Source organism: Dactylosporangium sucinum, assembly GCF_014647515.1.
GTDB lineage: Bacteria > Actinomycetota > Actinomycetes > Mycobacteriales > Micromonosporaceae > Dactylosporangium > Dactylosporangium sucinum.
Map to the genome: position 1 here is coordinate 1 of NZ_BMPI01000059.1, position 57,368 is coordinate 57,368.

Consider the following 57,368-nt stretch of genomic DNA (forward strand, 5'->3'; position numbering starts at 1 on the left):
GCAACAGCGTCGCCGCATGCCAGAGCCTGGCCACCGGCTCCTGCGGCACGGCAAGCGCCCGCAACCCGGCGTACAGCACTCGACCCTCGATCGGGGCACTGACCGCGGCCCGGGCAGCAAGCTCGGCAACCCTCGCCAGCGGGTGCGGCATCGGTCGGCCCCTCCTGTGGTCATGACAGCGCCCTCGGAGGCAGCCTCTCACCCGAACTACGAACAGCGCGGCCCCGATCCGACAACTCCGGTCAACATCAACCCAGCCAAAGCTTGCGACTGCAGCTGAGCTGCACACTCACCTCCGGCCCCGCTGGGCGCACGAATGGCCGAGTCTAGCGAAGACTGTCAATTATTGACAGCAAGCTGGAATCGATCATGGGTATCCGGGCATTATGCGATGTCTGCCACGCAGAGAGTCCATGACGATCCGGGTGTGCGACACGCACACCAATGCGCCATGGCGGCCTGCTTGCAACATCACAAATGGCGGTGGCTGATCAATTTCTGTGACGCCCGACCAACGGGGGATCGATGTTCGAGATGGTGTTCAACAGTGAGAATCTGCCTACGGCGGATCGTTTCGCCTGCTGGCACGAGATGACATGCCGCTCGCTCATTCCAACACGGGCGCAGGTTGACGACGCAGCAAACTTCCGGGCCGCGACCAGGTTATGGGGATCCGGCGCCATGCAGGTATCAGCCGAAACAGTGGAATCGTCGTTGCACGTGGAGCGCACCCCGAAACTCATCCGCCAGTCGGATCCGGAACAGTACCTGCTCGGCGTCATCCGCAATGGCATGTACGGATTCAGCCAGTTGGGTCGCGAGGCGAAAATCGGGGCCGGCGACATGCTCCTGTTCGACTCATCGCAACCGTTCCACGTCTGGTACCAGGGCGGCGGGCACCACATGTTCTGGCTGCCCAAGTCCTGGCTACCGCTGCCCGAGAGCAGGGTCGCCCCTCTCCTCGCCAGACGCTTGGCGGGACAGTACGGCATCGGCGGGCTCCTGTCCCACTGTCTGTCCGAGATCACCACGCAACCTGCCCGGTATCGGGCCGCCGAAATCACCCGGCTTCTTGACATCGCCCTGGACCTGCTCACCACCATCCTCGCCCACGAACTCGACGCCCTCGGCGCCCTCCCACCCGACAACCACCGGCGAGCCCTCCTCACCCGCGTACATGTCTACATCCAGCAACACCTCTCCGACCCGGACCTGTCTCCCAGCACCATCGCCGCTACCCACCACATCTCCCTGCGCCACCTGCAGCAGCTCTTCGCGGCCAACGACACCACCCCAGCCGCCTGGATCCGCCGCCAACGCCTGGAACGCTGCCGACACGCCCTCGCCGACCCCGCCCAGCGCCAACTCCCCATCCACGCCATCGCCGCACGCTGGGGCTTCACCGACCACGCCCACTTCAGCCGGCTATTCCGAACCACCTACGGCGAATCCCCCCGGGACTACCGCAGCACGGTCGTACGCGAAACGACAAACCCACCGCGCGAATAGACAATGCCCGGACTGGGTCCCCTACGCGATTCTGAGTCCACGCCGAAAGGGAACCATCTTTCACGATAGGAGTTCGGAATGCGTGCTCGCAGAATCCTTGCCGCCGTGGGCGTCGGCTCTGCACTCGCCGTCGGCCTCATGGCCACCCCCGCTCAGGCGGCACCCACTGGTTGTTGGACGGAGAAGACCACCCCCTCCTTCGGCCGTGGCGCCTGTAACAACCTGTCGGGCGGCGGCATGTGGCGGCTGGGCATCAGGTGCACCGACGGCGACTGGAAATGGTCCGCGTGGAAGAGGGTCACCACCCCCACCAGCCTGCGCTGTGACGCCGGCACCATCATTGGCAACCCGTGGATCGACACGGCCTGAGATCGCTACACCGCCGCTGAGTCGAAAATGGCCAGCCCATCCCCATCGGATGGGCTGGCCATCGCAGAAGCGGCGTGGCCAGGGCAGCCGGTGGCCGGTGGCCGCTGTTCCCCGGGTCCGCTGGCGACACGCGGGCGGGTCGTCCGCTGACCGAGGTTGGGATCCTCGCCCGGTCTTCGATGGGCATGTGCCCTGGCGTGACATCGGTCCGCAGCCTGTGTATGCGGTGTCTGGTGAGTCGGCCAACTTCTCCTGGCGAGACGGCGTCGTCAACATCGAGGGCAACTACTCGCCGGCCGCTGAGCGAATCGCTGACCAGCTCGGTAGACGGGTGCAGGGAGACGATGGGGACTGATCCCTCCGGGTCCTTGTCACCCGAGGAGACTCGGCCGTTGCCAATCCTCGCCGTGCACGTGGTGGGCGAGGAAGGCGAGAACGGTGGAGTACCAGAGCTTGGCGTGGTTGGGTTTGAGGATCCAGTGGTTCTCGTCGGGGAAGAAGAGGAACTTGTGCGGGCTCGATCCGTTCTCTGTCTTCGACCGCGACAGCAGGTCCCACCACAGGCGCAGGGCCTCACCAATCGGTACCCGATAGTCCTTGTCGCCGTGGATGACGAGCATCGGGGTGGTGATGGCGTCGGCGAAGCGGTGCGGTGAGTTGGCGTCTGCCATCTCGTGGGTCATTTCGCGGGCCCAGTAGTACGACGTGTCGGTGGTCGCCAACGCCTCGTCGAGCGCCCACAGCGACGCGTGGGTGACGATTGCTGCGAATCGGTCGGTGTGCCCGGCTATCCAGTTGGTCAGGTAGCCGCCGAAGGAGCCGCCCATGGCGGCGGAGCGGCCGGCGTCGATGTCGGCGCGCGCCTGCGCGGCGTCGGTGATCGTCATCAGGTCGGTGTACGGGGCGTCACCCCATGCACCCCAGCCGCGCCGGATGAAGTCGATGCCGTATCCGGTGGACAGGGCGGGGTCGGGCAGCAGGACCGCGTACCCGTGGGCCACGGCGATCCACGGGTTCCAACGCCAGGACCACGTATTCCAGGAACGAAGCGGCCCGCCGTGGATCCACAGCAGCAGAGGCGCGGGCGAATTCGCGCTGGCCAGTTCCGGCAGCGCCAGCCAGGCGCGCAGCGACGTGCCATCTGCGGCGGTTGTGGTGACCTCCTCCAGCCGTCCCGGTACCCCGAAGCTGGCGCCGAGCGCCTCGGTCGGGCCAGGCAGGAGCTCCACCGCCGACGCCCGATCAACGGGGATCCGAACCGGGGCGGGCGGACTGTTGATGGACGAGCGCAGCGCGTAGATCCAGTGCCCGTCCGGCGATACCTGGATGTCGGTGTAGGCGCCGTCATCGTGGGTCAACCGGGTGAGGTGTCCGGTCGCGGCGTCCACGTGCCACAACGGCGAGCGTCCGTGATCGTCGGCGGCCACGACCAACGCCATACTGTCCGGCGTCCAGCGGGCGGACTGGGGCCAGCGGTCCCAGGTTTCGGTCAGTGCCTGAACTGGGCCGCCGGTGAGCGGGACGATCCCCATCCAGCAGTCGCCGGGATCGTGCGGTGCGGACCGCCGGCGAACGACGACCGCAACGTTCGTCCCGTCGGGGGAACAGCGCGGCGATTCGTACTCGTGGTCGACGTCGTCAGCCAGCGTTCGGCGTTCGCCGGTCGCCACGTCGATCGTCACCAGCGTGTACCGCTGGGACCCAGCGGGTTCGGCGACCGCCCACACCGCGACCACGGTGCGGCCGTCGGGCGCGATGTCCCAGCTGCACTCGTCGTCCAGCGCCCGACCGACGTGGCCGGTGAGGTCGCGCAGATCCAGTTGGGCATCCCCGAGGGTGGCGTCCTCGGCGAAGTCGGCGACCAGCAGACGGGTCCGTTCCGGCCCAAGATCGTGATCCCAGTACCGGACCGGGTACTCCTCGTGCAGGATCGCCGAGACCCCCGCCTCCTTCCGCGTCGCGCGGATCTTCTTGTCATCGGCCGCGTCGGCGGACGACGGCATCATCGCCGAGCCAACGACGACCGTCCCGGCCCCGCTCACGACGACGCCACGCACGCCCCCTGGCGGGCAGGCGACCACGCGGGCATCGCCGCCGATCGCCGGCTGCAGCCACAATGCTGCCCTCGGCCCTTCGTCGGTGTCACCGTCGGGCTCCGGCCGTGCCGACACGAACAACAGATCACCCGACGGCGTGAAGGCGGCAGCCGACTCGCCCTGGCTGCTGCGGGTCAGCCGCCGGGCCGGCCGCGCCCCGTCCGGGTCGACCTCCCACAACGCCGTGGTATAGCGGGTCTTCTTGCGATCGGGCCGCGCCACTCCCACGACAAGTCGACGGCCGTCCGGCGACAGCCACAGCCCAGCGACCCGCGGTAGACCAATGTAGGCATCGAGATCCGCGAACGGATCGCCGGGTTGCTCATCTGCGTTGGCATCGGTGACCACCACGCCTTTGTACCACCGCACCCCGCTGCCAGAAACGTCAGAACATCTGCCGAAAGAAAGGCCGCGCTGAAGCAGGCGTCCTCGGCGCTGCAGCAGTATCCCGTCCGCACCAGCCGATGCACCTCACGACATCCACATCTGCCGCTGTCCAGGCACTAACGGTGCCCAAGTCCTGACCAACCGGCCTCCCACACAGTGGTGGCCTACGGCGCCCGGATTGCGGTGCGCCGGCCGCCCCGATGACTCGCGAGTCGGCGCGGGCCGACGACTGGCGTTCTGAGCCATCGCGGCGGCTGCGGCGGCCGAGCACCACCAACACCGGCCAGGCCACGGCTGCTGGTGGGTCGGCTGGCCGGAAGGGCATGATCATCTCTTCGGCCGTCGAGGCGGCCGTCCTCGGGTGCCCGCAGAGTCGACTGGTTGTTGCGGTTGCCGTGCGGTGGCCGTCGCTCACCTCGTGTGATTCGAGGCGTTGCCAGGGTGACATTTCAACACCCACGTCGGAAGAGCGCGCAGGAACTGCAAACATTGATGAGCAGTGCGCGTCATGCCTTGCCAGGTCGAGAGCGCCGCGTCCGGCCAAACATCGCATGGAGAGTGCCGTCGGTGGACCACGAACGGTTGAGCGCCCTCGACACTGCCTTCCTACGCCTGGAATCCCCGCAGGCACCCATGCATCTGGGCGCCCTGGCCATTTTCCAACCGCGGGAGAAGATCCCGCCCGCCCGGCTCGCCGCGGTGCTCGGCGAACGCGTCAGGCGGATACCGGCGCTGCGCCAGCGCGCCCGCACGACCTGGTGGCCACCTGGCGGCGCGGTATGGACACCCGACACAACGTTCGACCCGTCCCAGCACATACGCGTCCACCAGCTGAAGCGAGCCAAGAACGCGATGACCGTGCTCGCCAGCGAACTGATGGCCGAACCCCTCGACCTCAGCCGCCCCTTGTGGCAAATACACCTGATGACCGGCCTACCTGAGGGCCGCTTCGCGCTACTGATCAAACTTCACCACGCCATGGCCGACGGACTCCGCGCGGTTGAACTGGGCCTTCGCCTGTTCGACGGATTCACCGACCACCAGCCAAACCACCCCCAACCGGACTCGACCACAGCCATGGCGCCACCCACCCCGACGGCCGTCCAGGCAGCCGCCGAGCGAGCGACCCGAGCGGCACATGCCATCGCCGACGTCGCCCGTAGCGCCAAGCGCATTCCCCGCACACTCAGCCTCGCCGCCAGCAGCGCGGGGATCGCCGCATCCCTGCTGTCGAACGTACGCCTCGCCGTGTTGCTGCCATCAACACTCGGCAGTTCCCTCCACGACACCATGCACGCCATCGCCCGCACCGCCGCAGCACCCAAGACGCCACCACGAACGGCACGATCCCTCGCCCTCCTCCGGCTCAACACCCATGACGTCCGGCACGTGCGCAAACACTACGGCGGCACCGAGCACGACGTCCTGCTGGCCGTCATCACCGGCGCGCTGCGCCGCTGGCTCGTCGCCAACAACCAGCGCCCCGAGAACCTCAACATCCGAGCGCTCATCCCGGTCAGCCGACGCGGCCGCACCACCCAGCCACAACGTCACAACGTGCTGTCCGGCTACCTGTGCGATCTGCCGATCCAGCAGGACGACCCGATCACCATGCTGCACCACGTCCGCGCCGCGATGGATCGCCACAAGGCCGCCGGATTCGCCCGCGGCCCAGGCGCGTTCCCCGTGCTCACCGAACAGATCCCGGTTCCCGCACAACACCTCACCATCCCCCTCCTGCGCCGTGCCGGCCCGCTGCTGTTCGACACGATCATCACGAACGTCCCGGTCCCCTCACGACCGATAACACTCGCCGGGGCCCCACTCCACCACGCGTATCCCATCGCTCCCCTGGCCCACGGCCAGGCACTCGGCATCGCACTGTCGACCTACCGAGAATCGGTCCACATCGGACTCCACGCCGACCACCGGGCCGTGCCAGACCTCAACCGCCTCGCCAACGCCATCCCGACCGCGCTCACCGCCCTGGCCCATGCCATCAGCCCGGCACCCTGACCGGTCAGCCGCCCGACGCACACAGCTGCCACCCGGACGACCAGTACGACACAAAACAGCCATACCTGAAAAATCACCGGTGCGGGCCGAACCGCTGCGGCCGACCCGCCCAGCGCGCGAGATTCACGCACGTTCTCGGTGAGGAACCGGTGGAAGCTGCAGTAACAAACTGCGCGGCCTCGGACGCGGGTGTCCGTTCTCGACGATGCTGTGAACTTCCCGCTTCAGATGAAGCGCTACCCGAGAAGTCCGACCGTAGTTGAGAGCTCTGGAGGTCGCCCTACAGACGCGCGGTACTGGATGAGTCGCGAGCGCGCTCGAGTCCGGCGGGCCGACCCGGTCGTACTGATCGCCCCGCTCCCCCGCTGCGGTCGTCGTGCTGGCACGCAGTGACAGCCGGGACAGCACGAGGACGACCGCGTAGCCACTTCGGTGGCCGGCGCCGACTCGCCCTACCAAGCCGCGGCGGGCGGCGAAAACCAGCATGACTCCGCGATGGGTCGCCTCCAGAGTCGGGGAAGCAGGCTATTCAGGTACCGCTCGACCCGGACACGCGGGGCAGCGTCACCGGCAGCCGGATCAGCTTACGCAGGAAGCTCCACCCGGGAGTTGGGTCGTCGGCGTGGCACAGCGCCTCGGCGTCGACGCTCGCATACGCGCCGTTGATCTGGGCGGCGACCGCGACCAGGGTCGCCGCTGCGTTCACCGAACTCGCCCGGGCGATCTGACGCGGACCCGATACGGATTCCACGCGTCCGCCAATCCCGCAACGCAACTGTGAGTCTCGGCGCTCCGCCCAAGTCGGATGCCAGGTCGCAGCGGTTGGGGTCGCAACGGATGTGGACGTGGCAGGCCTCAGCGACGCAGACTGGGGCCGTGACGTCCCGGTACATTCCGCTGGCGCTGGGCGAGGTCGGTTGGCTCTTCCCCGCCCTGACGGAACGGACGGAACACGACCGGGTTCGTGAGCTCTTGCAAGCCGCCGACGAAACTCTCTATCGGCTGGGGCAGCAGCTCGGTGCACGACCCGACGCTCAGCTCTGGGGCGTCCCACTGCACCGCTTCCACTATCAGCGGCTTGGGCCCGAACCGGAGTTCCCGGTCACGATCCTGGCCGGCGAGGGTGGAGCAGATCAGATCTGGGTGGACATCCTCTGCGCCCCGGTGGGCCGCGGACCGTACCATCGGCCCGGACCACCGTGGCAGGTACACACCACGATCTCGCTCAGTTGTGACTCCCACCCGACCATCTGCGGCGTCCACCAGGTCGACGCCCGGACCGGGCCGCCGGTCGAGACCCCGATCGAGGCCGCCACCGAGGTACAGGCTGCCGCCGCATGGCTGCTGCAACGACTGGCCGCCGAGACTGCGGACTCACTCCGAAAACACGACCCAAACCGCGGACACCCGCCGCCACCTCGACGCCGCGACTGACCCGCTGGCGACCATGGACAGGACCTCTGCGTGCCCGGAGCGAGGTCCGCGTTCATGCCACCGCCGCCTGCGATGGCCGCGACAACCGTGACGCTGGCAGCGCGTGGTCCAGAGCCGTAACCGCCGCGCTGGGGGCAATCGGTGCGGCCGTCGTGCTGATGCGTCGAGCTGGCTCCATCCCTGGGCGAGCTGCAGGCGGCTCAAGCGTCGAGCTTCTTGAGTTCGGCGACCGCGGCCTCCTTGGACTCGACCTGGCGTCCGACTCCGCCGCCGACCACCATGACGCTCCAACGGGTGCCTTCCGGCGAACGGACAGCCGCCGCAAGGACCTCACCGTCCGGCCTGACCGCGAGGACGTGCGTGCCCTTGTCGATGAGCTCCGGTGTGCCCACTGCGCCACCGTAGCGCCAAGTTAGCTCCGCCGGCGGCCCCGCCCACCCGCCGCTTCGGTGCCTCCCCAAGGCCGAATCGACGGTTTCGGTCCGCTTACCGTTGCGGTAGGTGTAGTTGGGTGTACGAGCCAACCTGCCGTAGTGCATCGCCGGCGGCTTCGGCACCGAGCGGTCCTGTGGGTGCTCTTCGGCGTTTCCGAAGAGGTCACGCCCACGCGAACGCGCTGGTCCTCGCCTTGATCACTTCCTGCTTGCCGTCGGTCAACTGGCGGTGACGTAAGTGGTGACCACTTCGGAGTTCCGCTCCCGAGCAAGGTGCAGACCCGCGTCCATGCCTTACGGCCACGGCGATCGCGGGGCGTCTGGCCAGGTTGTCTCGACGCCCGTTGAAGTAGGTTCAGCGTAGTACAACGCTTAGGTGTGAACCATGTGGCTGCACCGCCTCTGACCTGCCGCGATGCAACGACGTGCGCAAACGTGGGAGCAGTTCAGCGCGGTACGGCGCGGTTTGGGGAGCCGTTGCGCTCCCGCTTTGCCCCCCGTCCGGTGGTGGACGTTCGCCGACGGCGGGCGGTGTCGCCGGTGGCGTCGGCGCCCACACGCGCATCCGGGTGACGGTTCGGACCTGCTGGCGACGGCGGGCAGTCGCCCAACTGGAACAGGAGTCCGGTCCCTCAAGGTTGATCGCAGCTGCGACTGCGGCTGCGGGAAGTCTCGGCCCACCGCTCGACCTCGTCCAGACCACGCCGGTACACGCCCGAGATACGCTCGACCGCTTCGCGCCCGAGCGGCAGGCGCAGCGGCACCTCGTCGCTGTGTGCGAGGGACACGATGATCTCGGCCGCCCGCGTTGGGTCACCTTCCTGGCGGCCGTCGGTCCCGGCCATGTCCGCGCGGACGGCGGCGAGCAAGTCGCGGTACGTTTCGGACGCCTCAGTGAATTCGAGCACGTCGGCGGCGTTGAAGTCGGTCCGGAACCGGCTCGGTTCGACGATCATCACGCGGATCCCGAACGGTGCGACCTCCCCGGCCAGGGCCTCGGACCAGCCTTCGAGGGCGAACTTCGACGCAGAGTAGGCCGATACGCCGGGAAACGACATCCGCCCGCCCTGGCTGCTCATCTGCACGATCATCCCAGCGCCCCGGGTACGCATCGCGGGCAGCGCCGCCCGCACGAGCGCGGCTGGGCCGAACAGGTGCAGATCCATCAGCTCGCGCAGCTGCGCGTCACTGACCTCCTCGACCGCTCCGACCACGGCCCGGCCCGCGTTGTTGACGAGAACGTCGAGCTGACCGAAGCGGTCGAGGGTGGCCCGCACGAGCGACGCCGCCGCAGCGATGTCTCGGGCGTCGAAGTTCGCGATCAGAAAGTTGTCGGGGTATTTCGCCGCTAGGTCGGCCACGCTGTCCGGCCGGCGTACCGCCGCCACCACATGGTCGCCCGCGGCGAGCGCCGACTCCGCCAGTGCTCGCCCGAAACCGCGGGACGCACCGGTGATGATCCAGGTCTGTGTCGTCATGGCAGCGACGCCATGGCTTTGAGCGCGCGCGAACGCAAACGCAAACGCAAACGACGCTGACCCTGGCGTGCGACGAGTTCGTTTGTCAGGGCTAGGGGCAGGAGGCGTCGCGCCGCTATGTCGGTGACGCGCTGGGCTTCGGGTAGACGTTGGCGACCCGTTGCGCGTAGGCCTCGACGTCCCAGGAGGTGACGCCGCCCGACCGGTCGATGGCGAGGCTGAAGGGTCCGGGGTCAGAAGGGCCCGTCTCGGTGCCGGGCGGGAACGACGTCCGTCCAACGGCCCACTTGCCGATGCACTCGCATTTGTGTGTCTGGGCGAAGCCGGTCTTTCCGCTCACACGGATCGACACGGTGCCGTCGCCGGCGCATCGCGCCCGAAGGAAGAACGTCCACCCCTCGGGCCTCGGAACCTCGGGCGGCGGACTGACGGGGAACGTGCCTTCGATGTGTGCGGCGCCGTCCGTCGTCGAGCTCCAGGCGCCGACCAGCACGTCGTTGGCGCCGGGGGTGGCCTCCGTCACCGGGACGGCCGGGCGCATCGCGCCGGCGGTGCAGGCGGTCATGCCGGCCGCCACCACCGCTGCCGCGAGGAACCGTGCAACCACCATGGGTGTCATGGCGGCAGGGTACGGCGCGCGGCGCGATCGCGTGGCCCTCCTCCGCGCCGGTACCGGCGAGCAGCCGGCGTGGACGGCAGTGAGCGCAGCGACCTCCGGGTGGGGTGGCAGCCCGGCGCAGGCTGCCAGTGTGCCCCGTCAGCGGCCGGACGCTTCGGGTGCACTCATCTGACGAATACACTGCACGCGGCGGCTACTCCAGTGGCGACTACCTGCGCGCCGGCGCCCTCGCCCAGTTCTCCCCGGTCATGGACTGAGATCCACGCCGACGGCAGCTACGTCAACGCGTTCGTGCTCCGGGTCAAGAAACAAGAAGGCCATCGGCCCACGGCGTCGTCGCCGGCCCTCGCTGGCGCAGGTGTCCGGGCATGCCGATGAGCGCGCACGATGGTTCCATGATCAATTTCGACCACCGCCGTGCGCCGCCCTGCGCCGCCCGAGCAGCAAGCTCAGGAGGCACTCAATGGATATCCATGATCCTTATGCATGTGCATTCCCAGACCGGCCGCCGCATTATAACGGTCTTCCCAATGCGCTGGGGCTAGACCATGCTCCGGGCACCACCAGGTAAAACGGCCGGCATGCCGACCGCCTTCGATTAGGTCGACGTGGTCCGTCAAATGGTGGACGTTCTCAACTACCCCGCCCAGCAGGTCATCGTTACATTTGAGACACTTTCTGACCGCAGGGATCCTCGCGTCGAAAGCGAAGGTTCTTTTGGATGACTCGTGGTAGAAATCAAGACTCATCAGGTTTCTCGGTAGTGAATGGCCAAATCGCGACAAAAGGTCGGCGAACGTCTCTGGCGCAATATCAAGCAGCTTCTGTATGCCCTGGCTTGGCACCGGCCAAGCTGCACTCGGAGGCGCCAGCAGGAAGTCGATCATTTCGTCAGCGACTCTCGCCATCTGATCCCGATCCAGCAATCCGAACGGATGACCGCCGACGTCATCTCCCTCCCAGCCGCCAAACCTATCCACAAATGCTTCTAGCGCGTCCGGGTATCGCCTGTACCAGAACTTCTGGACGTTCACCGAGATATTCCATGCCATGAACTCGGCAACGGCGACGATGTTGTCCATCGTCAGCGGCTTATCATTCGCTTCAAGTATCTCCCTATACGTCGCCGGATTTAGAATGGGGATTCGCCGCCGACGCGACGAATCTGAGGGTCTGCGGAAAATCGACATGACGACCCCTTCAAGGACGTCGAGGCTGGTCAACTTGGACCTTCCGATGGCGTTAGCTAGTCAACGTTGTATCGAGATATCCTTCGGAACGGCATCCCACAAACGGTCCACTGCTCGACCCGCGGGATGGCGCTCGCCGAGCATGTGCTGGCGTCGATCAAGCCAGGCACCGTCGGTGGACCCGCTTGACCGGGTGGGCGCTCATGCCGCTGATTGGGCGTCAGTTCACACGAGCAGTGAAGCTCGGATTTCCTGTGGACCTCTCCGGCGGTCAGTGGATAACCGTCGCCCGGTGAAGCATGCCAGGCGGTACAGCTACGTTGGGCCGCCTGAACTAAGCGCGACCGCAACTGCGTGGCGAGGGTGGACGCTGTGGCCGTCGATACAGCTACCGCCCTCGCGCGGTGGCTTGCGGGGCGCGACCGCGGTGAACTCGCCGAGCCCTTCACCTTCGTCGTCGCGCCCGACGGCGAACTGAGGTTGGCGCCCCGGCGCTCCGAACACGTCGCGCTGGCCGGTGGACACGACGTCCTCGCAGCCGGCGAAATCGCGTTCGCTCCCGCCGTCTCCGGCTGGCACGTGGTCCAGGTGACCAACCAGTCGACCGGGTACTGCCCCGATCCGGACTCCTGGCCAGCCGCCGGCGAAGCGCTCGACCGAATCGGTGTACGGCATCCAGTCGACTTCACCGACAAGGTCATATTCCGACGATGCCCGGCCTGCGGCGAACGCAACGTCGGGCGGGACAACGATTTCACCTGTGCCCAGTGCGACAGCGACCTGCCTGCGCAGTGGAACTTCGCCCCAGTGATCAACAATGATGCGCAGCGGCACGGCCCTTCCGTCGACCGCGTACAACGTCCAGCCCCGAGGACGAACCCCTTGATCAGCTGCGCGCACATGCCGCGATCCGCGCGGATCCGAAATAGTGAACTGGTCTCAGGGTGCATGGACACTACGGTGCGGCACTCCGCGCTCAGTCGTCGTGGCTCGTGCAGATGCAGCTCGGTCGAGGTGATGACGCCAGTGGGGTTGTCCGGACCGAACCCGTGCCGGTGTCTTGATTGACGATCGTGACAATGGTGGAGGCCGGCGACTGGGCAGTGGAGCTTCCGAGTCCGCTCCTGCTGCACGATGGCAAGCACGTCTGGGTCCAGGGCGCGACGGTCTGGGCCCGAAACCGGAGCGGCGACGTGGTCTGCTATCCGGGAGACGGTTATTGGCTGTGCCGGTAGCGATCCGCTACCAGACGCGCGAGTTCCTATCGCATACGCATCTGCCGCTGATCGAGCGTTTCGCTATCGGGTTCAGCGGATCTGGCGCATGACGCTGACGATAGCGGCGACCACGTCGAAGGATGCCGGGCCTGTACCTCGGATCCACAGCAACGGTGGGAATCCGCCCTGGACCCAGCCCGAGGCGGGGAGTTCGCGAGGCCATGGCAGGCCGGGGGTCAACGTCGTCGCTTCGAAGTCGAAGAAGTCGATGTCTTCGTGGGGCAGCCGGTGCATGGCGAGGTAGTGGATGTCGCGGAGAGAGAGGTCACCTGAGGTTTCGGATGGATCGGGCGCAAGCTGAGTTCCATGGCGTCGGCCGAGCCGATGACGGAGACGGACAGATAGTCGAGCCCGTAGCCCTGGAACGAAGCGAGCGCGTCATGGACCGGGGCGAACACGTCGAGGTTGTCGCTCATGGCACAAGTTTCGATGATCACGCCGCCCCGGCGCGCCGTCCACCCACGGCCCGGTCCTGGAGGGTGCATTTCTCGCAGTCGCCCGCAGCGGATACCCGCGTCCGAGCATCGCGGTCTGGGCACTCGCGTAGCGTAACGATCGTGCGGTATGTCTTCGTGCGATGCATGGACGGTCACTACTTTCTGGTGGTCGATAATCCTTGCGTCCTCTGGACGGTTCGTACCCCGAGGTCGCCGACGCTGTCGCCGGCCACCTCCGGACAGTGAACGAGGAAGTCACCCTCGCGGCCTTGGGCCGCACAGGGCTGCCGGCGGCCCCGCTCGACGATGTCCTTGTGCTCGAGTTGCCGAACTCGGTGGCACCGCCGTGGCTGCTACGGCCGTGGTTCGATGGAGATCAGCAAGCCAGGTGACAGCAGCGCGACGCTGAACCCCAGAGCGGAGCGACGTCGCCTCCCCGGTCGCCACTTCGGCGATTCCGAAGAGGTCACGCCCTCACGAATACGCTGGTCCTCGCCTTGAGCGATTCCAGCTGGTCGCCGGCTCAGCTGGGAGCGATGTAGGTGGTGACCACTTCGGTGGACTGCTCCCAAATCCACTCCCCCGCAAGGTGCAGACCTGCGCTTGTCCCTTACGGCCACGGCGATCGCTGGCCGCCCGCGCGTCGCGGGCGGCCAGCGATCGCCGCCGTGAGCAGAGCGTGCCGCTGTAGCTCCGCGAGGTAGGCCGCGATCTGCCTGTGCAGCGGGTTGCGCGGGTGAAGAGGTTGCAATACCGGAGCCGATGCCCACATCGGCTCAGCCGACCAACGCTAGCTCCTCGGCCCGCTAGCCCCGGCAACACCGCTGAACGGCTAGTCCGAGTTCCGCATGTAGACGGTTTCGGCCGTTGCCACACCGGAGAAGGCGATCGTCCTCGTACCTACCCGCAGATGGCTGTCGTCGGCGAATTCGACCTGTACGCCGTCGACGCAGACCACATCGACCCGACTCTCGCGCACCAGCCAACCGGTGGTACGCAACCGGTAGCAGGTGTCGTCGTAGCGCAGGCTGTACACGGACCGGGCGTACAGCGCGTGCCGTCCGTCCGGCGTGACCGCTACTTGATGCGCCGAGGAGCGTTCGAGTATGCCTGTCTCGACGACGTTGGCGGCCGCGGCCGCGATGACGGCGAATGGCGCGAGCACCCCGGCGAACACGGTCAGCACGCGCGCCACGACCTTCCCGTCCGACACCCGCCAACTCGCCGCTGCCAGCAGCACCAGCCCGGCTGCGAAGATCAGCGCTGCGCGGGACAGCCGCTCCAGCGGCGCAAGCGCAACCAGATGCCACGACCCGACGTGCGCTTGGAACTGCACGGCAAGGTCGAACGCCAGCATGACGGCGCCAGTCACGAGCGCCATGGTGGCCGGAATGCTCCGAGTGCTCATCACCATGCATATGGTCGACCGATTCGCATCTGCCGTCGACCCGACCGGCGAATCTCCACAAACTCAGCGCGCAGGCCGAGCATCAGCGAGGCGCGCGGCCCAGTAGGCGTGATCGCGCGGCAGGTACGTCGCAACGGCTTCCGCATTGACGAACACCGGTCGCCGTCGAACGTCCGGCATGGTGACCGAATCTGGCCGCCGACCGTGAGCGCGAGGTCGGCGAACTCCGTCACGCCGAGTGACGAGCGTCCGGTCCGGCCGGTGCGCGGACATGCCGATGAGTGTGCACCGGATCTTGGACGAGCGGCGTCCGTCGGTCGGGGTCGACCAGGTGGTGACGTGAGTGACAGTGCTCGGCACGTCCCGATCGGAGGGTTGTGCGGTGTTTTCGTGTTGGATGAACAGCTCCGCTCCGGTCTGATCATCGACTGCCGTCGCGGCTTGCTGGCGGTCCCTACAGTGCGGACATGTCGAATGACGGTGCATCCGACACGTCGGGCCTGGAATGGGCGTTGGCGGGGGCCATTCTCGGTCTTCTCCTGTTCCTCTTCGGTGTCTGGCAGGTTCGGACCTTGACCTGGGAAAAGGCCACGGCGACGGTCGGCGACTGCGGGTACTCCAGGAAGCCGTCCGCCAAGAGTTCGGGCAATCGCTACTGCGCGGTCATCTGGCAAAGCGGCGGCCGGCAGCACAGCGCGCACATGCCGGCCGACCAGGACATGGCGCCCGGGGCGCAGAAGACCGTTTTCGTCAACGGCGACGAGGCAAGCGTGGGTCCTGGCCTGTGGGGGTCGGGTAGCTGCTGCTGCGGTGCGGTAGTCCTGCTCATTGCGGGCCCCATGGCGTGGCGCCTCCGCCGATCCTGAGGCACCTCCGCCCCGGCTGAGGTTGCGTCGCACGCCGCGTGGCTGCCGCGCTTACATCCGACCATCACCGGCACGTACATCCCAAGAGGTACACCGGAACTTGGCCGTAATTGCGGCCAAGAACGGCGGCCCGGCGGCGTTGCGGTTTCGCAACTAATCAAGATTGCCTGCCGCCCGCCATTCTGGCTTCGCTGGCCACAGCGCACCGCCTCCGGCGTGCGTGGCCCACGCTGCTCACCGCGGCCGTCTCGAGCGGTGCACTGCGCGCGTTGCTGTGGTAGGTGGTCAACACCGCCGCAATCAGCATCTGGGCTGGCGCCGCAGACGACACGGGAGTCGTGGGCGCGCTGATTCGCCGCTGGTCATGCGACCGCGGGCCGGATGGTGCTACGCGTCGTTCGTGGTGGTTGGGGGCGCGCTGGTGGGCTCGGGTGGTGGAGCGGTGACTGGCGATGCGGCGACAGGTGGGAAATGGACCGAAGGATCGGGGCAGACCATGTACGGCACCGGCAACGGGTAGCCGGCGCCGGGATGGACAGCCGGCCAGCCCGGCGCCTGGGGTGCCGCGGTGCGCGGGACGAAGTAGCGGTGCGCAGGAGGCAGGGCCAGCAGCAGCACCACCACGCACGTCAACATGAGTACCACCAGCGCGCCGGCGCCGCCCGCCAGGAAGGACACCTCGGAGAACGGGTCCACATCCGAGTACAGGGTTTCGAGGAACTTTGACTCCTCCCACGGCACCTCGCCGGTCCCGGAGACATCGGTCCCGGAGACATCCGCGCTGTCGAACGCGAAGAAGAACGGCGCGACCAGGAACCCGCCGCAGCCTTGCAGCAGGCAGATCAGCAACTGCCCGCCCCCGGCGACGAAAACGAGGATCCGCGCGATGTTGCTGCCCCGCGAGACCGGCACCGCCGTCGCGGCGAGCCAGACCGCCAACAGGAGCGTCGGTACACCGAGGATCAGCGATGTGAAGACGTTTCCGGACCGCTCCGAGCTCACCTCGGCTGGGTCCGCGTCGGGCACCAGCGCGGCGGCTCGGGAGATCTCGTCGTCGAAATGCACAGCGTACGCGACGACCAGCCCGACAAGGCCGAGTAGCAGAGCAACGGCGGCGAGTTGGAACCAGAACGCGACAGTCACCTGCGCGGGCCGGGCCGGACGTGCGGCATCGACGGTCATGGCATGCGACAGTACGGTGGCCGCGTCACACCGGACATGCCCGTTCGGCCAGAAATGGATCAACCCTCGACCGTGTACCGCTCCCACCGTCGTCCGCGGGCCGGGCCATGCTTGCGCCCAGCGCCACGGTCACTGCGGTACCGAGACGACCGACCTGGTTCAGCGCCGTGATCGAGATCGTCCCGTGTCCGGAACCTGGATCGTCCGCAAGAAGGGCCGGAACTTCGGCATCGCGCTGGCGTCGGACACCTGGGTCGCACGCACCGCCCACCGATCGACTCGACACGCGGCTGGTGACGCACCGTAATGTATGGCTGCGTTTCCTGTCCCCACCGCCCACCTCGAGACCTCGGGCGACCTTGTTCTGCGGGCCGCGGTAGTGGCCTACCTCGGTCGCTACCGCGGCCAGACCCGGCAGCACAGCGAATCGGACCTGCGGGTCTTCCGACGCTGGTGCACCGATCACGAGCTCGATCCGCTCGCGGCGGTCCGGATCGACATCGAACGCTACGTCCGCTGGCTGCTCGGTGGGCGGATGGATCGCCATGCCGCCTCCCGGCGGCTCAGGCACCTGGCCGCGGCCGCCGGCGTGCGGATGCCCAGGATGCACCCGCATATGCTCCGGCACACGTTTGTCACGACCATGCTGGACGCCGGTGTTAGCCTCCGCGACGTACAGATCACCGCCCGCCACGCCGACCCCCGCACCACCGTGCGCTACGACCGCGCTCGCACCAACCTCGACCGCCACCCCAACTACATCCTCGCCGCCCACATGGCGTCCGGAACCTGACCCGCGGTTCGCGACCATGCCGAGATGAGAGAGGCGTTCGTATGGTGAGTCACCGCAGTGCTGCTGCGAGTTCGGCGGCGTTGTCGAACGCGGGTGCCGCCCTTTCGGATTCGTCTTCCGTGAGCGTGACGGACTGGGCGCGGGCCAGCATCTCGGCCGCAGTCTTTGGATCGTGCAGCACCATCGCGAGTTCGGCGCGGTAGACCAGGACCTCTACCTGCTCGACCGGGTCGTCGTCGGCGTACGGGCGGGCCAACGCGCTGTCGAGGATCCGAACGGCCTGTCCGACGCTTCCCCTGGAATCGGCCTGCACGACAGCATTCGCTAGGGCCTTGGCCAGCCGCCCGGCAGGCGTGGTGGCCGGCATGGGCGCGGTGGCGGCGTCCCGAAAGACGCGGATCCAGTTGCCGCCCGGGTCGATGACGCTGAATCCGCCCAACCCGTCGGCGTTCTTCCGCGACCTAGGCCGGGTCATCCGCGGCGTTCCGGACACCAGCACCTTGCCGTACGCGGCACGCATGCCGGCTGCGAATGCCCGGTGTAGTCCCTCGATGTCCGCGGTGAGTACGAGACAGGAGCCATAGGACTGCTCCGGGTCAAATCCGGCGATCTCGAAGAACTGTAGATGCAGGTCTTCCCGCTGCACCCCCACACACGCGTTGGGCTTGCGTTGCTTGTACGTGGTACGGAAACCGAGAACTCCGTAGAAGGCTTCAATGTCGTCAATGGATGCGCACGGCAGCAGGGGAACGGTCACCTCGTTGGTCATGCCTCCTTCCTAAGCGTCGCAGGGTGTCCGTCGCACATGGAAATAGCCGATCATCGCCTTCGGTCATCCGATCGGCTGATAACCCTGAACGCAGCGCCGACGAACCGAGCCATCGGCGGTGCCTTCCTGACTGCCATACCGCTCGCCAAGATCAGGCGCCCGGATCTGCCGCGTACAGCGTGCGTTCATGCCGGTCTGAAGGTATCGGCGGATTGACGCGCGGTTGCTAAAAGCCTTTGTGGAGCGTGTCAGGCGGGCTCAGGTCGATCGGGTTGGGGCCGGTCAGCACGCCACCCTCTACGGGTAGCGTGTGTCCGGTGATCCATGCGGCGTCGTCGGAGCCGAGGAACGCGACTGCTGCCGCGATGTCCTCTGGCTCGCCGACGCGGCCGAGCGGGTACATCGGCTTGAGCTTCTCCAGCGCGTCCGACTGGGAGTCCCAATTCGGTGTCCGGATGGTGCCGGGGGCGACTACGTTGAAGCGCACGCCGAGCGGACCGTACCGGGCGGCGTAGTTCTGCGACATTGCGATCTGGCCGGCTTTCGCCGCGGCGTACTCCACGTTGCCGAAGGCCGCGATGCCGTTTACCGAGCTGATCGTGACTACGTTGCCGCGAGTCCTCACCAAGTGCGGGATAGCCGCCTGAATGCAACGGGCGGCGCTGACGAGGGTGAAGTCGAGCTGACGGTGCCAGTCCTCGGCTGAGGTGTCCTCGGGCATCGACGTGACGATGCAGCCGCCCGCGTTATTCACCACCAGATCGAGCCGGCCAAACCGCCCGACCGCCGCGGCGACCGCGGCGTCGACGTCGGCGCGTGAGGTGACATCGACCTTGACCCCGAGGGCGTGCTCCGCGCCGACCTCCTCGGCCAGCGCTGCGACCGCGTCCTCCCGCAGGTCCGTGATGACCACCGCACCGCCCTCGGCGGCAACCCGCCGTACGACGGCCTGCCCGATGCCCTGTGCCGCCGCCGTGACGAGCGCGACCTTGCCCTCGAATCGCCGCACCACTCCTCCAGAATCTTTGCCGCCATTCTCCCCGCGATCCAGCCCCGGCCTGGCGGCACCGGGACCGCGGCAGAGCACGATCAAACCACCGCCCGCGATCGCCCCGTCCACCACACCCAGACCAGCCGGCCACACCCAGGCCGACCGTCGTGAGCAGCCGATCGGTGAACACCATCGCCGCGGCATCCGCTCATGCCGCCGAGCGTGCCAAAGGCCAGGTGACGGTGGGGGCTCAGTGTCCTTGGGTCTCGTAATACGCCCGACTGAAGTTCCGGGCGGACAAATCCGTGGTGCGCACGGCCCAGTACAACAGGGCCCCGTCACCCCAACCCATGTCGACGTCGGTGTCCTCGCTGACTTGCAGCAGCGCCGTCCACATCGCCGCCTCGGCGGCGAACGCCGCGCCCTGGTAGTTGTAGTGGCCGAGCGCGGCCCCGGCCGCCTGGTACACGATCGAATTCTGGACAGTGCAGGCGTATCCACCGATCTGATGGTCCGGTTCACCGCGATCGACCACCACCCGATGCCGCCACAGCGCATCCTGGAAAGACTGCCCATCGCACTGCTGCCCCCAGACGAGCTGATCGGCCTGCGCGAAGCTGCCGAACTGCGCCATCAGCACCGGTTCACACCCGTGCGGCCAGGTGAGCACCGTGCGGGCGGCCAGCCGCTTGAGTGGGTACACGTAGGTGCCTGACGGCGGACGTCGTCGGCTCACCGCCGTGCCAGGCGGCACGTAGATCAGCCGGGCTCCCGGGTCGGGATCGCGAGCGGACTCCGGCCCTGGTCGAAAAAACAGCAGCGATCCCGCCAACGGCAGATCAATGTCAACCTCGTAGCCGACCAACCGGTCGAACCCGATCGCCAACACCAACGACAGCGGCTCATCGTCAGCCCACGTCGGCCACGGCATGCCGTCGGGCAGCGCCGGCTCTCCACCGAGCTGTCCAACCCGCTGATCATCTGGACCCGACGCGCATAGCCGGATCGCCGGCCGGAGCAGCGCCATGAACCGATCGGCGATCCCGGGCGCCAGCCACCGGCGGGCCAACTGTTCCAGCTCACCTCTACGCCCCGTCACCGCCACATCCTTACGCCACGCCAACCGCATCCACAACACCACGACCAACAAACGTTGCGGAACGGCGTGACCGACCCCAAGATCCAGATCGCACATCTGCCGCTGACCGCGCTCGCGCAGCGCTGCCGCTGTCCACGGATGCCGACCTGAGGACGTGCCGAAGTCGCGCAGGCAGCTCAGTGGACGGCAACGTCAAGCGGCGCTATGGCTCAGTCGTCCTCGATGTATCCGGTGGTGGGGCCAACGAGGGCCCGGAAGTTGCGGATGTGCTCCATGTGCTCGTCGAGCGACAGGTTCGGGGTCGGACTCACGCCGAATCCATAGCCGGGGTTCGGCCCGCTCAGCCGGTGTCCGGACATGGCCGACGTGCGCGCCTGACCTTGCTTCCGCTACGGTCTCCGGCGGCATCCGTTGCGACGATGGGCTCGGACGCGCGGTCCTTGGCGGGGGCGGTGCGCTGGTACCGTTCCTCGGCATGACCCGCCCGCTGCGGCGCTCGTCCTGGTGACGCTGAGCTGTGCCCTTCCACGCTTACGGCCCGTCCGTTGACGACATGGCGCTCCTCGACGCCCTGCGTCAGGGTGACGACCGTCCCCCGGAGCCTGACGAGCCGTTCTGGCGGGCGCCGTACTCGTTCCTGACGTCGGCGCTGTATTGCGGCGGGCGCCTGACCCCGGCCACGGTCGAGGGCGTGCGGTACCTCGTTCGGACGGTCGGCGAGCCCGGATTCGGCGGTGACGACCCGACCCTGCGCCATGCAGCCCTATGGTTCCTGCGCGACGTCGCCGGTGTCGCGCTCGCGGGCGTCGACCGGGCGGCGGCGTCCCGGCGGGACGACGCGGAGGTGCGGGAGTGGCTGGCCACATACCTGCGCGAGCCCCGCTCCGTTCTGGACCGGACGACGGCCGACGCTCCGGGGGAGGTCCTGCTGGCCGCGGCGCGCGCGGACTGCTTCGACCTGCTGCCCGAGGCGTTCGCCGCGGTCGAGCCGCTGCTGACCGTCCCGGCGCCGCGCCTGCGGATCCATGCGGCCTCGGCCGCGGCGATGCTGAGCCGCCATCCCGATCTGGAGGCGCACCGGCCTCGGCTGCTGGCGTACCACCTCGCGGAGTGCGTCTCGAACGACCCGCACCATCGCGCATCCATGCTGCTGGGCGCCGGCGAACTGAACGGGGCACCCAGAGCCTGGCTGCACGACCCACACCCCGGCGTGCGAGTGTGCGCCGCGCTCGCCCCGGCGCTTGCCGACGATGCCGACGCGACCGCGGTGCTGCAGGCGGAGGCGACCAGGAATCCGGCCGTCATCGACATGCAGGCGTTCGAGGGCACGATGGCGCTCGCGGTCCTGCCACACGCGGCGGCCGTGCTCGCCGAGCGGCTGTGCCGGCGCATCGGCGGCGATCGCGTCGGTGCCGTACGGCGCGACGTATCTCGACGTCGGCGACGAGCACCGGACGCAGGGCGCGCTGTGCGAGCCGTACCTGCGTGCGGTCTTCCCAGACGGCCTGCGATCGCCGTCGGCGGCCACGCCCGCGCAGCGCCGACTCGCCGCAATCCCCCTGGACCCAGCCCGAGGCGGGGAGCTCGCGAGGCCATGGCAGGCCGGGGGTCAACGCCGTCGCTTCCAAGTCGAAGAAGCCGATGTCTTCGCGGATTATTGCAGCGGCTCGAAGGTGCGTGCGGCCAGTGGCGTGCCATGCCCAACCTTTGGGCGAAGCTCTCCGGTCCGCATCGTCCTCATTCCACTGCCGGTCGGGCGCCTGTCTTGCATCCCGGTCAGGAACGCGTGGCGTCGTTCTTGAGGCTCCGCAGTTGTTCGGCCTTGCGTTCGACGTCTTGCCGCGAGTACGAGCCAAGCGCCGGGAGAGGCATGGAGTCGGCGTCATCATCGAGCAGGAGGGCGGGAGCGAAGAGCGGCAAGCCTCCTCGTACGTCGATCTGTACACAGTCGACCGACTGAATCCGGCTCCACGGTGTCAGTTGGTCGCGGCTGTCGAAGCCGCGGACACGGACACCCTTTTCGTCGATTACCACGCCGAGTCGAAGGGCTCGCCAGATCCCGGCCACGCCGCTCGTGATGAGTAGGCATCCGAGCACGATGCCCACCCAGTCGCGCTTCGCTACTACGTCACCGAACGTGAAATAGACGACGCCCAGCAGGGTCCACAGCGTGAAAGCCAGAACCAGGAAAGGGATCTGGATACGTGGTCTCATCACGATGCGGTTCATGGCTCGACATGCTACAGAGGACCGTTCCGGCGAACCGTGCACGCCAGTTACGCACTGTGACAGCAGAACCCGAGGAGGTCAGCCGACCGTCACCCTTCAAGTGAAGCTGATGTAACGGATCAAATGGAGGCCGACAGGCGGTGCACCGCTGGCTTGGCTGGTACCGGTCCCTTGGCCTGGACGGGCTGACCGACGGCTCGCACCGGCCGCCTGCCCATCCGGCCCAGACATCGCCGGAGGTGGATGCGGCGATCTGTGAACTGCGCCGGCAGCATCCGCGTTGGGGGCAGCGGCGCATCGAGTTCGAGCTGGGCCGAAACAGCCTGCGCGCCAGCCCCGCCTCGTGCTTGCGTCGGTTGTGGTTCATCGCACCGGCATTCCTACGACCTGGACGGGAAACGGATGATCAAGCACGGACTGTACTGGTGACCGTCAGCCCGGTCGCCTAGAAGCCCGAACGTCCCTTCGATCACCACTTCGGCGATTCCGAAGAGGTCAGGTCGTCGACCCACCGGCCTGACCGGACCTGGCCAGCAACACGTAGGCACTCCTCTTTGTCAAGCGCCGGTGCACGAACCCTCGGCCGGCGGGTGTCGAACCGCATGAGCCGATGACTGCCGATCATCCCACACTGCCGGGCCCAGGGGTCGTGTTCATGCAAGCCAACCGTCGCCTCAATGGGGCTCGTTCGCCGCGGATCGGCCGCGGCTGGCCGATGACGTCTGGCTGGTAGGACATCATTATGTATTGAGGGGCGGCGCTCAACGGCCGGTGGCGGCGCCCTTGACATCGCGCATTTCTAGTCGTGATACCGGCGCGAACAAACGGATCGCGTCCTCGAGCGTTCGAGTTTGGTCGGATCCGCGCTCGCGGGCGACATAGCCGTTGCGTTTGCCACACAACGAAGAGGCCCCGATGGACTCAATCACGGTCGTCGACCAATCGATCAGCGCTTTGAAACCGCACCTCCCCGTGCTACAAGATCCGGCGGCGCGTGCGCTGTACGAGACGATCGCGGCGGCTCTACAGCGTCGCGGGCAGGCGCATCTCCTCAACGGGTTGGGCACTCAGCGGGCCAACGAGTCTGAAATCAAGCGTGCCCTGCGGCAAGCGGTCCGTGACGAGCCGCATTTGGCCTTGTCTCTCAACCAGGCGGCCGTCGCCGCACGGTCGTCGGTACAGCATCATCCGATACCAGCACCAGCTAGAATTCCGACGCAGGCCCCCGCCGCACCGGCGGGCTACTCAGATCTACCGCCAGCCACGTACAGCCAACCGACGGCAAGCCAGGAGCCGATCGAGCCGATCGAGCCAATCGCTATAGCTGAACCGGCCCAGCCCTCGGTCACCGTAAACCGACCCGACCTCATTGCAGCGATTGACGCCACGCCGCCGGCAATCCGTCGGGAAATCCTCGTCGGGGCCGCTCGCTGCGTCGAACTCGTCGACGCAAACCTGCCTGACGACGAGGTGGTGAAGGCAGTCGCAAGCGCCTCCGTACGTCCGGACTCGGCCGTCAACTGCCTGCTCGTCCTCACCGACCGCCGGCTCATCTTCGTTGCACCGCGACCCCAGGCGGTTGGATTCCGGCTGTCTGCACTCACGAAATCACAGGCGAACCTCGGCTACTTCTTTCTGGAGGGTGACGCGGGCGAATACAGCGTCGGCCTGCCTACGAGCCAGTGGAGCCAACAGTTCGAGCAATACGTTTTCGAAGCATCCGCCCTTGCCGTGCTAAGCGCCCGGTAGATCTCATCACGTATTGACTCCTGGCTGTTGGCCAGCCAATCTGTCAACGGACAGTTTGAAATCGCCAACGGCGGAAGATCATGATCCCCGCTGGCGGACATGGTTTCTCCCCAGCGGACAGGGTTTCTCCCCACGAGAGTGTTGCTCGTGGGGGTCAGGTGAGGGCGACGACTCCGCACCCGGTGGTGGCCTCGGAGAGGCGGTGGCTGTCGTCCTGGTTGACGCAAAGCAGCGAGGCTCACGGTCGGGGCCATCTGGGACGCTGTGCAGGTCACAACCAGGCGAGCGCCGCGGTGACCAGGGCCTGGGTGCCGGTGTCGAGGGTGGGTTGGATGACCGGGGCGAACTTCGCCGAGTGGTTGACCGGGATGTCTTGGTCGACCCGGCCGGCTCGCTGAGCGGCGCGGTAGGTGACCGGGTCGATCCCGCCGATGCCCCAATAGGTGTACGGAACACCCAGGTCGGCGGCAAGATCGCTGAAGTCCTCGCTGGCGAACTGACGTGGTAACCGTACGGCGCGGTTGCCGAAGAAGCCGGCGAACGCCTGCGCCACCCGCGCCGTGGTGACCTCGTCGTTGACGGTGACCGGGTAGTGCTCGTAGTGCTCGAACTCCGGGTCCAGTGGGCATCCGGACGCCTGGCATTCGGCGGCGACGATGCGGTGGATGGCGTCGAGCATCGTGGTGCGGGCCGCCTCGCTGTACGTGCGAGTATTCAACAGCAGCTTCGCGGAATCGGCGATGACGTTGCTTTTGGTGCCGGCCTGCAGGCTGCCGACGGTGAGCACGGCTGGCTCTGCGGGGGCGATCTCGCGGGCCACGATCGTCTGTAGCCGCAGCACGATGCTCGCGGCCAGGACCACCGGATCGACCCCGGCCTGGGGCATCGAGCCGTGCGCCGCGCGTCCGTGCACCGTGATCCGCAGGCTGTCTGCCGCGGAGAGCACGGGTCCCGTGCGGGTGCCGACCTTCCCGGCGGGGAACGGCAGCACGTGCTGGGCCAGGGCCGCGTCGGGGACGGGGATGCGGTCTGCCAGGCCGCCGTCGAGCATGGCCCGGGCGCCGTCGCCCGTCTCCTCGGCTGGCTGGAACAGGGCGACCACGGTACCGTGCCAGGAGTCCCGGGCGTCGGCGAGCAGCTGCGCGGCGCCGGTCAGGCAGCTGACATGCATATCGTGGCCGCAGGCGTGCATCACCGGTACTTGGCGGCCGTCCTCATCGGTGGCCGTGGCGGTGCTCGCATAGGGCAGGCCGGTGGCCTCGCGCACCGGCAACGCATCCATGTCGGCCCGCAGCAGCACCGTCGCGCCCTTGCCATGGCGCAGCACGCCGACCACGCCGGTGCCGCCGACGCCCTCGTGCACCTCGTAGCCGGCCGGCCGCAGCCGCCCCGCCACCCGGCCTGCGGTGCGCCGTTCCTCGTGGGAGAGTTCGGGGTGGCGGTGCAGATCGCGATAGAACTCCTCCTGCCGGTTGCGCAGGCCCGCCAACCCGGCCAGCACGGTGGCGAGCCGAGGGTCGGCGGTGTGCGAGGTTGTCATGGCGACTCCGGCGTGTCGGGCGGGGATCGGTCGCTTCGCTGCACAGACTCGTCGCTCTCACGATTGTGCCTCCTCCAGTGCGGCCGCGGATATGTCGCCCAGATCTGGCTGGGCCGCCACGTGTACGCCTCGGGGAGCCGCCACCCACGCCACCGCGCCAGCAGGGTCAGGCCGGCCCCGATCGCCGTGGACACCACCAACCCGATCGAGGGCATGCCGAGGTGGTGGAGCACGACGATCACCACGCTCGCGAACAAGGCGGACGTCGCGTAGAGGGTGGTGCCGCCGAAGATCCCGGGAATCCGACGCAGCACGACGTCTCGAACCATGCCACCGCCGACCGCGGTGATCGTGCCCAGCAGTACCGCCGGAAGCCATCCGAGGCCGACGGAAAGCGTCTTTTGCGCACCGGCAGAGGCCCAGCAGCCGAGTGCGAGGGCGTCCACGAACAGGAATCCACGGTCCCAGAGCGGACCCTCGAGGCGTAGCAAGAACGCGACCACCGCGCCGGCCAGGGCGGTGATGATGTAGGCGTAGTCGGTCAGCGCGACCGGCGTGCCGTGCTGGAGCAGCGTGTCCCGGATCAGACCGCCGCCCAGGCCGGACAGGATCGCCAACACCCCGAAGCCGATCGGGTCGAGCCGTTCCCCGCGGGCCATCAATCCGCCGAGCATGGCGTTGGCGAACACCCCGGTCAGGTCCAGGCCGCGGAACAGCGCATTCAACGCGGTATCCGACATTGACATACCGAATCGCCTCCCGGCACTGACCGCGAACCGGCGCCGCATCGGCATCATCGAACGGTTGTCCGTTCGACGGACCGTCACCACCCGAAGATCACCCGCAACACCAGCGTCAGCGCCCGCTCCCCCGCCGTCCGGCAGGTAGCAAGCTGGATCATCCGCGTCAGGGGTACCCGGGTAGCGGCATGTAACTCCAAGCCGACCGCGCCAACGCATCAAGCCGGCAGAGCCACGCACGCGTTGTGAGTGTCGTCGAGCGGACCGCGGTGATCCGTCGCGGGCTGACGGTCGTGACGACGTCGTTCTCGCGGAAGCGGACCCAGGTCAGCGCGGCCTGAACGGTCTCCGTGGTCTGGCCGTGCTCGTCCAGGAACGCGACGAAGTCCGGCAGCAGCCAGGCGGCCTCCGCCGTCTGGTATCCCAGGCAACCGGCCATGATGTCCAATCTGTACTTCGCCGTGAACCAGCGCCGCAGAGCCCGCTCAGGCACCTAGGGATCAGGCCGCGCACCATCCAACGCCGGACCAGGCGCACCAGCCGAACGCATCGGCCAGAGGGGACTTCCTCTTCACGGCTGCGCCGCGGGAAGCCCTCGACGGCGATGTCGACGCGCTCGCGCGCGGGCTCAAGTTGCGACTCGAGCGCCCGTGAGGCGGTCGTTACGCCGGCTCCGCCCGTCAGGCGATGGTCAGGGCCCTGGCGACGTTGTGTACGGTTAACTTCTCGATGAGCGCCGGGTCGAGGCCGCGGTCGCGCATCAGCGGGATGAACGACTCGATGAGCCAAGCGAAGCCGCGGCCGCCGTAGGTCTTGAGCGCCGCCCTCGTCCCCACGTCCGTGCCGAGCATGACGCGATCCTCGAATCCGGCCTCGACGAGCGCCTCGATGCTGCGGAAGCGCACGTCGTCGCTCGGGTATCCCTCCCCGGAGTAGCCGATGTTGTCGATGCTCATGTAGACGCCCCGGCGCGCGATGGCGAGGAGGTGATCGGTGTCCTCGCGGTCGCCGAGGTGGTTGACGACGATGCTCTCCGGCTGCACGCCGCATTCCTCGAGCAGGTCGATCTGCTCCTGGGCGAGCTCGCCGAAATGGGTCGTGTGCGTCCAGATCGGCGCGCCGGTACGCGTGCTGGCGTATGCGGCCGCCCGGAACACCCGCTCCTCGCGGGGGCTGATGTGGTGCCGCTCGGTCCCGATCTCGCCGATGAACCCAGCCTTCACGTCCGTTCCTTCGAACCCCTCAGTGATGTGACGCACGAGGATCTCGCCCAGCTCGCGGGAGGTGCGCTCCGACACCTCGGGGACGTAGACGGGTTCGCGGTACCAGCCACACCCGAGGATGATGTTGACGCCCGTCGCCTCGGAGATGCGCCGCAGCGCCTCGGGCTGAGGTCCCAGCCCGGTGGTGGTGCAGTCGACGAGGGAGCCTCCGCCCGCGGCGGCGAAGAGGCGGACCTCCTCGGTGGCGACGTTCTCGTCGTCGAAGATCACGTCGTAGCTGCGGATCATCTGGAAGTAGTCCCACATCACGTGCTCGTGGCTGTGCGTGATCCCCAGATCCGCCGGATCCATCAGCCCGGTGACGGTCTGAACCGATCCCTGTCGTGTGGTCACTTGCGCTCCTCATCTGTTGTGTCGTCGGTCGGGGCACTACATGGTCGAGGGCCCGACGCGGAAATGAAAGGCCCGCTGGTTCTGAGGTTTACCGAGCACCTGGGCCGGCGGGCCGACCTCGCCGATCCGAACAGGGGCACGGAGGGCGCGCAGCGAGCGCACGGGCGATCGTGACCCGCTGCTGCAAGCGCGGTGACGGCTGGTGCCTCAGTGCGCATGTGCTTTCTATCGACGGTGACGGGTGGGTAACCGGGGCGAGCGGACTACCCATCGGGCAGGGACGGGTCGATCATGAAGCGACGGACTTTGCCCACACTAGTCCGGGGCAGGGCGTCGATGACGTGCCACTCGCGCGGCCGCGCGGCGGGAGACAGGTTGTCCCGCGACCAGGCCTCCAGGTCTCGGGTGCTCGGCGGGGCGGCCGGATCGACCGGGACGACGTAGGCGACCGGCACCGCGTCGCGCACGGGATCGGGCTTCGACAGGACCGCGGCCTCGAGCACCCCGGGCGCCTGGGCGACGACGGCCTCAACCTCGGTGAGGCTCACGTTCTCGCCGGCGACCTTGATGACGTCGTCGGCTCGGCCCACGAACCGGAGGACACCGTCGCCGACGTCGGCCGCCAGGTCCCCGGTCCGGAGCCACGTCACGCCGGCGTCGTCGACCTCGAACGCGCGGGCGGTGGCCTCCGGGGCGTCCAAATACTCCAGGAAGAGGGACCGCCCGCGGACCCCTGCGACCCGGATCTCGCCGGGCGCGCCGACCGCGGGGGCGCGGCCCGTTGTGGGATCCACGAGCCGGACGTGGCGGCCCCCCGCCGGCCGTCCGATGAGCTCGGGCTGCGGGACCGCGTCCTGATCGGCGCAGACGATGGCGAGCGTCTCCGTCATGCCGTAGAGCTGGCGCGGAGGGACGCCCACGAGCTCTGCGAACCGTTCGAAGTGGACGCGCCCGAGGCTCTGGGCGAACCAGACGTGCTCGAGGGCGAGGTGCCGCTCCGCCTCGTCGGTCCGGGCAAGGATCATCCGGATCGGCGCGGCGAACAGGCTCGCATGGGTCACCTCGAGCTCACGGGCGCCCCGCACCCAACCGCTGGCGCTGAACCGCGACGTGAGCGCCACGCTCGCCCCCGCGGCAATGGCGGGGGCGAAGCAGTAGTACTGCGCGTTGGCGTGGAACAGGGGCAGCGTGACGTACCAGCGATGCGCCGCGCCCAGACCGACGATCTTCGACATCACCTGCGCGACCTCACGGTAGTTCGCCTGGGTGACGACCGCGCCCTTGGGCTGCGATGTCGTTCCCGAGGTGAACATCACGGCCAGCCGGTCACCCTCCGCGACCTCGATCCGCGGGGGCGCCAACGGGGCCCCGAGCTGCTCGAGGTCCGAGGCTGACTCAGCGAGTGCGATGTAGGTCAGGCCGACAGGGGCTGCGGCCGCGCGGTAGGTGAGCGCTCGGCCGGTGCCGCAGAACCCGACCCGGGGACGCACGCGGTTGAGCTGCTGGACGAGATCGCGCTCGGACGACGACGGGTCTACGGGGACGAGACAGGCGCCCTGCGCGGCGCACGCGAGCCATAGGGCGACGAACGCCGGGCAGTTCCGCAGCGCGACGTGCACGGCGTCGCCGCGCCGGACTCCGACCGCCGCAAGCTGCGCTTGGCAGCGCCGGACCGCAACGTCGAACTCGCCATACGTCCAGCGCGTCACCGACCCGTCGGAGTCCTGGAAGAGGAGGAACATCTGGCCGGGGGTGCTCGCGATACGCGCCGACCAAAGCTCGGCGAACGTTCCGGGTGGCATGCACGACACGGTGGCAGGTGCCCGGGGGCACCCGCCATGGATGGCGTGTCAGCGTCCGTCCGCGTTCGTTGGAGCCTCGTACAATCAGCGCGGCGCCGGGGCGTTCGCGGGGAGACGCAGGTCGAGCGCCATGGTGAGCTCCGTGATCGCCCTCACCTGCGAGAGCGGGACGCCCACGATGTCCTCGTACTTCGCGAGCCGGTACCGCAGCGTGTTGGGGTGGACGACGAGCACCTGGGCCGCGGCCGCAATGTTCATGTCGGCCGCGAGGTACGCCTTCACCGAGGCCAGCAGCGACTCCCCGAACGGGCCGCGTTCGCCAACGGCGTCGATGTATTTCCCTCGCAGCATCGTCAGGACTTCCGGGACCGCGTGCGCGGCCAGGCTCCACGGCACGTCCTCTACCCGGTAGACGCCCGGCTCGTCGTCCGCGACGAGCTCCGCTATGCGTGCCGCGATGCGGGTGGAGTCGTGCAGGAGCGGAAGCGGGCGCACCGGTCCGACGGCGATCGCGACCCGCTTCGGGAGCCGCGCGTCGCCGCTATCGTGCACGAGCCCGAACAGCTGCCCGGCGATCTCGGCGACGCCGCCCCGGGTCGAGCGGGCGAGGCCGAGCGCGTCGATTCCCTCGGCCCGGGGGATGCAGAACGCGGCGTAGTGCTGGGACTCGTCAAGCTCGAGAGTCGCCGCCGCCTTCCACAGCTCGGAGCCGGACAGCATTCCGCTGAGAACGTCGCGCAACAGCTCCGTCCTGCGCACCGACTGACGGACCGTGACCTCGACCTGGTGATGTCGGTACGCCACGGCCGCGACCGCCGTGAACCAGTCCCCCACCTCCCATAGCAGGTTGGAGCAGTCGAGGATCGCCGTCGGCTTGATCCCCGCTCCCGAGGCAAGCTCCAAGAAGCGGGAGTGGATGACGCGGAGCGCAAGCCGGTAGGCCCGGATGATGTCGTCGATCGGCACGCCCTGCTCCGCACGCTCGAGGGTCGTTGCCTCGGCCTCCTCGCGCGTCATCGACGTCGGAGGGCGGCCGGATCGCAGCGTCGAGACGGCCCGCGTGACGTTGAACCGCATCGACCGCTGGATGGCCTCGCCGGGAACGGCGGAGTACCCCTCGAGCTCGGCGTAGATGGCGGCCGCCGCGTCGGCGGCGAGGGTCTCGGTCTCGGCGTCGAGCGCGGCGAGCACGCCGGCCATCGCCTCGGCAGATGTCGGTTTGGCCACGCGCCTGATAGTAGGTCCGCGAGCGCCTCGTTTGTATCCCCGAACAACCGGCGCCCGCGATCGCTGTACAGCGCGCCCTATCGCCGGGACGGCGGGTGTCCCACGATGGGAGGCATGGCAGCGCTTGATGGGCTGGTGGCGGTGGTCACCGGAGCCGGATCGGTCGGTCCAGGGGTGGGCAACGGCAGGGCGGCGGCCATCCGGCTCGCCGAGGAAGGAGCGCGTGTCGCGCTGCTGGACATGGAGTCATCCGTCGAGGACACGCTCGACATGATCCAGCAGCGTGGCGGCGAGGCGGCGGTGTTCCGCTGCGACGTCACCGACGCCGAGATGGTGGAGCAAGTCGTCGCCGCGACCGTCGCCCACTTCGGCCGCCTCGACATCCTCTTCAACAACGTGGGAATCGCCGGCCCGCCCGGGACGGTCGTCGACGTGGATCTCGAGGCCTGGCGCCGGTGCCTCGACGTCAACCTCACGTCGATGGTGCTCACTTCGCGGGCGTGCATCCCGCGGATGCGCAAAGCCGGCGCCGGCTCCATCATCAACATGTCCTCGCTCGCTGGTCTGCGCGGCGGTCACGCGGCCGTTGCGTACGCCACCACGAAGGGCGCCGTCATAAGCCTGACCCAGGCGATGGCCAGCCAGCACGGACGGGAGAGCATTCGCGTCAACGCCGTCGCGCCCGGACTCGTCTACACCCCGATGGTCTCGACCAAGTCGGGCGTCGACGAGGCGACGAGGGCGCTGCGGGCTTCCCTCAACGTGCTCGGCACCGAGGGCACGGCGTGGGACGTCGCGGAGGCCGTTCTGTACCTCGCCGACCCCCGGTCGCGGTGGGTCACAGGCGTCGTGCTCCCGGTCGACGCAGGAGCCGCCATGCACTCCGAGGCGATCGAGGTATCGGTGACGGAGGCCGGTGCGACGCGGGGTGGCCGTGCCGCTGGTGCTCGATGACGCCGTGATCGTTGGGTCATCAGCTGGCCGGTCCCCACAAAGTGCTTCTCGGCGGTGATGGCCGAGGCGGGTCGTGGGTGATCCTCACGGTCCGGGTTTCACTCACAGGTCTCGGCGTTGGTCGCGGTCGATACGAGATTGGCAAGCGTCGCTGGGATGATCTGGCGTGGGCGCTGCGACACTGGTGGCAGCGGCTGCGCGGCTGGTGGTTGCTTGCCGCGGCGGCAGCGGCCGGCGCGGTGCTCGCTGCCGTGTCGCAGGACTTCGGCGGCGTGGCAGCGGCCGCGTTTGTTGCCGCCGGTAGCGCCGTGGCCGCTGTACTCGCCGAGCGTGGCGGGCATGCTCGTCGAGATCGACTGCGTGGCGTCGGTGACGGGCGACCGAACCGACTCGGCGGGCCTGCCGGTTGGGCGCCCGCCGACTGAACGCTTCGTCGGTCAACGGCCCGGCTGGCCTGTTCTGGCCCTTCCCGGGCGCTCGGTTCGATCCTCCGGGCCGTTCGCGCCATACAAGTCGTCGACCAGCACGGAAAGCGCACCTAAGTGGACTGTGTTCAATATTTCGGACAGGAGATAACCATGGCTGATTTTGTCACCAGGCGCAGATTCCTCACGTTGTCGGGGGCGGTGGGTGCCGGCGCGGTGCTCGCCGCGTGCGGCAAGAGCACGGATAAGAACAGCAGCGCCACCAGCGACACCCTCGCCGACGCGCGCAAGCGCGGATCGATGCGGATCGCCTTCATCAACAACAAGCCCCTCTCCTACACCGACGACAAGACTGGCAAGCTCACCGGAAGCGGCCCGGCCGTGCTCACCGCGATCCTCGCCAAGCTCGGGGTGCCCAATGTGGACCCCGTGCTCGTCGATTTCGACGCGATGATCCCGGGCCTGATCGCCAACCGCTGGGACATGTCGGCATTCCCCTTCTACGTGACCCCGAAGCGCTGCGAACAGGTCGCGTTCACCAACCCGATGGCGCAGTACCTCGAAGGCGCGCTCGTGCGCACCGGCAACCCCAAGGGCATCCACAGCTTCACCGACCTCGCCAAGCCCGACGTCAAGGTGGCCATTCAGACCGGCAACGCGGAGATCGACTGGGCCAAGGCGGCCGGCGTGAAGGAGAGCCAGATCCAGCTCTTCCAGGAGGAGGCGCTCGGTGTCGAGGCGGTCCGGCAGGGCCGGGCCGACGCGTACCTCAACGGCACATTCTCGCTCGTGCAGGACCTGAAGAACTACGGCGCCAACGGGCTGGAGATCGCCACCCCCTTCAAGGGTCCCATTGTCGATGGCAAGGAGGTCATCGCGTATGGCGCGTGGGCGCTGCGCCCGCAGGACACCGCGTTGCGTGACGACTTCAACGACGAACTGGCCAAGATGATCGACAACGGTGAGTTGCTGAAGCTCGAGTCGCCGTATGGGTACGATCAGGACACCCTGCCGCCCAAGGACGTCACCGCCAAGACGCTGTGCCCGAACGCGAGTTGGAAATAGCGGCGCGATGACCCAGACCGTCGTCGACTCGTTGCTGCGGGGTGCGCTCGTCACCCTCGTGGTGGTCGCGGTCGCGGTGCTCGTCGCGATCCCGGTCGCCCTCGTGGCCGGGTTGGCGCGGCTGAGCCGACTGCGCGTGGTACGGCTGATCGCCGGGGCCTACGTCGAGGTGTTCCGGGGTACGTCGGCCCTGGTGCAACTGTTCTGGGCGTACTTCGTGCTGCCGGAGTTCGGGATCGTCCTGCCACCGTTGACGGTCGGATGTGCCGTGTTGGGTCTCAACGCGGGAGCCTACGGGGCGGAGATCGTGCGGGGAGCCGTCAATGCCGTGCCGCGAGGGCAGTGGGAAGCCCTGCAGACGCTGGGCATCGGCCGGTGGCAGGGGATGCGATGGGTGGTGTTCCCGCAGGCCGTGCCGACGATGCTGCCGCCCGCCGGCAATACGCTCATCGACGTGCTCAAGGCGTCGGCGCTGGTCTCCCTGATCACGGTCTCGGACTTCACCCGGGCGATCAACCAGTGGGCCACCACCGGTGTGCTGGACCTGACGCTCGCGTACACCCTGTTGTTGGTGGGGTATTTCGCGATGTCCATGCCCTTGTCGGGCGGGATGCGGCTGCTGGAACGCTTCTACCGCCGCCGCCTCCCGTCCCCGCACCGTTAGGAGCCCACAGTGGACCGCGACTACCTGCGCTCGGTGTTGCCCGAGCTTCTTGACGGGCTGCGGATCACCGCGATCGCCACCGGAGTCGGCATGGTGCTCGCGGTGGTAGTCGGGCTGCTGCTCGCCTGCGTGCAGGTGCTGCGCGTACCGGTTCTGCGGCAAGTCGTCGCCGGCTGGATCCTGTTCATCCGCAACACGCCGCTGCTCGTCCAGCTCTTCTTCCTCTTCTACGTGCTGCCCCGCTACGGCGTGCTCATCGACGCGCTGACCCTCGGCATCGTCGCCCTGGGACTGCACTTCTCCTGCTATACCGCCGAGGCGTTCCGTGGCGGCTTCCTGTCTGTCCCGAAAGGACAGTGGGAGGCCGCCCGCACGCTCAACCTCTCCACGGTCACCACGCTGCGCACGGTGATCCTCCCGCAGGCGATCCCGCCGGTGCTCGCGGCGCTCGGCAACAACCTCATCTCGATGTTCAAGGACTCCGCGGTGCTCTCCGCGATCACGGTGCTGGAGTTGCTCGGGGTGACCCGCAAACTCGCCAGCACCTCGTTCCAGTACACGACGCTGTTCACCGTCATGGGCGCCATGTACCTCGCCCTCGCCCTGCCGGCCTCCTTCGCCATCCGCGCGATCGAGCGCCGCATCTCGCGGAAGGGAGCCCGCTCATGACCGACGGGCCTGATACGGCGCCAGTCGCCGCCATTGACCACCTGGCGGGCAGCGGGATCAGTCTCACCGCCGTCCGCAAGAAATACGGCGAGACAACAGTTCTGGACGACATCGACCTTTCGGTACGGGCGGGGCAACGCATCGCCCTCATCGGCCCGAGCGGATCGGGCAAGACCACGATCCTGCGCACGGTCGCGATGCTGGAGCCGATCGAGGCCGGGTCGATCAGGGTGGAGGGGGTCGAGATCAACGGCCCGCACGTGAAGGCGCACGCCCGGGACCTCGGACCGGTCCGACGCAAGGTGGGCATGGTCTTCCAGCACTTCAACCTGTTCCCGAACCTCACCGTGCTGGACAACATCACGCTCGCCCCGCGCCGGGTACTCAAGCTCGACCGGGCGCGCGCCGAGGCCGAGGCCCGCGAACTGCTCGCCGGCGTCGGCCTCGCCGATAAGGCGGGCAGCCGACCGCACCAGCTCTCCGGCGGCCAGCAGCAGCGCGTCGCGATCGCCCGCTCGCTCGCGATGCGCCCGTCCGTGCTGCTGTTCGACGAGGTGACCTCGGCGCTCGACCCGGAGCTGGTGGCCGAGGTGCTCTCGGTCATCCGGGGGCTGGCCGAGCGCAGCTGGGTGACGATGCTGATCGTGACCCACGAGATGCGCTTCGCCGGCGACGTCGCCGACGAGGTCGTCTTCATGGAGGCCGGTCGGATCATCGAGCAGGGACCACCGGGACAGGTACTCGGCGACCCGCAGAACGCTCGGACCCGCCAGTTCCTCAGCCGGCTGAGCGAACACTGACCCACGGACCGCCAAGCCATGCCGCCACGATGATCTGTCTATGAATCGGATCGTGCTTGATCGGCGCTTCCGGGTGTGGCGCTACGGCGTCAGCCACTCACAACTGCTGCTGCACGCTCACGCCGAAGGCGCGGACGCCGACCACCTCAACGTCCTGTTCGAGGACGTCCGTGCGGTCAAGCTCCGCTCGTCGTATCAGCCGCTGATCCTGGCGCCCGCCGCCAATCCGGTACGCGAGGACATCCTGGCGTTCGCCGACATGCCAGAACGGCATCAGCATCGGTACCTGAGTCTGACGCTGTCCACCCGACCCGAGGCCGGGTTCGTTTTGTGCGCGCGTGCGACAGTGCTGGCCGTGGACAGGACCAACGACGAAACTCCGATCCACCCCTGGCCCGACGGAGCTCGCGTGATCCACACCCTTCGCCGCGATGATCAGGCTTCCTGATCTGCCGCGCTGCGGGCGCAGGGCAGGGGCGTTCCGCTCCGACCGTTGACCGTGCCCGGTGGTCCGGTCGGACGGCGGCGGGTGTCCGCGCGGTTTCAGCTGGGAAGGTGGACTGATGGTACGAGACGCTCAACAAGGGCGCGGAAGTCGGGCGCGAGCTGGAGTTGCTGTTCCATCTCGTTGTCGATCCAGGCGACCGAGGGCGCACCGTTTGATCCGCACGCCCGGTAGTCCAGTGCGACCCAATGGTGTCCTTGCCCGCTGAGCAGCACGCATGGTGTCGGCGCTGCGGCACCCTGAACACGTCGACACAGAACGAGGCTCACCGTGGAAATCACGAAGGACAGACACCTCCTCCGCATCGAGCACGAGCGGTTCGTCGCGCGCTTCCCGGACCACGGACGCGACCTTGAACAACTTCGGGACCAAGACATCTACGTGACCGTCACCGGCGGCCCGACCTACTACGTGAGCCTCATGACCCTCGACGCGATCGATGCAGTGCTACGCCGCTGGGCGCAAACCGGCGAAGCCGCCGGCGGCAGCTACTTCTGGTCGACGGACCTCGTCATCATCCCCAGGCCAGGCATCACCGCCATGATCGAGACGATCGACGGGCTCGTTCGTGACGAAACGATCGACCAAGCATGCCAGGTGATCCCCGGCCCCGACGACGGCCCGGATGCCGCGACATTACAACGCACCTAACCCGCTACAAACGCAGATCGAGCGGCACGAAACGACGGCCGACCGCGAACCGACGATCTTGAATTCCGGATCTGCCGCGACCCGGGCGTGGGCGGGCCAACGGAAGATCGTCGCGCTCGTAACGTCCCAGGCGGTGCCGTCCGCCGTGGCTGACCCACGCCCGTGCCGGACGGGCGGCTGAGGCCGGGCTCGACGCTGCGGTCACAACTCCCAGCTGCGGTCGGTCTCGATGTGGCCAACTTCGGCGTCGTAGGCCGCGGCATCGAACAGCATCGTTCGCCGCTCGCCCACCCAGCGAACGCCGCGCCGGTCGCCTACCTCACGGCGGACACGCGCTTCGATCGCGCAGCATTCCGGCTCGCAGCTCGGGCAGCACGCAATCGTCATGCCGCGATCCGCGCGCAACGCGGCGTGACGAACCTGACCGACGCATGGCACCCGCAGCCGCCGATGAGCGGATGCGGACCTGGCCGACTGTATTGACGGACCCAACCGCTATTCGAATCGGTCAGCGAGCTTCGTCAGTTTCGTGACGTACGCCGGCCAGTCGTACTCGTGGGGAATGTTGGTGTTCTCCCGCTGCCAGCCGATCGCTCCGTCGTGCTGTTCGCGCATGATGTCGGCGTGTCCGGCGTGGCGGGCGAGGTCGCAGGTTACATGGATGATGATCCTGTGCAGCGTCACGTCCCGTCCGCCTGGCCGCCACCACGGCACCTGCCCCGGCGCGTCGAGGGGCAGCTGTTCGATCGTCTGGTCCGCGAACACCCCCACGCGGCGGTACAGGTCGATGAGTCCATCCTTCGTCTCGCCGTCCCGCGCGTACCAGTCCGCCTGCGGGTCCTCCTCAAACGCCTGCGTGGAGACCAAGTCCTCAGGTGTCGGGAACTCGCGCCCGAATGTGGGCCCGAAGTAGCCGGCTTCGACGTTGAGGCAGTGCTTGAGGACGCCCAGCAGGTTGTTGCCGGTCGCGGTGCGGGGCAGTCTGGCCTCGCGTTCGCTCAGGCCGTCGAGCTTCCAGATCAGGTCATCGCGAGTCGCCTGGAGGTAGTGGTGCAGCGCAGCTTTCGGGTCGCCCAGATCAGCCATGCCCGCCAGTCTTCCTGATGAGCCTGAGCCATTCGTCCGAGGTGTCGCATGCTGGATCTCAGCGCCCGGCTCGACCGACCAGCATCCTGATCTGCCGCGATCCGGTCGGCGGCCGGCGTCTCGGTCCGGCCCATGGTTACATGGAGCCGGGGCCGGGTCTCATGACGCGATGTGCGGCTGGGCCCCGTCTTCGTGCTCTGTTCCGGCTAGCACGGCGGCCCGGCTTCGTTATGTAGATGCTGGTTGATGGGTGGCTTGTCCTTTGAGTAGATGCAGGCCGGAGGCGCGTCGGACGCCAGCCAGACGGCCGGGGGGCTGGCTCAGGCGGCCAGGAAGGCGAGGACCTTCGGCCAGCCGTCGCTGCGGGCCGCGGCGTCGGCGTCACGGGTGCCGCCCAAGCTCCTGGCGACACCCGTGCCCGGGGACGACGTGCCCGCGGCGAGGTACGGGAAGCTGCCGACACCGTGGCCGGCGTCCGGATAGATCAGGGCCTGGTGCCCGGCGGTGACGCGGGCGTCGTCAAGGTGTTGCATGATCCGCTGCGCCTGCGCGACGGACTGCCAGAGCCGGTCCTTGCCGCCGGCGATGGCGAGGACCGGACCGGCCACGTGGGTGACCGGTATCGCGGTCCGCGGCACCGGGACGCCGCCGATGGTCCAAGCGTTGCCACCGCCGGGAAAGCTCGACCAGACGGTGTCATTGGGCGCGTACAAGATCGCGCCGCGGACGAGGTCGGGGTAGGACTCGGCCAGCAGCAGCGCCGCCTCGGAGCCGCGGGAGTAGCCGTTGACCACCACCCCGCCGGGATCGGCCCCCGGCTGCGCGCGTAGGAGCCGCGCCGCCGTCACGAAGTACTCCAGCGGTATGTCGCGCAGGGTTTCGGGCAGACCGGGTACACCGAAGTAGCCCAACGCCAGCGCCGGGTAGCCGTGCGAGGCGAGCAGCGCCGCGTCGTACTTCCGCCCGACACCGCCCTCGGAACCGCCGAACAGCAGCACGCCGGTGCGGCGCACGGCACCCGGGGACGGCAGGAACAGGACTCCGGCCGCCCCGTCGACGTCGAGCGTCAGGGTCCGGTGGGTCACACCGGTCGTGGTCCATTGCCTGGTCAAGGTGCGCGCCGCGATCTCCCGGCCGGCCACGGTCACGGTCAGCCGGACCTCGTACGCCCCTGCCGCGTCGGGGTACCCGGGACTGAACCACGCCTCGTCCGGATCGCCGGTCGCCGGCCCCATCGACCAGAACAGGCCCATGCCGTCGACACCGCCGTAAGAGCCCGACACGGGCGCGGACCGATCGAGGTCAACGACGCCGTCGCCGTCCGCCGCGAAGGTAGCCTCCCCGCGCCAGCGCTGGCCCTTGGCGTCTGCGGCCTGCGACGCGACGGTGACGGCCTCGCGGGCCCGCAGGCCCGACACCCGCACATGGACGGGCTGATCAGCCAGGGCGACCGTGGCATCTACGTCGATCGTGGCGTGCGTCGAATGCCGCGCTGAGCACGCCGCGGCTCCACCACCCACGACCACGACGGCGGTCAGGCCGACGAACCAATCGCGAACGCCCACGACATGATGATAAAGCTCAATCATCCCGCGCACCGAGACCGACCGGCGCCAACAATCGAGGGCGTACTCAACAGCGCCGGACGCTAGCGTTGACCACGCGCTGGTCCTTGATCGATTCCTGCTGGTCGTCGATGAGAGGGCGTCGCGCTCGCTGTCGTACCGATACGAGTTCGCCGAGAAGTGGCCGTGGGTGCCGGCCTGGTCGCGCAAGTCTTGCATGGCGACCGTACTTCTCGGCGATGTGCAGGCCCGCTGGCAGACGCTGATCGTAGGCGGGCTACAGGTTGTTGATTCGGGCCAGCAGCTCTGCCTCGGTCAAGTCTTCCAGGACCGCGTCCTGCTTGCGGCCCAGGACTGCCAGCAGCTTTTCCTTCTCCAGTTTCTTGGCTGCCGCTGCCTTCGCCGCCTCGTCCTCCGCGAGGCGGACGGCGATGACGTGCTTGACGACCTCCAGCTTGGTCTCCAAGGTTGCCTTGGCCGGGTTGGCCTCGGTGGCCACGAACGACTCGGTTTCGACGGCCTTGAGCTCGGCGTTGACCGCCTTGGCCACGTCATCGAGGCTGAAGCCGGACTTGGCGGTCAGTGGAAGCTCCCACAGCTGTTCCGTGGTCAGCAGTCCCTTGGCCGACGGGTAGCGGAACTTCTCCCGCGTGGCCTTTTCGAAAATGGTCACGATGGCCTCTCTCCGGTTTTCGGGGTAGGGAATCAGAACTGGATACTGATGAGGTGGCGTCGGCCGCCGGTCATGGTCACCTTGGCGAGCACAGAGCTGCGGACCGTGGAGCTGAAGCCCAGGCCGGACAGCTGATCCGGCGACGGCTCGCACTTGGTGCGATCGCCGAGAACCTCGAACACCTTGCGGTGCGGCTGCAGGTCGCCGCGCAGGAACTCGTTGTAGATTCCCCGGGTCGGCTGGTCGTTCACGCACCCCTTCAGGATGAAGAAGTAGTGGCGGTTGCCGACCTCGCCGTCGTCGAAGTAGTTCGGCGAGTACATGATGGTGGACACCGGCACGAACTGTTCGGTGGTGATTCCCCACAGTTCCTTGCCTGCACTGCCCGCCTGCATGTCCTTCCCCGGCCGGAAAGCGGCGATCACCTCGCCGGCGACCGTCATCCGGCCCACCTCGACGGTCTCCTTGTGACCGACCGCCCGCTCGTGGCTGTAATGCTCGATCTTCCCGTTGCTCTCGGTCTCGATCACGAAGCCGACCTGGGTGCTTTCCCGCTTACTGAACTGGTTCACCTCGATCCGGTACTCGCCGTCGGGGACCTTGCCGGTCCAGGTGACGTTCTCCACCGGCTCGCGCGAGAACGGCCCGCTCGCGTTCATGTCGACGTCCAGCTTGTTGCGCTTGTCCTTGTACCAGATGTGATCCCCGTTGGGTTCGAACACGTGCAGGTCGAGGTCGTCGTGGTTGAACCAGGACAGGCTCACCCGCAGCTTGCCGGTGACGTTGCCGCCGGCCCGCTTGACCTTCTCCTTGATCGAGTCGGTGACATTGCCGTTGTAGGACCAGCCGAAATCGTTGTCCCAGGTGAACAGCCGCGGGGCGGCCGGGTGCCGGCCGGTGGTGAGGCTGACGAGATTCGGTTCGTGGCTGTTGGACACCCACAGGTCGATGGTCGCAGCGCCGGGCAGGATGTCTTTCATGAAGGCGACCACGGGAATCTCCTCCGGCTTCGCGTCACGAAGGCGCGCACCTGCCGGCCCCGTGGTGGCCGCCTGCATGAGCAGCCCTTCGATGCCGTCCTTCATCCGCGACTGTGTGTCGTTGTCGACCCACAGCACGTTGGTGACCGACACGTCGGACAGTCGGGCGAACCGTCGTTGCAACGACTCCTCGATGCCCAACTCGTCGATGGTCTTCATCGCAGCCTTGACCATGGCCGGAGTGATCAACGCCGTGGGGCGCCGGTAATTCTGCGGTGCCACCTTCGACTCGAACGACCGGACCGCCTGCTCCAGGTCGACGCCCGCGGACAGATCCTGGACGAGGGTGCCGATCACCGTGTTGCGGAACCGGGCCGCCGGGTTCATGGCGTTGGCGAAAATGAACGCCCGTTTGTCGGTCGCCTTCGTCCATCGGTTCTGCAATGACCGGAACTCGGTCACCGCCCGGCGATGCTCCGTGCCTCGGTAGAGGGCGTTGTCATCGATGAGGTCGACGACGGTGTCCAGAGCGTGCTGGGTCAGCTCGGCCACGCCACGCTGGAACACCTGCACCGCGGCGTCGAAGGTGCCCCGTGCCGCGCCGACGTCTGTGATGCGATGCCGCTTCTCCACCCGGCCGTGCAGGTGGTGCCACGCCTCGACCTGACCGTCGCGCAGCGTCCGGGTCGTCCTCGTCCCGTACTGCGCCTCGGTGGACCGGAAAATGGTGGACAACGGCAGCGTGCCGACGAACTCGTCCATTGCGGCGGCGACGACGGAGAAGACCGGGTCGGATGCAGACACCCCGGACCAGACGGAGCGGACCTGTCCGTTGTGGATCTCGACGACATTACCAAAGTTCTTGATGAACCCGCGGCAGGTCGAGCAGTCGTACTTGGACCGCTCACGGAACCGGAGATTGGTGCCGGCGGGGAAGGAATCGAGAAAGGTGAGCCAGAGTGAGTCCCGGTCGAGACCGTCGCCGACGACGTACAACTCGCCCCTGGACATCGCCGACAGACGTGAAGTCACATCCGTCACGAACTGCTGGAAATCGCCCACTGCGTCATCCTCCTTGATCACCGGAGATCCTACGAAGTGCCCGCAATCGGAGAAACCCATTTCCGGCCGTCCGCACGGTCACGGACGGACAGCCGGTGGCCGGCGGTCACTCGACCGGATTCGCGTACGGCGGTAGGGTGCCGAGCCGGCGGTCGGCAGTTCCGCCAGTTGACCGGTGACGTGCCGAGATCGAGAGGGTCGCCTGCGACCTGAATGAGACCTGACCCGAGTAGTGGATCTCGAGCAACTTCTCAAGCACGCCAGGCTCGCGCCGAGGGACCGTGTGAACGCGCGCTTGATCAGGTGCACGCTCATGCCGCGATCCGGGCGGCGGCCGGCGTCTCGGTCCGCCCCGTGGTTACATGGAGCCGGGCCCGGTCTCATGACGCGATGTGCGGCTGGGCGCTGTTTGGGGGGCCGTTGTGCTCCCGCTTTTGCTCTCCCGCCGGCGTGAACGTTCGCCCGCGACAGGCCGGTGCCAGTGGCGTCCACACGCGTGTCCGATGACAGTCCGGGGCCGCTCGCGACGCCGTGTAGTCGCCCAACTGGCACAGGACCCCGGTCCTCAAGGTTCATCGCGGCATCGCGGCTACGACCGACTGGCGGCGACCCTTTCGCCCGAACCCCACAGCGCCCGCCGACGCGGGCTCGGTCCTACGGCAATGAAACAAGAAGCCGATGAGCGAGCGGTCGGCTCTCTCGACTGCGTGCTGGCTGGCCTCGATCAACCTGATTGCGCCGCGGCCGACAATTGGGTGATGAATGATGGCGGCGCTGGGTTGGCGCAGATGTCCACGGCGCGGTTGTTAGCCGCCGCCCGGGTCGAAGTTGTCGAGGCCGGCCCGGATGACCGCGTCTCGCATCTGGTTGCCCTGCATGAGCGACCCTCCCGGGAGGTGTTCGAGGCGGCGGTCCGGCTGTTGTCGTCGGACGATGCGGTGGAGCGGGAGCTCGGTGTTCGGATTCTGCGTGAGTTGGGGCGCCAGGACGAGGCAGGACATCGGCCGTTCACTGCGGAGGCGGCACCACTGCTGGTTGATCGGCTCAGCCGGGAGGACGACCCGGGGGTGCTGCAATGGGTGATCTCGGCGCTGGGATTCAACGGCGTGAAGGAGGCGCTCGGCGGGGTCCTCAGGTTCACTGGCCACGCGGACTGGCGGGTTCGCTTCCACGTCGCGGCGGCACTTCCCGGGTTGGTGAACCCGGAGCGAATCGAGCCCGATGCGGTCGACGCATTGCAGCGGCTGTGCCTCGATGAGGAGCCCGAAATACGTTACTACGCCCTGTATGCCCTGGTTGAGGAGGTCGCGGGTACCGATCCGGAGCGCATCGCGCATTCCGTCACGTACCTGCTGGACGACCCCGACGAGCAGATCTGCGCGCTTGCCCGAGCCCACCACGCTCGCGACTGACGATCTCGATGAGCCACAGCCAGGTGGCTCCGCGTGGGAGTGACGTCGTTCGCCGCGCCGGGGGCACCCACTCACGCCGCCGACCGTGCGCGCAGGGTCGGCGACGTCCGTCACGCCGCGTGACGCGGGTCCGACACCGGTCGGTGCGCTGAACTGCCGATGACAGTGCATCCCTCAACGGACCGGCGCGGACACCCACCACCGACTGCCGAAACTTCCGTCAGCTCAGTCACAGCGCGACATCGCCGACTACCTGTTGGGACGGATCGAGAAGCTACTGTCAACGGTTCGGTGGTGCCGTTGCCGCTGCTGGTGATCGCGACGGGTTGTCCGTTGCCGGTGGTGGTGGCGGCGAGGCGTTGGATGGGTTTGCCGTGTCGGCCAGTGGCTGGGGTGCCGACATCCCCGTTGGCGGCTAGGTCGCGCAGGTGCACGGTGCCCTGCCAGCCGCCGGTGACGGCGACGGACCGACCGTTGACGGTGGTGGCGACGACGGCCCGCACCCACCGCTGCTGTTTGGTGCGGGGTGCGCCGGTTTCCGTGCCACTGGTGAGGTCCCAGACGCGGATGGTGTTGTCGTGGCTGGCGGTGACGGCGACCGGCTGGCCGTCGAGGATCGTGGTGGTCACCGCCCGCACCCGGTCGGTGTGGCCGGTGAGCGGGCTACCGCGCTGCTTGCCGAACGCCGGCTCGTCGAGCTGCGGGCGCGTCGGCGCCGGCGAACTCGGTGCCGACGTCGGTCAGGGCGAGCCGTGGTGGTCGACCCACTGACAGGGGGGTACCGAACCGGCGAGGGTTCGGCGACGTTGTCATCGTTGCCGGCACCGTCAGGCTTGCTCGACCGCCGCCCTCGTCAACTCATACATGCGCTTCACTGCACTCCGAGCAGCGACCACCGAGGGATCACCGGGCTCTAGCTTCGTGGCGGGCTTGCTGCTGACCTCTTGTAGCTTGCGAGTTACCAAGCCGTGGGCATGGTGCATCGAGTGAAACGCCTCCTTGACCTCGTCGGTCGCGAGCAGCTCGATCCGGGCATCGAGAGTTGCCCAACCGGGCTGGGTGGGAATCTGGCGTAGCTCGCCGGCGGCCTGTAGATCGATTACGAAGTCGAGGTGCTTCGCAACTGATCGGGCTGACGTGTTGATGTCCAGGTAGAGCGCCATACGTGCGTCTCGAAGGCGGGCTTGATGCTCACGACGCTCAGAGAATCTAGCGGTTGCATACGGCCCGACAACCGTCCCGGCGAGGGTGCCCACGATGCCCGCGATGGCGACAACGATGGTAGAGGTCACGGCCACACAGTAGTGCTGAGGAACCCAACCGGCTCCGTTGCATTGGGCATCGGCTTGATCGAGGCGCGCTTGATCGGTGAAGCTGTCGAGCCTTCGCCGCCGTGGCTGCCTCCGAAGTCGGCGTTCGCTGGGTACCGGTTCCCATCGGAGGTGATCGTGGTGGCCGTGCGCTGGTACCTGCGCTATGGCTTGTCTTGGCGCAACGTGGAGGAGTTGCTGGTCGAGCGTGGCGTGGAGGTCGATCACGTCACGGTCTTCCGGTGGGTACAGCGATCCCCCGCTACTGGCCGACGCCGCCCGGTTCGGTCGCCATACACCCGGGGACAGGTGGTTTGTCGATCAGACGTATGTCAGGGGAACCTCCGCCGCGGACACTACGAACTCGCCGTCGACGCCCCGCCCGCCGTGCGCGTCGCGGTTGCGTTCACCGAAGTCGCCAAGGCGACCTGACCCCGGACCCGATGCGGACCAACCGCGTCCACCGATCCCAGAACGCAACGGCCCCAGTTGGCCGAGGCGCTGTGACCGGTCCCGTGTCCGACGCGGTCGACGCGCCGGGTGGCGTGCGGTTTCCGCGTCTTCATGGGACGGGTGCGGTGCCTGCGGATCACTTGGCCTTCGCTGATGTGCATCAGGTCCGCCATGACCAGATCCTTTCAGCAACCGTACAGTTTCACGTGCTAGTGTCGGTTTCATGGCTGATACGGGCACACCTCGGGGTGCGTGCCGGCCGCTGGGGCTGACTGTCCGGCTTGCTGGCGCCCGATGGCGATGTGGGGTGTCGGCACTGCCGTGTCGATAGCGATAGGGCTGATCCTGCCGGTGATGCCGGCGGCCCATCTTGTGGCGCTGAGGTTTGTCTATGCCCGCGCCGACGGAAGCAAACCGCGTCAGGCAGCTGATGGCGTGGCCGGGGTGCACGACAGGCGTTACAGATGGCCCGCTCCGCTTCGGTCCGAATGGCGGTGGCCGGGATCGTGTCGATCGTTGACGTGCTGACCGTCCCCGCGGACCGGTGCGCTTACACCGGTCGGCATCCATTTGCTGCGCCAGCGGCGGTGCCGGCTTCCGCCACGGTGCCCTTGGTCGTCGCTGACCATGCGCTCGCCACATTTCACCTGCGACCGGATATCAACGGCCAAGGCCCGGCGGGACTGGTGCATCAACATTGGTGTCCGCACCGAGGTAGCAGTGGCGTCAGGCAGCGCCAAGGGTGACTTCGACCCGGCCCGTCTGGATGCCTCCCCTGCGCATCAGCACATCATGGACGCCTTGGGGACGATCGGCTGCCGCTTCGTGCGCACCACCGCTGGGGTACGGCGGGCACGGCCGCGGGCTCTGCCCCCCGTATCCGAATGATGGGCTCACTTCCCGGTGGCAGTCAGTCCCAGGGCCCAGGCCGCTGCCGGGCCGAACGTCCTCCCGGGCCTCAAATTGTGAAGGGATAGCTCTGTGAAGTCGTCCAACCCGGTCCTGGGCCGCTTGTCTGCCACTGCGTACCAGCCCACCTACCAGGCACCCGGCGGGCCTGCCGGGTACGGCTACCCCGACGTCGTCCCGACTGGCCGCCGCGATGTGATGAGCATCGACGATGTTGTCGTCAAGACGGTGTCGCTGCTTGGCGCCGCGGTCCTGGCCGCCGCAGTGACGTGGGCGCTGGTACCGGTGCAGTCGATCGGTCCGGTCTGGATCGGCTCCATGCTCGTCGGCCTCGTCCTGGGGCTGGTCATCTCTTTCGCGCAGATCACCAACCCGGTCATGCTATTCGGCTACGCCGTGGTGGAAGGTGTCTTCCTGGGAGCGGTGTCCAAGGCCTACGAGACCCGGTGGAACGGCATCGTCATGCTCGCCGTCATCGCCACCCTGAGCGTCTTCTTCGTCATGGCCGCGCTGTACAGGGCCCGGATCATCCGGGCCTCGGCGAAGTTCACCCGCATTGTCGTCGGCGCGGCCGCCGGCCTCGCGGTCGTAATGCTGGTCAATGTCGTCATCACGATGTTCACCGGCTCGGCCGGGCCGCTGCGTGACGGTGGACCGTTCGCCATCCTCTTCAGCCTCGCCTGCATCGTGGTCGCGGCGCTGATGTTCGTGGTGACCTTCAACCAGATCGAAGAAGGTATCGCGGCCGGGCTGCCCCGCAAGCACGGTTGGCTCGCCGCGTTCGGCATCCTCGTCGAACTCGTCTGGCTGTACCTGGAATTCCTGCGCCTGATCTCCTACTTCCAGGAAGACTGAGCAACCCGCCGGAACCCGTCCACTGCTCGGCCTTTGCCCGCCCACCAACACAGCCCGGGGCTCCCTGGCCGCAGCGAACGTCACCTACCGCAACCAGCTACGCGGCAACACCTCGGCCGCAACCTTGAAGGAGATGTCATGCGCAGCGATCTGTTCGCCACCGAGAACCTGGAGAAAGCATCCGCCGAGCCGGGTATGCGACTGCAGAACAAGTCCATGTTGAAGGTCGATCTCGACGGCGAATGCTACGCCCGCACTGGATCCATGGTCGCGTACCAGGGCCAGGTCCAATTCACCGCGCTCGGATCCGGTGGCGCCGCGAAATGGCTCAAGTCGAAACTGACCGGTGAAGGCGTGCCATTGATGAAACTGGCCGGCAAGGGCGACGTCATGCTCGCCGACCGGGCCAGAGAGATCCACCTCATCGACCTCGGGCCTGGTGATGCCATCACCGTCAACGGCGCCAACATCCTGGCCTTCGACACGACGGTCACGTACGACATCAAGATGGTGCAGGGCTTGGGCATGCTGTCGGCAGCCGGCATGTTCAACTGCGTGTTCACCGGCCCCGGCCGCATCGCCATCACCACCGACGGCTACCCACTGACCCTCACCATCGACGAACCCACCTACGCCGACCCTCAGGCCGCCATCTGCTGGTCAGCCAACCTGCAGACCGGCTACCACCGCGCCGACCAACTCGGCCTCGGCACCCTCATCGGCCGATCCACCGGTGAAGCATTCACCATGAGCTTCACCGGCCATGGCTTCGTCGTCGTCCAACCCAGCGAGCAGGCGCACTGACAGCCCGGCTCACGCCGACCCGACCAAACGGCCTGCCAACTGCACTGCCCTGCCCACCCGCTCGACGAAACCCAATACCCCCAGGTCGCTACACGGCGACTACCAGGTGCGGTCGCCTGATCCTGCTCAACGGCGCCTTGTCCGGCAGCGAGATGGCGCTGGTCTCGCTGCGGCTACCGGCCAGGCCAGGCTCGGCGGCAACACACTGCGGCCGGAGTCGCGCACGGCGCCGGCAGATGCGGCAGCAACCGCACCGCCGGATGACGCTCTGAGGCAGACCCGCAACGATGGCCTGGCCGAGGGCGGCGCGTTCGGCCTCTGAACCGGGCCGGGTGCGGGACGAGCCGCTTGCTCGACCCGCACCTGGTCGTCCTCACACGGATACTCAGGCGGCGGAGGGGGCTGGCCGAGGCGGGATGGGTCAGGTCGCGCCGGCGGTAGGGCTGAGTACTCCGGCAAAGATGAGCGCGAACAGCAGCAGTCCTGCGGCGATGCGGTAGATGACGAACACCGTGAACCGGTGGTGGGTGATGTAGCGCATCAGCCAGGCGATGACGGCGTAGCCGACCGCGAACGCGACCACGGTCGCCAGCGCGGTCGGCCCGGCCGCCGGAGTGTCGGTGTCGCCGATTTTCGTCAGCTCGAGGAGTCCGGATGCCAGCACGGCCGGGATGGCCAGCAGGAACGAGTAGCGTGCGGCCGCGTCCCGGCGGAAGTCCATCAGCAGCCCGGCGGCGATCGTGCCGCCCGAACGGGACACCCCTGGGATGAGCGCGAGGGACTGGGCTAGGCCGAAGACGAGGGCACTGCGGGGCCGCAGGTCGGGCAGGGTCTTCTGATTCGTCGCGGCGTGGTCGGCGAAGGCCAGCACCAGGCCGAACCCGACCAGCATCGCCGCGGTGAGGCGCAGGTCGCGGAACACCGTCTCGATGCTGTGCTGCAGCAGCAGCCCGAGGACCGCGATCGGCACGGTGCCGAGGATGACGTACCAGCCCAGCCGCGCATCCGCCTCCTGACGCAGCGCAGGACGGAACAGCGACCGGGTCCAGGTCGCCACGATCCGGCCGATGTCCCGCCGGAAGTACAGCAGCACCGCCGCCTCCGTGCCCAGCTGTGTCACCGCGGTGAACGCCGCCCCCGGATCCGACCAGCCCGCCAAAGCGGAGACGATCCGCAGGTGCGCGGAGGAGGGGATCGGCAGAAACTCCGTCAATCCTTGCACCAGCCCCAGCACCGCCGCCTCGAACCAGCCCACCGGATCCACCCGGACTCCCTTCCGTCATACGGGCTCGGCATCGCTCGCCGATTTGTCTGCGAAGCTCCGAGCGGGCAACGGTACCGGTCGCCGGGTCCGGTCGCTGGGTCCGGGTGCCGACCCGGGGCCGGGCGGTCAGCTGAGAAGTCGACGCCTTCCTGCGGCCACAGCGAGACGGCCGGCGCACGACCCCGCCGGCGTCACGGCGGCGGGCGGCGAGCAGGCCGGCAACGCCGGTCAGCAAGATCAGGACGCCGACGGCCGCGCCCGCAGCCAGGCTGATACCGGGGCTGCGCGCGGACCCAGCGGCGGGCGGGAAGACGGCCGGGGTATTCGCTGCGGCGGCGGGGTTGGGGGCGTACTGCAGCAGGCGGGTGGGGCCAGGCTGGTCGGAGACGGTGAGCAGGTCACGGCCGTCGGCGGTGGCGGCGATCGCCTCGCCCTGGGGTTCGTCGGGCAATGGGGTGATGGCTGGAGTGCCGGTGGTGATCGCCGTGAGCAGGTCACCGTCGGGGGCGGCCCAGGTGTAGGCGTCGGCGTAGGTGCGCAGGGTGACCCGGCTGCGGTCCGGGGAGACCGCGGCGCCGGTGACGATCTCGGAGCCGAGCACGCCGAACGGGTTGCGGGTGCCGGTGCGCCGCGGCTGGAAGGTGCCGGCCCGCTCCAGCCGGGCCGGCACCGAGCCCGGACTACGACCGGCAGCGCCACCAGCAGCAGTTCATCAAGGCCATCTTCAAGAAGATGCTCAGCAGGACGTGCTGACCAACTCGGCGCAGTTCAACAAGGTCCTCGACGTCGTCGGCAAGGCCATGACCATCGACAGCGGCGGGATCGGACTGGCCGACTGGGCCTACGCCATGCGCGGCATCGGCGGTGACGACCTGCTCACCATCAAAACCAACAACGGCGCCTTCAACCAGTCGTCCGAGAACCGCGGCGCTGAAGCCCTCGACCGGACCACTCTCGACCTGCTCGAGGCCGTCCGCACCGACCAGGTCGCCGCCTTACCTGTGCAAGCAGGATCCTCACGGTTCCCCATTCAGGATGTCGGCATGATCCGGTTGAGGTGGTAGTGCAGGACCGCCAACGCGTCGCGTTTCGTACGTTGGCCCAGCAGAACGCTGGTGCCTAAACCCGCCGACATGGCCAGCAGGCCCACGGTCTCGACCCGCGCGTCCAGCTGGGCGGTCATGTCGCCGGCTTGCTGGGCAGCGCGCAGTTGGGCAACGAGGAGGTCCTCCATCGCATTCGGGGCGTCGACGAAAGGCTGCGCCGCGAGCTTGGCGTCGGTGACCGCCAGGACCGCGTACGCGGTGTAGAGGAGGTGGAAGGTGCGGCTCTCCGCGTCGGTCGGCAGCGCCTCCGTGAGCACCGCGTTGACGACGTCGCGAGGTGTCGGCGCCTCGCCGGCCGCAGCTACCCGAACTCGGAGCCGTTCGGCCATGTGCTGCGCCAGGCGTGTGAGCGTGAACTGCAGTAGCTGCTCCTTGGTTTCGAAGTAGTACTGCACCAGCCGCACGGACACGCCGGCCTCCGCGGCGACGGAGCGCATCGTCACCGAGTGCAGGCCGGTGCTCCCCGCAATGCGGAGCACGGCGTCGGCGATCTGTGCGCGGCGTGCGTCATGGTCTGCCAGCTTCGGCATTTCGACCCGATCCCCCTTCGCCTTTTGATGATACGCTCGTACCATCAAATTGGTGAGTGACGTGACCCGACAGGAGGCTACTCGTGACCAGACCCGCCGTTGCACGCTTCACCAGCGAGTCCGCCCGCACGAAGTTCCTGCGTGCGTACGACGAAGCCATGCGACTGTGGCCGCAGCCCCGAACGGAACGCGACATCGAAACCCGATTCGGCACGGTCCACGTCCACCGCTACGGGCCTGCGACCGGTGAGCCGATTGTGTTGCTGCACGGGCACGGCGCGAACGCCTCAACCTGGTACCCACAAGTCGCCGCGCTCGGCGAGCACCACCCGGTATACGCGATCGACACCATCGACGATCCCGGCCGTAGCATCCAGCGCGTCACGGTAACCGACTCCTTGGACAACGCCGCCTGGATCAACGACGTCCTCGCCGGCCTCGACCTTGACAACGTGCACCTGATCGGACTCTCCTACGGCGGCTGGCTGACGCTCAACCAGGCCATCTACGGGCCCGAGCGGCTCGCCACCATCACCGCACTCGACCCCGGCGGTCTGCAGAAGGTCCGGATCCGCTTCTACCTCAGCATGCTCGCCGGCCTGTTCGCGCTCGGCACCCCGCCCAGGCTACGCGCTAGGCTCGCCCGGCTACTGGCGAACTCTGCACTCATCCTGCCTCGCGAACTCACGACACCGGTACGTATCAGCGCCCTCACCTTCAAGCCCGACCGACCACCGGCCCGACCGTTCTCCGACGACGAACTGCGATCCATACACCTCCCGGCGCTTGTGCTGCTGGCGCAGCGCAGCACGCTCCTCGACCCCCGCACAGCGCTGGCTCGCACCACCGAACTCCTACCGGACGTACGCGCCGAAATCGTTCCCAACGCCGGCCATGGCCTGCCCGCAGAAGTTCCCGACGTGGTCAACGCCCGGGTCCTGCGATTCATCGCCGAGGCACGGGTTCCCAGCCCTGACGACCAACCAACACAGACCCCCAGCAGCGGGGAGCAGGACCCCGGGTGAGCTCCGTTGCCACGGTGGGCGTCCGAACCCGTACTCATCTCCCCGAGCCACGCTCGCAAAGCATTCATGACTGGCCGGTCGCTTGGACGGCGTCGCCGCACCTGGCCAGCGCGGCTGGCTCGTGGCGGTCCGGGTCTGTCGTGCGGAGCCGCTGCGCGAGGCGGGCGTGGCGGAACTCGTAGAGCATCGCGGCCTGGCGCAGCACGCCCCGCCGGTACGCGTCCTCAAGGAATCGCAAGGGCCGGCGCGGTACCACGCCGCGGCGAGCCAATATCGCCACGGCGATCAGGTACCACCACGACGTCGATCTTCGCAGCCCGAACCACAGCACGATGCCAAGGACCGCCATGAGCCACAGTGACAGCAAGGGGATCGGCATGGCCACCGCGAACGACGAGAGACTGGGGCTCTCGTCGTAGCGATACCACATCATGGAGACGACGGCGAACCCGGCGTGTGGCGGCACCAGGGCGAGGACCGCCAAGAGCAGCACGGCGATGCCGCCAACAATCAGACCAATAACGCCGCCAGCGCGGACGTCGGTACCGAACGCCGACAAGGGTGTGATGGCGTCCCGCTGTTGACGCGAGAACGACCGGACCAGCCCGAACAAGACCGTCGCGATGACGGCCACCGCGACGCACACACCAGCGCCGATGTCCGTCGCGTCCGCCAGTGCTGGCACCAAGGCGCTGTCGCCCAGCGCGTCTGCGAACCCGGTGGCGAGCCAGACCACCAGGCCCGCCACGATTCCGAACATCATGGCCAGCGGGACCGCAGTCGCGAATCCGCGCGTCACGTCCCGCCAGCCGGGTCGACGGTACTGCGCGGGAGGCAGGTCGGGCGGGCCAATCAGCGCACCCGCTGCGGCGACGGCGAGCCCGACCGCCAGACCGACCACAAGCGACGCGGTCGGGCTCAGGTACGCGACGAACACGAGCACGACGATCGTCGTCCAGACGGAGGCAGCCAGCCCGTATGCCAGCCCGGCAGCAACGCGGAGGCGCCACGGGTCGACGCAGCGCGGCAGGCGCCACCAGCCGATCGATGCCGGACCGAGCAAGTGCAGATGATCAGCGAAGAATGACAGCCAGCGGCGTGCATCGGCGGCGGTGATGTCGGCCGGGGTACGCCCGAAGACGGCCGGGACGAGGCCGTCCAGCAGCCGGTCCTCCACCTGCTCGGCGGACGGGTACCGGGTCAACTCGGCCGGATCGGCAGCCGGTGCCTGGTACACCGTTCGGGCAAGTGAGAGCAGTAACGGGTTGCACAGGGCCTGCTGGCACGGGTTCGGTACCGGGTCGCGAAGAGCCCGCAGGATCGGTTGCCAGCGGCTCACGTCCGCGGTGCCGGACCGCACCAGATAGTCGGCCGCCGTGGCGGCGTCGACCGGCTCCACCGTCACGACGGCGGCACCACTCAGCACGCCGTCAGACACGGCACGGGTGTACTGCGACGTGCGGCACGTCAGCACCAGCGGCGTGGCGCCCAGCGCGTGCAGGCCGGCGATGGCCGCCGGCAGAGACGCCGCCGCGATCTCGTCCAGCCCGTCCAGCACCGGCAGTAGGCAGTCGTTGTCGATGAGCGCCCGCGCGGTCGCCGCCGGGGTGCCGTACGTGATGACGAGTTGTTCGGCCATCCAACGGTCGATCGTCCCGACGGACGGGTCCCACGAGGCCAGCGAGAACCACACCGGTACCCGTCCGTCCGCCCGTGGTACGTCGGCGATGGCCAGCAGCAGGAGCAGTGCTGCGGCCGTCTTGCCGCCGCCGGGTGGACCCACGATGACTAGCCGGCCGGTGGACACCCGGCGATAGAGCTCTGCCACTTCCGTGACCTGTCCGGTCAGACCCGGGTGCCGGTCCGGGTCCGCCGCATCAGCGGCTCCGGACGGGACGGTCCACTGCGCGGGGTGCGCGGCGATCCGCGGGTCGGCCGGCCGGAGCAGCAGCGGAATGGCCTGCGGTGTGGTCAGCCCTCGATGGGCCGCCTCACGGCTCCAGGTATGCCGCACCCGTGCGGCGAGATCGGCGCCTGCCTGGTCCAGTGACACCGTCGCAGCGCCATCGCCGCCGGATCGCCACGCGTTAATGCCTTTAGCGACCCATCCGACCAGCCCGACGACGCTGAGCCCGGTGAGCGCGATCCACTTGCCCAGCACATTTGAGTCCCACCGCCACATTAGGACCGCAGCGCCGGCGACGACGAGCGCGAGTACCACGATCTGGTGCCACGGGAACCTCGGTCGACTCACACTCGGCATTCTCCCCGTGACGCGACGGCGCTGGAATCGGCGAAGTCGCTATGAATGGGTGACCCGCCGGCCGGGAGGCGCCAAGATCGCACGGTGCGGGCGAGACTCACCCGGATGAGGACCTTGCTCGTCTACCGGCAGCTGAAGGCACCCGTCGACGACGTACGTCATCCTGTCGATCGGCGGGCATCGTCCACAAGGGAACGACCAACCAAGGGAATGGCCAACCAAGGGCGCGGACCGTACTGATGGGACGCACGATCCGAACGCTGACGTCCAAGTCCTGCAGCGCGCCACGATGGGTGCGGAACAACGGACCCGAGCGAAGCTACGCGGGCCGTCGCCGCCTTCGCGCATACGCACGGCGTCATCGTCCTGAGCTGTGGCACGTACGGCAACGTGCTGCGCTTCCTGCCGCCCCTGACGATCAGCGACGGCCTGCTTCACGAGGCCCTCGACATCATCGAGACAGCGTTCGACGCCATCGAAGCTCACGCGTGAAGATCTTCATTCGCTCCCGTTCACCCGATTTTGGCCTCTTCATCGACCGGTGTCACCCCGGATCCACGTCGCCCGATCTCCGGCCGCCGAGTCCGGTGTGTGCCATCAGGAAGCCGAGCCACTCCGCCACCCGTGCGGCGTCCCGGCCGGTCGTGAGATGACCCGCCCGCTCGTGGACGCGCAGCACGATGTGCTCGGGACGGGCCGCGTTGTCGACCAGCGCCGCCCACAGCTTGCGCGCGTGCCAGGCGTGGATACGCATGTCCCGATCACCGCCGACGATGATGGTCGGTGGGTAGTCCACCCCGGAGCGGACGTTGTGGTACGGCGAGTACCGGCGCAGCCAGGCCGCCTCGGCCTCGACACGCGGGTCACCGTACTCGGGACGGAACGTTTCGGGGAACCGCTCACGGTAGAGGCGGTTCATGTCGGTGATGGGCACCAACGCGGCCGCCGCGGCGAACAGGTCCGGCCGCTGAGTGATCGCGACCGCGACCAGCAGCCCGCCGTTGCTCGCCCCGGCCAGGGCCAGCCGCCGCGGGTCGGCGCGCCCGGTCGCGATCAGGTGGTCGGCCACGGCGTACACGTCGTTGAAGGTGTGCTGTTTGTGTGCCCGCCGGCCGTCGCGCCACAGGTGGTAGCCGAAGGTGGCGTCACCGCGGGCGTGGGCGAAGGTCAACGCCCCACCGGCGAGTAGCCAGGGTGCGTACGGCCCGGGGTGCGTGCCGGTCAGCGACGCCTGGTTGAAGCCGCCGTACCCGGTCAGCAGGTGCGGCAGCGGTGCGTCCGGGGGCAGTGTGGCGAGCCGGATCGTGTCGTAGCGCACCACGTGTCCGTCCTCGGCGCGGGCCGCGTGCCGTTCGACGGCCAGGGGCGGCAGTGTCGACCGGGATTCGGTCAGCGCACGGGTGGTGCCGGTGCCCGGGTCGAACCGCCAGACCCGGACGGAGCCGGACGGCTCGGAGCCGGTGAACACCAGGGCTCGGCCGTCGGGGAGCACCGGCGGGTCGGCCGCCGGCAGGATCGGCGACCCATCGAGCGCGCAGACCGCAACGCCGGCGGGGACGGGCACCGGTCGTCGGCCCGCACCGTCGGCGTCCATCGTGAACAGGGCGGGACGGCCTTCCCGCAGCTCGGACACGACGAGCCGGTCGCCCCAGGCGCGCAGGGCCCGCAGTACGCTCGTGCTCGCCGGTACGAGCTCGCGCCACCGTGCCGGCGTCGCGATGTCGCTGACCTCGAGTGAGACGATCCGGCCGGTCGGGGCGTCGAGGCTGGTCACCGCAGCGTACCGGGAACCGACGAAGTCGCCGTGGAGGACGTGCCCGTCGAGGTTGTCGGGGCCCAGGTACCAGGTGTGGCTGGCCCGGTCGAGGATGCCCAGCACGCGTGGGTGCATCGCGGTGCTCGCCGCTGCCAGCAGCCGGCCGTCGGCCGACAGCTGGACGAACATGCGGGCGCTCGCCACGGCCTCCGGAGCCGGGACCATGGTCAGGCTCCCGCTGGTGAGGTCGAGGTGGTGGAGCCGCTTGAGCGGCTTCTCGTGGTCGCCGAGCCCCTTGGTGAGGAATGCGCCACTGGAGTCCGGCACCCAGACGAGTGACCCGACGTTACGGATCGGACCGTGCTGCCAACTGTACTGCCGGCCGTCGGCGGTCGGTACCAGATGGAGGGTCGTCTGCTCGTCGCCCTGCGCGGTGACGCCGATGGCGAGTAGCGCTCCGTCGGGGGACGGCACCAGCCAGTCGATCTCTTCGTCGCCGTCGTCGCTGACGGCGGTGACCGACCAGCACAGGGTGTCCCGGTCGAGCACCGTCCGGCGGTCCGCGCCGACCCGGTGCCGGCCGAGGTGCGGCCCGGACGGCACGGTGTCCAGGTGCCGGCGCAGTTCGGCGGTGAGCTCGGCCAGGCGGTCCGTGCCGACCAGCGCGTGTACCTTGTCCCGGCCCGAATCCGACTGGTGGTGTTGCCACCGGCGGACGGGCACGGTCTCGTCCTCCAACATCCGGTACGGGTCGTTGAAGCGCACCGCGCCGCACTGGTCGGCACAGCCGGTCACGGCCAGGCCGAACGCCTCCAGCGAGCTGTTCACCGCTGGTCCCCCTGCCATTCCCGCACCGCCTCGTGGATCGGGGTGAAGACGGCGCCGGCGTTCAGCAGCCGTACGATCAGCCGTTCGAGCATGAGCATCCGGTGCCCGCGCCCGATGACAAACGGGTGCAGGGTCAGGACGAGGACGCCCCACGGGACGCTCCGGCGCAGGTACTCGAAGTCGTCGAACCAGTTGGCCTCGACCTCGGCGGTTGACCTGAGCCCGGGGATCACGCCGCCGTCGGTGGGCCAGAACTCGAACACCGGGAAATCGTCGAGCGACCAGCTCACCGGCACCTCGACCAGCGGCGACGGCGTGCCGAACCGGATGCCGCGCGGATCGACGTGGTCGCCGACGCGGGCGAAGTACGGCTGGTGGTCGGAGGCCATCATGCTGCTGTCGTACTGGAATCCGTGCTCGATGAGCAGCGGGACGGTCTGCTCGGCCAGCTCCCAGCCCGGTGCGCGGAAGCCGACCGGATCCGCTCCGGTGTGCTG

General features: G+C 68.0%; 55 protein-coding genes and 3 pseudogenes (1 of these 58 running past the window's edge). 23 read left to right on the plus strand and 35 right to left on the minus strand.

Going from position 1 to position 57,368, the window contains the following annotated elements; all coding sequences use genetic code 11:
- Positions 1–151, minus strand: a 151-nt coding sequence (locus IEZ31_RS59560; protein WP_444542478.1) for a helix-turn-helix domain-containing protein, incomplete at its 3' end; no start/stop codon positions are given.
- 374 nt (positions 152–525) lie between these two features.
- On the opposite strand from IEZ31_RS59560, the gene IEZ31_RS41545 reads away from it, so the two are divergent.
- Together IEZ31_RS41545 and IEZ31_RS41550 are read left to right on the plus strand one after the other, a co-directional pair.
- The gene (locus IEZ31_RS41545; protein WP_190255630.1) at positions 526–1,509 is read left to right on the plus strand and encodes a helix-turn-helix domain-containing protein; all 984 of its coding nucleotides are present in this window, start codon (positions 526–528) and stop codon (positions 1,507–1,509) included.
- A 105-nt stretch (positions 1,510–1,614) separates the two neighbouring features.
- Complete coding sequence (locus IEZ31_RS41550) at positions 1,615–1,878, plus strand: hypothetical protein (RefSeq protein ID WP_190255631.1); 264 nt, start codon at positions 1,615–1,617, stop codon at positions 1,876–1,878.
- 371 nt (positions 1,879–2,249) lie between these two features.
- Here IEZ31_RS41550 and IEZ31_RS41555 read toward each other — a convergent pair whose 3' ends face one another.
- Entirely contained in the window at positions 2,250–4,322 is a 2,073-nt protein-coding gene (locus IEZ31_RS41555; protein WP_190255632.1) for a S9 family peptidase, read from the minus strand.
- Between the two features lie 606 nt (positions 4,323–4,928).
- Here IEZ31_RS41555 and IEZ31_RS41560 point away from each other — a divergent pair.
- The gene (locus tag IEZ31_RS41560) at positions 4,929–6,377 is read left to right on the plus strand and encodes a wax ester/triacylglycerol synthase family O-acyltransferase (RefSeq protein ID WP_190255633.1); all 1,449 of its coding nucleotides are present in this window, start codon (positions 4,929–4,931) and stop codon (positions 6,375–6,377) included.
- A 529-nt stretch (positions 6,378–6,906) separates the two neighbouring features.
- On the opposite strand, the gene IEZ31_RS41565 is transcribed toward IEZ31_RS41560, so the two are convergent.
- A complete protein-coding gene (locus IEZ31_RS41565) occupies positions 6,907–7,083 on the minus strand; it encodes a hypothetical protein (RefSeq protein WP_190255634.1) in 177 nt (58 codons plus the stop codon).
- Between the two features lie 170 nt (positions 7,084–7,253).
- Between IEZ31_RS41565 and IEZ31_RS41570 the strand changes: the two genes are divergently transcribed.
- Positions 7,254–7,811 carry a hypothetical protein gene (locus tag IEZ31_RS41570; protein ID WP_190255635.1) on the plus strand — a complete coding sequence of 186 codons (558 nt, stop codon included), beginning with the start codon at positions 7,254–7,256 and terminating at the stop codon, positions 7,809–7,811.
- A 200-nt stretch (positions 7,812–8,011) separates the two neighbouring features.
- On the opposite strand, the gene IEZ31_RS41575 is transcribed toward IEZ31_RS41570, so the two are convergent.
- The 7 genes from IEZ31_RS41575 to IEZ31_RS41605 all read right to left on the minus strand — a co-directional run bounded on the left by IEZ31_RS41575 (position 8,012) and on the right by IEZ31_RS41605 (position 14,654).
- Entirely contained in the window at positions 8,012–8,203 is a 192-nt protein-coding gene (locus tag IEZ31_RS41575) for a hypothetical protein (protein WP_190255636.1), read from the minus strand.
- A gap of 674 nt (positions 8,204–8,877) precedes the next feature.
- A complete protein-coding gene (locus tag IEZ31_RS41580; protein ID WP_190255637.1) occupies positions 8,878–9,723 on the minus strand; it encodes an SDR family NAD(P)-dependent oxidoreductase in 846 nt (281 codons plus the stop codon).
- Positions 9,724–9,838: 115 nt separating this feature from the next.
- Positions 9,839–10,342 (minus strand): hypothetical protein, encoded by a 504-nt coding sequence (locus IEZ31_RS41585; RefSeq protein WP_190255638.1) that lies wholly within the window; start codon positions 10,340–10,342, stop codon positions 9,839–9,841.
- A 449-nt stretch (positions 10,343–10,791) separates the two neighbouring features.
- Positions 10,792–11,424, minus strand: a complete 633-nt coding sequence (locus tag IEZ31_RS41590; protein ID WP_229836524.1) for a hypothetical protein — start codon at positions 11,422–11,424, stop codon at positions 10,792–10,794.
- Between the two features lie 423 nt (positions 11,425–11,847).
- The gene (locus IEZ31_RS41595; protein ID WP_190255640.1) at positions 11,848–12,366 is read right to left on the minus strand and encodes a hypothetical protein; all 519 of its coding nucleotides are present in this window, start codon (positions 12,364–12,366) and stop codon (positions 11,848–11,850) included.
- 619 nt (positions 12,367–12,985) lie between these two features.
- Positions 12,986–13,225, minus strand: coding sequence for a hypothetical protein (locus tag IEZ31_RS41600; RefSeq protein ID WP_190255641.1), 240 nt, complete (start codon positions 13,223–13,225; stop codon positions 12,986–12,988).
- 853 nt (positions 13,226–14,078) lie between these two features.
- Positions 14,079–14,654, minus strand: coding sequence for a hypothetical protein (locus IEZ31_RS41605; RefSeq protein ID WP_190255642.1), 576 nt, complete (start codon positions 14,652–14,654; stop codon positions 14,079–14,081).
- 467 nt (positions 14,655–15,121) lie between these two features.
- Here IEZ31_RS41605 and IEZ31_RS41610 point away from each other — a divergent pair, with 467 nt between their 5' ends.
- Complete coding sequence (locus tag IEZ31_RS41610; RefSeq protein ID WP_190255643.1) at positions 15,122–15,520, plus strand: hypothetical protein; 399 nt, start codon at positions 15,122–15,124, stop codon at positions 15,518–15,520.
- 387 nt (positions 15,521–15,907) lie between these two features.
- Here the strand turns inward: IEZ31_RS41610 and IEZ31_RS41615 are convergent, their stop codons facing one another.
- Positions 15,908–16,702, minus strand: a complete 795-nt coding sequence (locus IEZ31_RS41615) for a hypothetical protein (protein WP_190255644.1) — start codon at positions 16,700–16,702, stop codon at positions 15,908–15,910.
- Positions 16,703–17,012: 310 nt separating this feature from the next.
- Between IEZ31_RS41615 and IEZ31_RS41620 the strand changes: the two genes are divergently transcribed.
- The gene (locus IEZ31_RS41620) at positions 17,013–17,495 is read left to right on the plus strand and encodes a tyrosine-type recombinase/integrase (RefSeq protein WP_190255645.1); all 483 of its coding nucleotides are present in this window, start codon (positions 17,013–17,015) and stop codon (positions 17,493–17,495) included.
- 49 nt (positions 17,496–17,544) lie between these two features.
- Here IEZ31_RS41620 and IEZ31_RS41625 read toward each other — a convergent pair whose 3' ends face one another.
- The 5 genes from IEZ31_RS41625 to IEZ31_RS41645 form a co-directional block, all read right to left on the minus strand.
- Positions 17,545–18,264 (minus strand): DUF8817 family protein, encoded by a 720-nt coding sequence (locus IEZ31_RS41625; RefSeq protein WP_190255646.1) that lies wholly within the window; start codon positions 18,262–18,264, stop codon positions 17,545–17,547.
- A 226-nt stretch (positions 18,265–18,490) separates the two neighbouring features.
- A complete protein-coding gene (locus tag IEZ31_RS41630) occupies positions 18,491–19,384 on the minus strand; it encodes an SDR family NAD(P)-dependent oxidoreductase (RefSeq protein ID WP_229836527.1) in 894 nt (297 codons plus the stop codon).
- A 121-nt stretch (positions 19,385–19,505) separates the two neighbouring features.
- Positions 19,506–20,450 carry a DUF1963 domain-containing protein gene (locus IEZ31_RS41635; RefSeq protein ID WP_190255647.1) on the minus strand — a complete coding sequence of 315 codons (945 nt, stop codon included), beginning with the start codon at positions 20,448–20,450 and terminating at the stop codon, positions 19,506–19,508.
- 667 nt (positions 20,451–21,117) lie between these two features.
- Complete coding sequence (locus IEZ31_RS41640; RefSeq protein WP_190255648.1) at positions 21,118–21,882, minus strand: hypothetical protein; 765 nt, start codon at positions 21,880–21,882, stop codon at positions 21,118–21,120.
- A gap of 248 nt (positions 21,883–22,130) precedes the next feature.
- Positions 22,131–22,583, minus strand: a complete 453-nt coding sequence (locus IEZ31_RS41645; protein WP_190255649.1) for a PH domain-containing protein — start codon at positions 22,581–22,583, stop codon at positions 22,131–22,133.
- Positions 22,584–22,723: 140 nt separating this feature from the next.
- Here IEZ31_RS41645 and IEZ31_RS57265 point away from each other — a divergent pair, with 140 nt between their 5' ends.
- Both IEZ31_RS57265 and IEZ31_RS41655 read left to right on the plus strand, forming a co-directional pair.
- On the plus strand, positions 22,724–23,032 hold the full coding sequence (locus IEZ31_RS57265) for a helix-turn-helix domain-containing protein (protein ID WP_229836530.1): 309 nt from the start codon (positions 22,724–22,726) through the stop codon (positions 23,030–23,032).
- A 466-nt stretch (positions 23,033–23,498) separates the two neighbouring features.
- Positions 23,499–24,332 carry a hypothetical protein gene (locus IEZ31_RS41655; protein ID WP_190255650.1) on the plus strand — a complete coding sequence of 278 codons (834 nt, stop codon included), beginning with the start codon at positions 23,499–23,501 and terminating at the stop codon, positions 24,330–24,332.
- 271 nt (positions 24,333–24,603) lie between these two features.
- On the opposite strand, the gene IEZ31_RS41660 is transcribed toward IEZ31_RS41655, so the two are convergent.
- From IEZ31_RS41660 to IEZ31_RS41685, 6 genes are all read right to left on the minus strand, one after another.
- On the minus strand, positions 24,604–25,872 hold the full coding sequence (locus IEZ31_RS41660; protein ID WP_190255651.1) for an amidohydrolase: 1,269 nt from the start codon (positions 25,870–25,872) through the stop codon (positions 24,604–24,606).
- Positions 25,869–26,612, minus strand: a complete 744-nt coding sequence (locus IEZ31_RS41665) for a trimeric intracellular cation channel family protein (protein ID WP_229836531.1) — start codon at positions 26,610–26,612, stop codon at positions 25,869–25,871. The genes IEZ31_RS41660 and IEZ31_RS41665 overlap by 4 nt, the downstream gene beginning before the upstream one ends.
- A gap of 166 nt (positions 26,613–26,778) precedes the next feature.
- Complete coding sequence (locus IEZ31_RS41670) at positions 26,779–27,060, minus strand: hypothetical protein (RefSeq protein WP_190255653.1); 282 nt, start codon at positions 27,058–27,060, stop codon at positions 26,779–26,781.
- Positions 27,061–27,292: 232 nt separating this feature from the next.
- Entirely contained in the window at positions 27,293–28,228 is a 936-nt protein-coding gene (locus IEZ31_RS41675) for a phosphotriesterase family protein (protein ID WP_190255654.1), read from the minus strand.
- A gap of 263 nt (positions 28,229–28,491) precedes the next feature.
- Positions 28,492–30,030 carry a class I adenylate-forming enzyme family protein gene (locus IEZ31_RS41680; protein ID WP_190255655.1) on the minus strand — a complete coding sequence of 513 codons (1,539 nt, stop codon included), beginning with the start codon at positions 30,028–30,030 and terminating at the stop codon, positions 28,492–28,494.
- 84 nt (positions 30,031–30,114) lie between these two features.
- A complete protein-coding gene (locus IEZ31_RS41685; RefSeq protein WP_190255656.1) occupies positions 30,115–31,257 on the minus strand; it encodes an RsbRD N-terminal domain-containing protein in 1,143 nt (380 codons plus the stop codon).
- 114 nt (positions 31,258–31,371) lie between these two features.
- On the opposite strand from IEZ31_RS41685, the gene IEZ31_RS41690 reads away from it, so the two are divergent.
- Positions 31,372–32,211 (plus strand): SDR family NAD(P)-dependent oxidoreductase, encoded by an 840-nt coding sequence (locus IEZ31_RS41690; protein ID WP_229836533.1) that lies wholly within the window; start codon positions 31,372–31,374, stop codon positions 32,209–32,211.
- 98 nt (positions 32,212–32,309) lie between these two features.
- Here IEZ31_RS41690 and IEZ31_RS41695 read toward each other — a convergent pair whose 3' ends face one another.
- Complete coding sequence (locus tag IEZ31_RS41695) at positions 32,310–32,552, minus strand: hypothetical protein (RefSeq protein ID WP_190255658.1); 243 nt, start codon at positions 32,550–32,552, stop codon at positions 32,310–32,312.
- A gap of 237 nt (positions 32,553–32,789) precedes the next feature.
- On the opposite strand from IEZ31_RS41695, the gene ehuB reads away from it, so the two are divergent.
- The 6 genes from ehuB (at position 32,790) to IEZ31_RS41725 (ending at position 36,990) form a co-directional block, all read left to right on the plus strand.
- Positions 32,790–33,701 carry an ectoine/hydroxyectoine ABC transporter substrate-binding protein EhuB gene (gene ehuB, locus IEZ31_RS41700; protein ID WP_190255659.1) on the plus strand — a complete coding sequence of 304 codons (912 nt, stop codon included), beginning with the start codon at positions 32,790–32,792 and terminating at the stop codon, positions 33,699–33,701.
- Positions 33,702–33,708: 7 nt separating this feature from the next.
- Positions 33,709–34,365: an ectoine/hydroxyectoine ABC transporter permease subunit EhuC gene (gene ehuC, locus IEZ31_RS41705; RefSeq protein WP_190255660.1), complete on the plus strand. Its 657-nt coding sequence runs from the start codon at positions 33,709–33,711 to the stop codon at positions 34,363–34,365.
- Between the two features lie 9 nt (positions 34,366–34,374).
- On the plus strand, positions 34,375–35,034 hold the full coding sequence (gene ehuD / locus IEZ31_RS41710) for an ectoine/hydroxyectoine ABC transporter permease subunit EhuD (protein ID WP_190255661.1): 660 nt from the start codon (positions 34,375–34,377) through the stop codon (positions 35,032–35,034).
- Positions 35,031–35,834 carry an amino acid ABC transporter ATP-binding protein gene (locus IEZ31_RS41715; RefSeq protein WP_190255662.1) on the plus strand — a complete coding sequence of 268 codons (804 nt, stop codon included), beginning with the start codon at positions 35,031–35,033 and terminating at the stop codon, positions 35,832–35,834. The genes ehuD and IEZ31_RS41715 overlap by 4 nt, the downstream gene beginning before the upstream one ends.
- A gap of 40 nt (positions 35,835–35,874) precedes the next feature.
- A complete protein-coding gene (locus IEZ31_RS41720; protein WP_190255663.1) occupies positions 35,875–36,282 on the plus strand; it encodes a hypothetical protein in 408 nt (135 codons plus the stop codon).
- Between the two features lie 327 nt (positions 36,283–36,609).
- Entirely contained in the window at positions 36,610–36,990 is a 381-nt protein-coding gene (locus IEZ31_RS41725) for a hypothetical protein (RefSeq protein WP_190255664.1), read from the plus strand.
- Positions 36,991–37,191: 201 nt separating this feature from the next.
- On the opposite strand, the gene IEZ31_RS41730 is transcribed toward IEZ31_RS41725, so the two are convergent.
- From IEZ31_RS41730 to IEZ31_RS41750, 5 genes are all read right to left on the minus strand, one after another.
- The gene (locus tag IEZ31_RS41730; RefSeq protein ID WP_190255665.1) at positions 37,192–37,377 is read right to left on the minus strand and encodes a hypothetical protein; all 186 of its coding nucleotides are present in this window, start codon (positions 37,375–37,377) and stop codon (positions 37,192–37,194) included.
- A 108-nt stretch (positions 37,378–37,485) separates the two neighbouring features.
- Positions 37,486–38,076, minus strand: coding sequence for a DinB family protein (locus IEZ31_RS41735; protein WP_190255666.1), 591 nt, complete (start codon positions 38,074–38,076; stop codon positions 37,486–37,488).
- 320 nt (positions 38,077–38,396) lie between these two features.
- Positions 38,397–39,641: an acyl-CoA thioesterase/bile acid-CoA:amino acid N-acyltransferase family protein gene (locus tag IEZ31_RS41740; RefSeq protein WP_229836535.1), complete on the minus strand. Its 1,245-nt coding sequence runs from the start codon at positions 39,639–39,641 to the stop codon at positions 38,397–38,399.
- 277 nt (positions 39,642–39,918) lie between these two features.
- Positions 39,919–40,314 (minus strand): hypothetical protein, encoded by a 396-nt coding sequence (locus IEZ31_RS41745; protein WP_190255667.1) that lies wholly within the window; start codon positions 40,312–40,314, stop codon positions 39,919–39,921.
- Positions 40,315–40,346: 32 nt separating this feature from the next.
- Positions 40,347–42,356 carry a DUF8224 domain-containing phage-derived protein gene (locus tag IEZ31_RS41750; RefSeq protein ID WP_190255696.1) on the minus strand — a complete coding sequence of 670 codons (2,010 nt, stop codon included), beginning with the start codon at positions 42,354–42,356 and terminating at the stop codon, positions 40,347–40,349.
- A 662-nt stretch (positions 42,357–43,018) separates the two neighbouring features.
- Here IEZ31_RS41750 and IEZ31_RS41755 point away from each other — a divergent pair.
- Complete coding sequence (locus IEZ31_RS41755) at positions 43,019–43,768, plus strand: HEAT repeat domain-containing protein (RefSeq protein WP_190255668.1); 750 nt, start codon at positions 43,019–43,021, stop codon at positions 43,766–43,768.
- A 110-nt stretch (positions 43,769–43,878) separates the two neighbouring features.
- Here IEZ31_RS41755 and IEZ31_RS41760 read toward each other — a convergent pair.
- Positions 43,879–44,415: pseudogene (locus tag IEZ31_RS41760) on the minus strand (hypothetical protein); the annotation flags it as partial.
- A gap of 180 nt (positions 44,416–44,595) precedes the next feature.
- Positions 44,596–45,060 (minus strand): hypothetical protein, encoded by a 465-nt coding sequence (locus tag IEZ31_RS41765; RefSeq protein ID WP_190255670.1) that lies wholly within the window; start codon positions 45,058–45,060, stop codon positions 44,596–44,598.
- A gap of 105 nt (positions 45,061–45,165) precedes the next feature.
- On the opposite strand from IEZ31_RS41765, the pseudogene IEZ31_RS41770 reads away from it, so the two are divergent.
- The 4 genes and pseudogenes from IEZ31_RS41770 to IEZ31_RS41785 form a co-directional block, all read left to right on the plus strand.
- Positions 45,166–45,415, plus strand: a pseudogene (locus tag IEZ31_RS41770) (IS6 family transposase); the annotation flags it as partial.
- A gap of 743 nt (positions 45,416–46,158) precedes the next feature.
- Positions 46,159–46,419, plus strand: coding sequence for a sporulation protein (locus IEZ31_RS59565; RefSeq protein ID WP_190255671.1), 261 nt, complete (start codon positions 46,159–46,161; stop codon positions 46,417–46,419).
- A 93-nt stretch (positions 46,420–46,512) separates the two neighbouring features.
- Complete coding sequence (locus IEZ31_RS41780; RefSeq protein ID WP_190255672.1) at positions 46,513–47,295, plus strand: Bax inhibitor-1/YccA family protein; 783 nt, start codon at positions 46,513–46,515, stop codon at positions 47,293–47,295.
- Positions 47,296–47,433: 138 nt separating this feature from the next.
- Positions 47,434–48,099: an AIM24 family protein gene (locus IEZ31_RS41785; RefSeq protein WP_190255673.1), complete on the plus strand. Its 666-nt coding sequence runs from the start codon at positions 47,434–47,436 to the stop codon at positions 48,097–48,099.
- A gap of 421 nt (positions 48,100–48,520) precedes the next feature.
- Here IEZ31_RS41785 and IEZ31_RS41790 read toward each other — a convergent pair whose 3' ends face one another.
- The gene (locus IEZ31_RS41790) at positions 48,521–49,354 is read right to left on the minus strand and encodes an undecaprenyl-diphosphate phosphatase (protein WP_190255697.1); all 834 of its coding nucleotides are present in this window, start codon (positions 49,352–49,354) and stop codon (positions 48,521–48,523) included.
- A 551-nt stretch (positions 49,355–49,905) separates the two neighbouring features.
- Here IEZ31_RS41790 and IEZ31_RS41795 point away from each other — a divergent pair.
- Positions 49,906–50,427 (plus strand): hypothetical protein, encoded by a 522-nt coding sequence (locus IEZ31_RS41795; RefSeq protein ID WP_190255674.1) that lies wholly within the window; start codon positions 49,906–49,908, stop codon positions 50,425–50,427.
- Here IEZ31_RS41795 and IEZ31_RS41800 read toward each other — a convergent pair.
- Positions 50,394–51,044 (minus strand): TetR/AcrR family transcriptional regulator, encoded by a 651-nt coding sequence (locus IEZ31_RS41800; protein WP_229836537.1) that lies wholly within the window; start codon positions 51,042–51,044, stop codon positions 50,394–50,396. The two genes, IEZ31_RS41795 and IEZ31_RS41800, sit on opposite strands and share 34 nt — an antisense overlap.
- 38 nt (positions 51,045–51,082) lie before the next feature.
- On the opposite strand from IEZ31_RS41800, the gene IEZ31_RS41805 reads away from it, so the two are divergent.
- Positions 51,083–52,024, plus strand: coding sequence for an alpha/beta fold hydrolase (locus IEZ31_RS41805; RefSeq protein WP_229836540.1), 942 nt, complete (start codon positions 51,083–51,085; stop codon positions 52,022–52,024).
- Positions 52,025–52,088: 64 nt separating this feature from the next.
- On the opposite strand, the gene IEZ31_RS41810 is transcribed toward IEZ31_RS41805, so the two are convergent.
- Positions 52,089–54,185, minus strand: a complete 2,097-nt coding sequence (locus IEZ31_RS41810) for an NACHT domain-containing protein (protein WP_190255675.1) — start codon at positions 54,183–54,185, stop codon at positions 52,089–52,091.
- Between the two features lie 417 nt (positions 54,186–54,602).
- Here IEZ31_RS41810 and IEZ31_RS41815 point away from each other — a divergent pair.
- Positions 54,603–54,779 (plus strand): annotated as a pseudogene (locus IEZ31_RS41815) (aminotransferase class III-fold pyridoxal phosphate-dependent enzyme); the annotation flags it as partial.
- A gap of 52 nt (positions 54,780–54,831) precedes the next feature.
- Here the strand turns inward: IEZ31_RS41815 and IEZ31_RS41820 are convergent.
- Positions 54,832–56,871 (minus strand): prolyl oligopeptidase family serine peptidase, encoded by a 2,040-nt coding sequence (locus IEZ31_RS41820; RefSeq protein ID WP_190255676.1) that lies wholly within the window; start codon positions 56,869–56,871, stop codon positions 54,832–54,834.
- Positions 56,868–57,368, minus strand: partial view of a polysaccharide deacetylase family protein gene (locus tag IEZ31_RS41825; protein ID WP_190255677.1) — the 3' portion only. It continues 327 nt past the right edge of the window; only the last 501 of its 828 coding nucleotides appear in the window; its start codon lies beyond the right edge, outside the window; it ends in the stop codon at positions 56,868–56,870. The genes IEZ31_RS41820 and IEZ31_RS41825 overlap by 4 nt, the downstream gene beginning before the upstream one ends.

Excerpts from the sequence above, each read along its gene's own strand:
- IEZ31_RS41545 (WP_190255630.1), top strand. The coding sequence starts at position 526 with ATGTTCGAGATGGTGTTCAACAGTGAGAATCTGCCTACGGCGGATCGT.
- IEZ31_RS41660 (WP_190255651.1), bottom strand. The coding sequence starts at position 25,872 with ATGACAACCTCGCACACCGCCGACCCTCGGCTCGCCACCGTGCTGGCC.
- IEZ31_RS41655 (WP_190255650.1), top strand. The coding sequence starts at position 23,499 with ATGGACTCAATCACGGTCGTCGACCAATCGATCAGCGCTTTGAAACCG.
- IEZ31_RS41800 (WP_229836537.1), bottom strand. The coding sequence starts at position 51,044 with ATGGTACGAGCGTATCATCAAAAGGCGAAGGGGGATCGGGTCGAAATG.
- IEZ31_RS41735 (WP_190255666.1), bottom strand. The coding sequence starts at position 38,076 with ATGGCTGATCTGGGCGACCCGAAAGCTGCGCTGCACCACTACCTCCAG.
- IEZ31_RS41610 (WP_190255643.1), top strand. The coding sequence starts at position 15,122 with ATGTCGAATGACGGTGCATCCGACACGTCGGGCCTGGAATGGGCGTTG.
- IEZ31_RS41600 (WP_190255641.1), bottom strand. The coding sequence starts at position 13,225 with ATGAGCGACAACCTCGACGTGTTCGCCCCGGTCCATGACGCGCTCGCT.
- IEZ31_RS41720 (WP_190255663.1), top strand. The coding sequence starts at position 35,875 with ATGAATCGGATCGTGCTTGATCGGCGCTTCCGGGTGTGGCGCTACGGC.
- IEZ31_RS41755 (WP_190255668.1), top strand. The coding sequence starts at position 43,019 with ATGAAACAAGAAGCCGATGAGCGAGCGGTCGGCTCTCTCGACTGCGTG.
- ehuB (WP_190255659.1), top strand. The coding sequence starts at position 32,790 with ATGGCTGATTTTGTCACCAGGCGCAGATTCCTCACGTTGTCGGGGGCG.
- IEZ31_RS41580 (WP_190255637.1), bottom strand. The coding sequence starts at position 9,723 with ATGACGACACAGACCTGGATCATCACCGGTGCGTCCCGCGGTTTCGGG.
- IEZ31_RS41620 (WP_190255645.1), top strand. The coding sequence starts at position 17,013 with ATGGCTGCGTTTCCTGTCCCCACCGCCCACCTCGAGACCTCGGGCGAC.
- IEZ31_RS41680 (WP_190255655.1), bottom strand. The coding sequence starts at position 30,030 with ATGCCACCCGGAACGTTCGCCGAGCTTTGGTCGGCGCGTATCGCGAGC.
- IEZ31_RS41785 (WP_190255673.1), top strand. The coding sequence starts at position 47,434 with ATGCGCAGCGATCTGTTCGCCACCGAGAACCTGGAGAAAGCATCCGCC.
- IEZ31_RS41645 (WP_190255649.1), bottom strand. The coding sequence starts at position 22,583 with ATGAACCGCATCGTGATGAGACCACGTATCCAGATCCCTTTCCTGGTT.
- IEZ31_RS41590 (WP_229836524.1), bottom strand. The coding sequence starts at position 11,424 with ATGGACAACATCGTCGCCGTTGCCGAGTTCATGGCATGGAATATCTCG.
- IEZ31_RS41695 (WP_190255658.1), bottom strand. The coding sequence starts at position 32,552 with ATGCCCGCCACGCTCGGCGAGTACAGCGGCCACGGCGCTACCGGCGGC.
- IEZ31_RS41690 (WP_229836533.1), top strand. The coding sequence starts at position 31,372 with ATGGCAGCGCTTGATGGGCTGGTGGCGGTGGTCACCGGAGCCGGATCG.
- ehuC (WP_190255660.1), top strand. The coding sequence starts at position 33,709 with ATGACCCAGACCGTCGTCGACTCGTTGCTGCGGGGTGCGCTCGTCACC.
- IEZ31_RS41715 (WP_190255662.1), top strand. The coding sequence starts at position 35,031 with ATGACCGACGGGCCTGATACGGCGCCAGTCGCCGCCATTGACCACCTG.
- IEZ31_RS41605 (WP_190255642.1), bottom strand. The coding sequence starts at position 14,654 with ATGAGCACTCGGAGCATTCCGGCCACCATGGCGCTCGTGACTGGCGCC.
- IEZ31_RS41615 (WP_190255644.1), bottom strand. The coding sequence starts at position 16,702 with ATGACCGTCGATGCCGCACGTCCGGCCCGGCCCGCGCAGGTGACTGTC.
- IEZ31_RS41625 (WP_190255646.1), bottom strand. The coding sequence starts at position 18,264 with ATGACCAACGAGGTGACCGTTCCCCTGCTGCCGTGCGCATCCATTGAC.
- IEZ31_RS41730 (WP_190255665.1), bottom strand. The coding sequence starts at position 37,377 with ATGACGATTGCGTGCTGCCCGAGCTGCGAGCCGGAATGCTGCGCGATC.
- IEZ31_RS59565 (WP_190255671.1), top strand. The coding sequence starts at position 46,159 with ATGCGCTCGCCACATTTCACCTGCGACCGGATATCAACGGCCAAGGCC.
- IEZ31_RS41585 (WP_190255638.1), bottom strand. The coding sequence starts at position 10,342 with ATGACACCCATGGTGGTTGCACGGTTCCTCGCGGCAGCGGTGGTGGCG.
- IEZ31_RS41665 (WP_229836531.1), bottom strand. The coding sequence starts at position 26,612 with ATGTCGGATACCGCGTTGAATGCGCTGTTCCGCGGCCTGGACCTGACC.
- IEZ31_RS41635 (WP_190255647.1), bottom strand. The coding sequence starts at position 20,450 with ATGTGCGATCTGGATCTTGGGGTCGGTCACGCCGTTCCGCAACGTTTG.